Below are 41,823 nucleotides of genomic sequence, written 5' to 3' on the forward strand. Positions count from 1 at the left end.
TTAAGACACCGCCCTTTCACGGCGGTAACACGGGTTCGAATCCCGTAGGGGTCATAGAGTAGAGAAGGCAATCATTCATTTGATTGCCTTCTCTTTTTTTGTGAAATTATAAAGGTCTTATGGTTACTATAAAGGCTTTCAGTATATGTTTTTTAAAAAATTGGAGGCTGTAAGATTAAAGATACATTAATCTTACAGCCTCCAAAAGAAGTTGAACTGAGAATTTTTCAATTTTACCTATATAAGAGCTCCTCTAATATTAATAACCTTTTCCTAGTTGCGTTAAACGTTGTGCAAACTCTTCTGCATTCTTTTTAACGCCAGGGAAAACATCATTTAATTCGTACGCTTGTGATCCATGCTCTGTAAAATCTAGTCCTGTTATTTCTTCTTCTTTTGTAACGCGGAGAGGAGTAAATATTTTTACTATATATAAGAAACCGAATACTGTAGTAGAAGTCCAAATGATAACTGCTAGTATGCCAATCGCTTGGATTCCTAGTAAACCCATATCACCATTGATGAAAAGTCCATTTGACGTGTCAAACAAACCTACAGCTAATGTACCCCAAATACCCGTAATTCCATGGACAGCAATTGCTCCAACTGGATCATCCATTTTTAGTGTTACATCTAAGAAGCGAATTCCTTCTGTCATTAAAATACCTGCAATCAAACCGATAATAATTGCGCTAATTAATGATACATTTGCACAACCAGCTGTTATTCCTACCAAGCCACTTAATGCGCCGTTTAATGTAATAGAAGCGTCTAGTTTTTTATATTTAATTTTCGTGTATAGAGCTGTAGAAAGAACTGCTGAGGAGGCAGCAAATAATGTATTTGCGATAATAGGTGGAACGAGTGCAGGGTCAGCTGTTAATGTGCTTGCTCCATTAAATCCAAACCAGCCTACCCATAGTATGAACACACCCAATGCACCTAGAGGAATGCTATGGCCAGGTATAATATTTACAATGCCGTTGCTGTATTTACCGATTCTAGGACCAATCATTAGCACGGCAATAAAAGCACCGATTGCTCCAGTCATATGAACAACTGTAGATCCTGCAAAGTCGATGAATCCTAATTTAGAAAGCCAGCCTCCACCCCAAACCCAGTGTCCTACTACGGGATAAATGACACCTGCCATTACGATAACTAGTAGAAGGTAGGAGGATAATTTCATACGTTCGGCAACTGCACCAGAAATAATGGTGGCACATGTTGCTGCAAACACAGATTGAAATACGAAAAATGCAATATCTTCTCTACCGAAGAGTGCAAATCCATCTGTTCCAATTACACCAAAAGCAGATTCACCAAACATAAATCCAAATCCAACAAAGAAATATAAAATTGCACCGAGTGAAAGGGTCAATAGATTTTTCATTAAAATATTGAGTGTGTTTTTTGAGCGAGTAAATCCTGTTTCGACCATTGCGAACCCGGCATGCATAAAAAACACTAAAATTGCCCCAAGCATTACCCAAATCATATCAATAGAGCCTTGAACTGTTTCCACTGTCATTGTATTCTCCTCCTTAGTTTACGGCGATTGCCCCGCGTTCTTTGCTTCTAATGCGAATTGCTTCTTCAACAGGTAAAACAAATATTTTCCCATCTCCAACAGCATTAGTAGATGCATGAGTAAGAATTGCATTTACCGTATCATCGACTAAGCTGTCTTCGACAACCATTTCTAGTTTGAGCTTTGTATAGAACTCCATTTCAAACTCATTACCCCGAAATAATCCAGTACGTCCCTCCTGACGACCACAACCCGCAATTTCTGTCACACTTAACCCGTCAATCCCTTGTAGAGCCAATGCTTGTCGAACTTCTGAAAATACATCTGGGCGAATAATTGCTTCAATCTTTTTCATGTCCATCCTCCTAATGTAAGAATATCTAACATCATATAACATGTAAAACAGAATGTAAACAATTTTCTGAATAATTATGTTAGTTTTTCTGACATCAATAAAAACAGCTAGGAAGTAGAAATACTTCCTAGCTGTTTAACGTTTTATTTAAATGTAAAAGCCGATGAGTAAACCGATTCCAAGAAGGAAAACGAAAATTGTATTGGTTAGAGCTGTATCTTTCATCCCTGGTGCTACTTCGAGTGGATTATCTTTTTCTCTAAATAATTTAAGGGCATGCATAGGCTTTTTAATGCTTAATAGTACTAATAAAGTCCATGGCGTGATAATTTGCAAGATTACTAAAGCAATAATCCAAAGATAGGATATAACAAAATAGGAGGCTAAAATAGTAACTGCGTTTTTTCTACCTACTAAAATTGCCATTGTTTTTCTGCCGCCTTCTTCGTCTTCTACAAGATCACGTATATTATTTGATAGCATGATCGCAGCAACCAAAAGGGCACTTGGAACTGAAAGTAAAATGGCAAAGTTCGGTACAGTGCCAATTTGAATATAAACAGAAATTAAAACGATTAACATTCCCATAAATACGCCACTAAATAACTCACCGAATGGTGTGTAGGCAATTGGGTAAGGTCCACCAGTATATAAATAACCGATTAACATAGAAAGTGCACCAACTATTAGTAGCATCCATGATGATTCATAACATATATAAATACCAAGTAGTGCAGCAATTCCGTATAATAATAGTGCTAATTGTAGAACTGTTTTTGGTTTTACTCCATTACGAACAATTGCTCCGCCTATTCCAACAGATTTCTCACTATCTAGTCCTCTAGCGAAATCGTAGTATTCATTGAACATATTAGTAGCTGCCTGTATAAGAAGACAAGCAAATAACATAGCAAAAAATAATAGCCAGTTAATATTTGTGTAATAGAGTGCAATCATTGTCCCTAGAAATACTGGAGCAAATGAAGCGGTTAATGTATGTGGTCTTGTTAGTTTCCACCAAATCCGCCAGCCTTTATCTGTTTGAAGTTCATGTGACATATATTATTTCTCTCCTTTAAAAGAATCCAAATACAATTTTAGCATACATTCGCATCTAAATGTGTGCCGAAAAGCTTAGAAAGATGTATGATTAAGGGTAGATGTTTTCAATAGATAAATTAAATTGTAGGTATTATATACGGAGGTAATTTTTATGCCGAACACCACCGGTCAAAAGAGTGGAACATTAAGTTTTTATACGGAAACAATTGAGGTATCCAGATTGTCCGCACATGCTTTTTTTGAAGCGGGAGATGACAGTTTTAAAGGGAAGCGCTTTTTTTGGCAAAATAAAGAGAAGACGTTTACGCTTGTAGGATTAGGTCATGCTCATATCATTTCGAATAATTTAGAGTCAAACAGATACAAAGATATTGATGAAAAATGGAAGGCTCTTTGTCAGTCGTCATTAATGGAAAAGGTAGATGTTTCGCCGATTCTGTTTGGGGGCTTTGCTTTTGATCCAAGCAATATGATTTCATCGGAATGGGATACATTCCCGTCTGCATTTTTTGCAGTATCGACATTTCAATTAGTTATTCAAAATGAACAAGCATTTGTGAGTATTCATTATATAACAGATGAAAAAGATAGCTCAGAGACATTCGAGAGATTGCGCATTGAAAGAGATGCTCTTATTCATACTGCTCAAGTAAAGGAGCTAAATGTGCATGCAAGACCAAACTTAATAGCAAGAGAAGATCGTTTGAAAAAAGAATATTTGGACGCGGTCGAGGATGTAACGAATCGAATTCGCCAAGATGAAGTGAAAAAAGTAGTAATTGCTCGTTCACTTAAATTGAAGTTTGATCATTCATTTTCTCCTTCTACAGCGATTTATAATGCATCGATGGAACAGCCTGAAAGTTATTTATTTGGCTTAGAAAAAGAGGATAAAACCTTTTTTGGAGCAACCCCAGAGCGTTTGGTGAAAGTAGAAAATGGGAAAGCTCAATCTGCAGGGCTTGCAGGTTCTGTTAGACGTGGAGAAAATTCGGTAGAAGATAAAGAATTAGGGGATAGTTTATTGTCTGATTCGAAAAATCTAGGGGAGCATAAATACGTAGTGGACATGATTCATGAAGTATTTGCTCAATATTGTGAGGAAGTGAAAGTTCCCACACGCCCAAAGCTAATGAAAATCAGAGATATTCAGCACTTATTTACGCCGATAGAAGGTAGGCTTAAAACGGAAGCATCATTGTTTGAATTAGTAGAAGCGTTACATCCGACACCTGCTTTAGGTGGGGCGCCGAGAGAACAGGCTATTGAAATTATACGTGCGTCTGAGCAGATGAATCGCGGATATTATGCAGCTCCGATTGGTTGGATTAATGCAGAAGGAGACGGCGAGTTTGCTGTTGGTATTCGTTCAGCATTGCTTGAAAATGAACATGCTTATTTGTATGCTGGTGGAGGAATTGTCGCAGAATCTTCCTCATTAGATGAATTCGAAGAAACAAGAGTGAAGTTTAGACCAATGCTTCGAACGCTTGGAGGAAATATGAATGACTAACATCGAGTATTTAACTTCTTATGTAAATCGATTTGTTGAAACAGTGAAAATAGCAGGTGTGACAGACGTTGTTATTTGTCCAGGGTCTAGATCTACACCACTTGCTTATGCATTTGCTAAAAGTGAAGATTTTAAGTTGTATCGTCAAATTGATGAGCGTTCAGCAGCATTTTTTGCTTTAGGTATTGCGAAAGCAAAAAAAACACCCGTTGTGCTACTTTGTACTTCGGGAACTGCTGCGGCTAATTTTTTCCCGGCGATTGTAGAAGCGTTTTATGCTCGTGTGCCATTACTTGTTGTGACTGCTGATCGTCCACATGAATTACGGGAAGTAGGAGCACCACAAACGATTGACCAAGTGAATCTTTTTGGGAAGCATGTGAAATGGACGGTAGATTTTCCTATTCCAGAGGATAGTGAAGAAGGTTTAGCTTTTATCGAACGTCATATTCATCGTGCTATTTCTACGTCGAGAACATTGCCTATGGGACCAGTGCATATTAATGTGCCGTTTAGAGAGCCTTTACTTATTAATATGGAGAAGTCTTCATCAGCTACTCAAATGAGCTTGACTGAAATGGGGCAGTTAGTGCCAAGCGAAGAATTTCTAACATGGTATAAAAAATTACTTATGGCCGAAGAAAAAGGGCTTTTAATCGTGGGTGACTCGATTCATTCGACGGAAGGGTTTTGGGAATTTGCCAAAAGTCTACAATGGCCCGTGTTAGTAGATCCTTTGTCTAATTTAAGAGGATCGGTCCCTGAAGAATATATGCATTTATGCATTGATCAATACGATGCGATTCTTAAAAATGAAACATTTGGTAAGATTGCTGTTGCGGATGTAGTGATTCGATTCGGGGCACAGCCAGTTTCGAAGCCACTTACGCTATTTTTAAAGGCGAGTAAGCCAAAAGTGTATGTCGTTGTGGACGAAAGCTCTATTTTCCGTGATTCAATTCATTTAGTTACGCATCATGTGCAAGTAGGAGCGGCATCTTTATGGAGTCCACTCGAGCAGAAAAATTCTTCTACTTATTTAGAAGATTGGTCGAAGGCAAATGATATTGCAACAGCATGTATTCAAACATATATCAAAGAAGAGAACGATGAAGGTGCATTAGCTGGACTCTTTTTCGAATCACTTCTGGATGGTGTGGATCTTTTTGCAAGCAGTAGTATGCCAATCCGTGACGTAGATACGTTTTTCAATAAAACAACGAAAGACATACAAATCTATTGTAATCGTGGAACAAATGGTATTGATGGAGTCGTTTCTACTGCATTTGGAGTACACGCAGCAACATCTCGTCCTGGTTATTTACTCATTGGAGATTTAGCTTTTTTACATGATGTTAATGGGCTTATTATGAGTAGATTTCAAAAAAGTGATATGACCATTGTTGTGATGAACAATGATGGAGGAGGAATTTTCTCTTACTTACCTCAATCCGCGGAAACGAATTATTTTGAGCATTTATTTGGAACGCCAACTGGACTAGAGTTTTCTCATATTGCAGCAATGTATGATGCGCAATACGATGCAATTCACACTAAAAAAGAATTGCAAATTGCTCTAGAGCAGCCAAAGACAAAGGATGTACGAATTATAGAAGTGTTTACAAATCGCCAAGTGAATACCGAAACACATCGAAAACTATGGACTGCTATTTCAAAGGAGCTGGATGCTAGTTGGAAAGTTTACAAGTAAAAGTTCGTTCACTTACCATGCATTTAAAAAGATTTAATAGTGGTGCAGAAGAAAAGCTTGTATTGCTCCATGGATTTACCGGCAGCACGAGTACTTGGGATAATGTAATTAAATATCTTCCATCTACAATTGAAGTACTTACAATCGATTTAATCGGTCACGGGGAAACTTTTAGTCCAGATGATTTTGCGAGATATTATGTAGAAGAACAAATAGAAGATTTACATGAGCTATTTATCCAGCAGGATTGGACAGACTTTACACTTGCTGGCTATTCCATGGGGGGGCGACTTGCACTCGCTTATGCTGAAAAATATCCGGTGAAAAGGCTAATACTAGAAAGTAGCTCACCAGGTCTTGCAGAAGTAGAGGAAAGAGCAAAGCGTAAAATTGCAGATGAACTTCTTGCTAATAAAATAACGGAAGAAGGAATTGTTTCCTTCATCGATTATTGGGAAGAGATTCCTTTATTTGAGTCACAAAAAAGTCTTTCATTCGAAAAACGGGAAATGATTCGGGCGGAGCGATTAGCGCAGTCAGAAATTGGTTTAGCGAATAGTTTGAGAGGGTTTAGCACGGGTGTTCAGTTTTCTTACTGGGATAAGCTTGAGCAGATGAATAGCTCGAGTGTATTAATTGTAGGCGAGTTAGACGAAAAGTTTTGTAGAATTGCAGATTTAATGAAAAAACAGTTACCAAATGCACGATTGGTGAAAGTTAAAGGCGTTGGACATGCAATTCATGTGGAAAATCCAGAAATATTTGCTACAATAATAGAGGAAGCTATTTTAGAGGAGGATTATTAATGACACGTCAATGGGTAACAGAACGTACATATGAAGACATTAAGTATGAAACATATAACGGCATTGCTAAAATCACGATTAACCGTCCGGAAGTTCGCAATGCATTTCGTCCTAAAACAGTTAAAGAATTATTAGAAGCTTTTACGTTCGCGCGCGATGATAAAAACGTTGGAGTAATTATTTTAACAGGTGAAGGCGAGAAAGCATTCTGTTCAGGTGGAGATCAATCCGTTCGTGGACATGGTGGATATGTTGGAGAAGATGAAATCCCACGTTTAAACGTACTGGATTTACAACGTTTGATCCGAGTTATTCCGAAGCCAGTAGTGGCAATGGTAGCTGGTTTTGCAATTGGTGGCGGACATGTTTTACATGTTGTTTGTGACTTAACAATTGCTGCTGAAAATGCTGTTTTTGGACAAACGGGACCAAGAGTAGGATCATTTGATGCAGGATATGGTTCTGGTTATTTAGCACGTATTGTTGGACATAAAAAAGCACGTGAAATTTGGTACTTATGCCGTCAATATAACGCACAAGAAGCACTTGATATGGGATTAGTTAATACAGTTGTTCCTTATGAGCAGTTGGAAGACGAAACGGTACAATGGTGTGAAGAAATGTTAGAGATGAGCCCTACCGCTCTACGTTTCTTAAAAGCAGCAATGAATGCAGATACAGACGGTTTAGCTGGACTGCAACAAATGGCTGGAGATGCTACACTTCTTTACTATACAACTGATGAAGCAAAAGAAGGTCGCGATGCATTTAAAGAAAAACGTAAACCTGACTTCGGTCAATTCCCACGTTTCCCTTGATGTGAACACGCAATTAGCAAAGCTGTCCTAATATAGGGCAGCTTTTTCTAAAGGAGATGAAAGTATCCGATGTATCCGAATTTATTGGTAAAGCGTGCTAATTTAACTCCGAACCGTGTAGCGTTACGGTTTTTAGAGAAAGAGTGGACATTTGCGAAGGTGTTGGACGAGGCAAGTGAATTTGCTGAGAAATTACATACAAAAGGCATTACTCCAGGAAAAAGAATCGCCATACTCGCTTCTTCTAGTCCTGAATTAGTAATTGTTTTGCATGGCTGTATGCAATTAGGATGCGAGCTTGTCATGTTGAATGAACGACTAACCGAAGAGGAATTAGTTTATCAATTAAAAGACAGTGCCCCCGACTATTTAATTGTTGATCAGCATGAAAAAAGAGCGCTGCCATTTTCTAATAAGCTCTCGTTTGATGATATCTATGTAGAAGTACGAACTCCTTTTGTTGTAGAGTATGAATGGACGAAAGAACGCACGATAACGATTATGTATACGTCAGGTACAACAGGAAAGCCAAAGGGAGTGCGACAGTCACTTGAAAATCATGTGATGAATGCAACAGGATCTGCTTTCAATTTGGGTGTGCAGACAGATGATTGTTGGCTTTGTTCGATGCCGTTATTTCATATAAGTGGTTTTTCGATATTAATGCGGTCAGTTCTATATGGAATGGCAGTAAATTTACATACGAAGTTCGATGCTGAGAAATCAGTCACAGAAATTTTATCGGGATCTGTAACAAGAATGTCTGTTGTTGCGGTTACGTTGGAACGAATTATTACTGTATTAGAAGAGCAAAATCTTGTATTTCCAAATACATTTCACTCAATGCTAGTAGGTGGAGGTCCAGTGCCTTTGAATTATTTGGAAAGAGCAATTGAGAGAAATATTCCTGTATTGCAGACGTATGGAATGACGGAAACTGCATCTCAAACGACGACTTTGGCGAGCGAAGATGCTATTCGAAAGCTTGGTTCTGCTGGGAAGCCTTTATTTTTTGCAGATGTGCGCATAGATGGAAAAGAAAAGATTGGTGAGATTTGTATAAAAGGTCCGCATGTAACAACTGGTTATATTGGAGCTTCCGCAACGAGAAGTCCACTAATAGACGGATGGCTTCATACGGGAGATATGGGATATATAGATGAGGAAGGTTATTTATTTGTTGTCGATCGACGCTCTGATTTAATCATTTCCGGTGGAGAAAATATATATCCCGCAGAGATTGAGCAGGCGTTAGTAAAGCATCCAGCAGTGAAAGAAGCAGGTGTGGCAGGGAAAGAGGATGCTAATTGGGGACAAGTTCCTGTAGCTTTTGTAGTATTAAGAGAGGATGTTACAGAAGAAACTTTAAAAGCGTTTATGCAAACGCAATTAGCTTCTTACAAACAGCCTGTTAGTTATCATTTTGTTGAAGATTTGCCTCGTAACGCGTCCAATAAGCTTTTGAGAAGAGAGCTTTATAAGTGGATGTAATATAGTTGAAAAGCGTGTTGTAAGTGGTTAAAACCCTTACAACACGCTTGTTTTATTGTAATGCAGTTTTTAGAATGTCTAGATTTCGATTCATTAATGTGAAGTATGTTTCATGATTTTCAATATCATCTTTAGAAAGCACCCCAAGATTATGTAGTACTAGGCTTTCAGCGCCAACTTCTTTTTGGATGACTTCCGTAAGCTTGGAGGAAACATTTTGTTCAAATAAAATATAGTGAATATTTTTTTCTTTTGCTAAGTCAATCATTTCTGTTAATTTTTTTTGAGATGGCTCGTCTTGCGAATTAAGTCCTGCGATTGCAATTTGCTCTAAACCATAAGTGTTTGCAATATAGCCAAATGCAGCATGCGAAACGAAAAATGTTTTATTTGGAGCATTATGCGCCATTTCTTCAAAGCTAACGTCTAATTGTATTAGTTCTTCGACAAGTTGCTCATAGTTTTTTTCAAATGCTTCTTTTTTTGCTGGAGCAGCTTCTACTAAAGAATCTTTAATAGACAATGCAAGGCTTTGGCTTATTTTTGGAGACATCCATATATGTGGATCAATATCTCCATGATCGTGTCCTTCGTGATCATGTTCTTCGCCTTCTTCTTCTTCTTCTTCTTCTTCTTCTTCTTCTTCTTCTTCGTGTTCGGAAGAACCTAATTGTTCATCAGTTATTGCATCGACTGTTGCTACCATTTTCACATGTTCTTTAGCAAGCGTCTTTTTCGCATTTTCAACAAATCCTTCTAAACCTAAGCCTATGTAAAAAAATAAATCAGCATCCGCTAGTGCCATCATATCTTTTTGAGAAGGCTCAAAAGTGTGCTCGTTTGCACCAGCAGGATATATGGACTTTACTTCTACTGCATCTCCACCAATTCTTTCGGCAAAATATTGCAGTGGGTAAACCGTAGTATAAACGGTAATTGTACTGTCTTTTTGCGCAGTTTCTTCATTCGTATTTTTATCGCCACATGCAGCTGTCGATAAAATTAATATAAGTGCTAAAAATAAAAAGCTTACTTTCTTCAAAATATCCAACCCCTAAATAGTAATCATTACGTTTTGAGTTTTTGTAACTTTTTCATCTTACAAGACTACTTAAAAAAAAGCAAGAAAAAAACCTTTGAATTATTTTTTTTTCAAAGGCCATTCCTCTGGAACTGGATCAATGCCGCCTTCATGAAAAGGATGGCATTTAGATATTCTTCTAATTGTTAAGTATCCACCTTTTACAGCGCCATGTTTTTCTACAGCTTCAATGCCGTAATGCGAGCATGTCGGATAAAAACGACAGCTTGGTGGTGTTAGTGGAGAGATAAACTTTTGATATAAGCGAAATGTTCCAATGACTAGTTGCTTCATTGTCCATCAACGCTTTTAGGCTTTGGATCAACATCGGGAGACTTATCATTCATCGCAAATTTATATATAAATGCAAATCCAAAAATACTCAATAAAACTGCGCCACCTAAAATCCAAAAAACCATTATGATTCACTCCAATAAATTATTAGTTAAGTTTATTGTAAGTAATAAAGAGCCATATTAAAAGGAAAAGCAACTATTACTTAAAGGTGAGTGACAACTTTATGTCCACAATGCTGGATAGGGGATGATTTATAAATAAGTCAAAATACCAACATTGTCTTGAACTATTGGTCTTTTTGTGAGAAATATCACATCTGTTTTTTCGACTCCTTGATATTCTTAAAGTAAGAAAGGGGCGATAAGCATGAATAACGGAATAGGAATTGCAGCGGGCTTATTGTTTATTGGTACAATTATAGGATCGGTTTTATTGACAGAAAAAATGAATGTAGAAAAACCGGAACAGCAAGTCGCAGTGTCAAGTCAATCTAGTGGAACGCAAATTGCGTATAATCCACCAAGTTTAGATGACGTACCGGAAGGACCAATGGGAGAAGCAATTACATATGGTTATAATTTAGTGAACGAAACATATTCTGTAGCAGATCCATATGTAGGAAACAAGCTTTCATGTACTAGCTGTCATGCAGGAGCTGGGTTAGATGAAGATTCTTCTTCATTTGTTGGAGTAACTGCTGTGTATCCTCAATACATAGCGCGCTCAGGAAAAATAGTAACGATTGAAGATCGCATTAATGGTTGTATGGTACGAAGTATGAATGGGGAAAAACTCGAATTAGGTAGCGATGAAATGAAAGCAATGGTAGCTTATTTTACTTACATTTCGGAAGGTATTCCTGTAGGGGCAGATCTTCCATGGAGAATGAAAAATTCAATGGATGACGTACCGACTCCAAGTGTGGCAGATGGAGAAGAACTGTATAGCAAGTCTTGTATTGCATGTCACGCCGGAGATGGTTCTGGAACAGATCCGAATACTGGACCAGCATTATGGGGAGATAATTCTTTTAATGACGGTGCAGGGTTAGCTAGAGTGTCGAAAATGGCTGGTTATATTCAACAAAACATGCCAGCTGGAGCAGGTGGAACACTTAGTGATCAAGATGCGGCAGATTTAGCAGCATTTATCTTAATGCAAGACCGTCCAGAATGGAAAAATCATGACAAAGATTGGCCAAATGGTGGTAAACCAAACGATACGATGCATAAAGAGCGAAGAGAAGGTATAAAAAATGGAACGATTAATTGGGATGAAGTGCTATCTAGCAATTAATATTATCGTTATTTGACCGATAATATGTTTGTATAGAAGGAGGGATTACTATGGATATTAATTCCATCATGTCTTCACAGTTAGTGCAATTACAGCAAACTGTTCAGTTAAGCCTTTTACAAAATGCGATGAACATGGAAGCTGTATCTGCTGTAGCTTTGTTAGAAGATATGCCCCAGACTGCTGCACCACACCCATACAAAGGTTCAGTAGTAGATATTCAAGGTTAATAAAAAAAACATGTGCCACATTTGTGGTGCATGTTTTTTTGTTTTGTACACATACTTGATAAAAAGGATGTGTGAAAATGACGCTTTGTAAAGTATATGTTTCGTTAAACCATCGGCAAGTATATGCGTTTCCAGATGAATCGACTTGGGAGTTTGAAGTAACAGCAGAAAGAAGAATTATCCGTATACTTCATCAATTATTTGATCAATTGAAGCGAGTGGAAGGTGCACATTTTTTTAGTCCAGACATACAAAATAGCCCGTATGATCTTAGGTTAAAAAAGATATACGCTTTGATTCATGAGTTTTGCGACGAAGAATCAAAGAAATTTATTGAGCAATTACCATATTTTCAATTAAGAAAGGTGGAGCAAGCATGACAAAAAATATTAGCAGAAAAGGCAATGAAACAGCTACGAATTATCGCAATGTAAGTTCTCTTTTGCACCAATCTCCTCAGCAAAAGTCGAAAGAAAATATTGCCCAAAATAGAGAAGAAGGGAACGCTCATTATAAATTGAGTGGAGAAAAAGAATAATCAGATGGAGACTTAGCTTGGATGCTAAGTCTTTTTTTATATATATGGTAAAATAGGAAGAAATATGGGGAATGAAGTAGGTGGGAATATGATAAAGCAACTTATTTTATTGGTAGGGCCTACACTCATGATAATGGTGGGGTTGCCGATTTTGCAAAATGTTACGATTACTTTTTTTCTTTTTTATGGTTGGTTATTATTTGTCCCCCTTGTCTTTATTTTTTGGAATAAGAAAAGTACATATACACTAAAACTCCCTCTAACGAAAAAATCGTTGTTAGTAGGAGTTATAAGTGGAGTAATTTGTTTAGTGGCGATTTATAGCTTTGTCTTCTTTTTTCAGTCGTCTGTATTGAATATACCGGAATTGCAGCAGGTTTTAGTGGAGTGGGATTTTAACGGGGCGAAAGTTATTTTATTAATATTTGTATTAATTTTTATCAATCCAATTTTGGAGGAGTTGTATTGGAGAGAGTTTATGCATTCTCGACTTGTACATAAAATAGGGAGTGTGAAGACGATTTTCGTTACGTCTATTTTTTATAGTTTGTATCATTTGATCGTAGTTATTGAAATTTTTAGCTTCCCATTCAATGCACTTGCAGTTATTCCTGTCTTTTTGGCAGGAATTATGTGGGGGATTTTCCGTATTCAATTAAAATCAATCACGGCATCAATTGTAAGCCATAGCTTAGCGGATATAGGGATAATGCTTGTTTATTGGAATATTGTGATGTAGTTCAATATCATAATGTTCCCTGTGATAAACTTTAAGAATAAAGGAGGGAGCTAATTTTGATTACTTTCCAGGATCTAAACGATATTCAAGTACAATTATCATTTGATAAAGATGTATTTCCTATAAGAGCAATGCATGTTCTTGTTTTAGCGAAACATGAAAATAAATGGTTATTAACAAAGCATCCGAAACGAGGCATCGAGTTTCCAGGTGGAAAAGTGGAAGATGATGAAACATTGGTGGAAGCAGCTATTAGAGAAGCATTGGAAGAAACAAATGTGGAGATATTTAATTGCCAGTGGATTGCAGAATATATGGTGCATGAGGAAAAGCCATTTTGCAAAGTAGTATTTATAGCAAATGTTGGCCATATTAATATAGAACATACGAATTTTGAAACAGAAGGTGCCGTGTGGCTGACGTATGAAGAATTGGTAAGCTGTGACCATTTGAGTTTTCATATGAAAGACGCAGGAATGCAGGCCATTTTAGAAAAGGTGAGTGCGTATGAAGGCAAATGGAATAATTGAAAAAATGCGTGTTTATCCTTCTCCAAATCCACGTGTTAACTTAACGGAAATTACGTATTGGTCTTGTGGGCTAAGAGTGAAAGGGATGCTCGCTATGCCAAAAAAAGAAGGGCCCTACGAAGGAATTTTGTATTTACGGGGTGGCATGCAAGGAATTGGAATGGTAAGACCAGCTAGAATTGCGCAAATTGCTTCGGAAGGTTTTGTTTTATTTGCCCCTTATTATCGTGGAAATCGTGGTGGGGAAGGGAAAGATGAATTTGCGGGGGAAGATCGCTGGGATGCTGTGTATGGTGTGGATGTTTTAAAACAATTTTGTATGCCAGATCGAATGCATGTATTTGCTTTTTCCAGAGGGGGAATAATGGCCCTTTGGACGGCGATTTTAAGAAATGACATTCAGTCCGTTGTTACGTGGGCAGGCGTTTCTGATATTTATTTGACATATGAAGAACGTCAAGATATGAGAAGGATGATGAAGCGGGTTATTGGTGGTACTCCGACGAATAATGCGGAAGCTTATGAAGCTCGAAATCCTTTCGCTTTTATACAGGAAATTCATGCGTCGACACTCCTTATTCACGGATTATTAGATACGAATGTTTCTTTCGAGCATGCCAAAGTATTAGAACAATCCTTATTAGAAAATGAAAAAGTAGTAGAAACTTGGTATTATCCAGAGTTTACGCATTTTTTTCCGAGTGAAGTGAATCGGCAAGTTGTGAAGGATGCTTGTATATGGATGAAAAGACAGGGAGTGTGATCGTATGGGGCAAGTGGCGATACATTTACCGGCAATTAGTTCTGATAGTAAGACTGCATTTGCAGAGGATACTAGTTACTGGCTGAATATGTGGGAAGATTATATAAACGTATTTCAAAGTGTGGTCATTCACTGTTGGAATGAAGAAACAGAAGCAATTACAGAATTGGATTCGATAGCAGAGTTTACAATAAAAGAAGGTCTGATTACATTATTTACGATAAGTTTAACAGAAGGTAACCGTGCTTTTTTAAAAGAGCACTCCGTTGATCCAAGAGGCGGTTTAAAGTGGTTTACGTTATTTTTTCAAGTGAATGGAGAGGAACGGTTGGAAGTCGGGCATTATGGCTCTGAAATAGTAGTGTACAAAGTGGATGAAGAGCAGGCAGAGAAATTTATCGCATTATTTCCGGAGTCTTCAAGTTCTCACTATTATGAGGATTATATAGAATAAAAAAACTAGCATAAAATTTCATATGCTAGTTTTTTGAGATATTAAGAAATATATACTTTTCAACTAAGTCATTGTCTAGCTTCAGCGCCTAGCCCCTCGAGGTTAAATGCCAATTTCTTGCGGTGGCTGGAAAGCTACCTCCTCAGAAACCGTCATTTACTTTTCGGGGCTGAGCAAGGTGCTTCCGCATTTCTTACTTAAGCTAAAGGTCCACCTTTAAGAGAAATTGCTTCTGATACGGTACCGAATTTTGTGAAGTTTTTACGGAATGCTTGAGCAAGTTCCGTTGCTTTTTGATCATATGCAGCTTTATCAGCCCATGCATTACGAGGAACTAATACTTCTGTTGGAACGCCTTCAATTTGTTTTGGAATTTCTAAACCAAATACAGAATCTTTTTCTGTTTCTGCATTGTTTAATTTTCCTTCGATTGCAGCGCGAACCATTGTGCGTGTGTAAGAAAGTTTCATACGGCTACCAACTCCGTATTCTCCACCAGTCCAACCAGTGTTTACAAGGAATACTTGTGCGCCGTGCTCATCAATTTTCTTCCCTAGCATTTCTGCATATACAGTTGCATGTAATGGTAAGAATGGTGAACCAAAGCATGTTGAGAATACTGGTTGTGGAGATGTAATTCCACGTTCTGTACCTGCAAGTTTAGATGTAAATCCGCTTAAGAAATGGTACATTGCTTGTTCTTTCGTTAGTTTACTGATTGGAGGCAATACGCCAAATGCATCAGCAGTTAAGAAAATAATTGTATTTGGGTGACCAGCAACAGAAGGCTCTACAATATTTTCGATATATTGAATTGGATAAGCAGCACGAGTATTTTCTGTTAATGAATTATCAGCATAGTTAGCAACGCGTGTTTCGGCATCTACCACTACGTTTTCTAATACTGTTCCAAATGAAATAGCATCCCAAATTTGAGGTTCATTTTCACGAGTTAGGTCGATACATTTTGCATAACAACCACCCTCAATATTAAATACGCCATTATCAGACCAGCCGTGCTCGTCATCACCGATTAATTTACGGCCAGCATCTGCAGAAAGGGTAGTTTTACCTGTACCTGATAAACCAAAGAATAATGCAACGTCCCCGTCATCTCCAACATTTGCAGAGCAGTGCATTGGTAAAATGTCTTGTTCTGGAAGCAAATAGTTCATAATAGAGAATATTGATTTTTTCATCTCACCAGCATATTCAGTACCACCGATTAACACAGTGCGTTTTTCCATTGATACAATGATAAACGTTTCTGTACGGGTACCATCTACAGCAGGATCCGCTTTGAAATTAGGAGCAGAAAGAATAGTGAAGTCTGTTGTATGTGTAGCAAGATCTTCCTGTGTTGGACGGATAAATAACTGATGAGCGAAAAGATTATGCCAAGCGTATTCGTTAATTACTTGAATACCTAGACGTGATTCTTTATCTGCCCCTGCATATCCTTTAAACTCGAAGATTTCGTCTTGTTTGTTTAAGAAGTTAATCATTTTTTTATATAGAGCATCAAAAACGTCAGAAGAAATTGGTTGGTTTACTGAGCCCCAATCGATTTTGTCTTTTGAAATAGCTTCATCTACTATATACTTATCTTGTGGGGAGCGGCCAGTATATTTCCCTGTTTCGGCTTTTACTGCACCAGTAGAAGTTAAAACAGCTTCTCCTCTTGTTGTAGCTTTTTCCACAAGTTGTGGCACTGACAATTGGCTGCTAACGTTATTTCCTGCTAACAATTCTTTCAGTTCACTCACAGTATCGATTGAATTCATCTTGAATATACCATCCTTTTTTTATATTTCCTCTAAAAAAGAGGAAGTTTTTCTAGATATGTGAAATAGTATAACACATTAAAGTAATTAGTCTATACTAATGAAGTTAATATTTTTCTTTTGTGAATAAAATGCTAACAAAAAAATAGTTGACTTCTGTTACGTATTTACGTATGATGATGAATTGAACGGATACTCTTATCCCGAGCTGGTGGAGGGGTCAGGCCCTATGAAACCCGGCAACCTGTAATTAGTAAGTTTAATTGCAAAGGTGCCAAACCTGAGACAAGGTGAAATTCCTTGATTGATAAGAGTGAAAGGTGTTTATGATATTAATAACCTTTCCTCATGTATATATATGTGAGTGAAAGGTTTTTTTTTATAACATCGCCCTTTAATCCTTGTGTGCCAAGTCCAAAGCAGCTTGACATGGGAATGAGTACCGTATCAATTCTTGAGAGAAATCTCGCAGGATATAGGAGGAATTATGTATGACACAGCGCCGATTATTTACGTCGGAATCAGTAACAGAAGGGCATCCAGATAAAATTTGTGATCAAATTTCAGATGCAATTCTAGATGCAATTTTAGTAGAGGACCCAAATGCACGTGTCGCTTGTGAAACGACTGTGACAACTGGTCTTGTATTAGTTGCAGGAGAAATTACAACATCTACATATGTAGATATCCCAAAAGTAGTACGTTCTACTATTAGAGAAATTGGTTATACTCGTGCGAAATATGGTTTTGATTCTGAAACGTCTGCTGTATTAACTGCAATTGACGAACAGTCTCCAGATATAGCGCAAGGTGTTGATCAAGCACTCGAAGCAAGAGAAGGTTTAATGTCAGATTCAGACATTGAAGCAATTGGAGCAGGGGACCAAGGTCTTATGTTTGGTTATGCTTGTAATGAAACACCAGAACTTATGCCATTACCAATTAGTTTAGCGCATAAGTTAGCTCGCCGTTTAGCGGAAGTTCGTAAAGATGAAACGCTAGACTATCTTCGTCCAGATGGTAAAACGCAAGTAACAGTAGAATACGATAATGATAATAATCCAGTGCGTATTGATACGATTGTTATTTCTACACAACATAGTCCAGAAGTTACTTTAGAACAAATTCAAAAAGATTTAAAAGAACTCGTTATAAGTCCGATTGTTCCAGCGGAATTAATCGATGAAAATACAAAATACTTTATCAATCCTACAGGTCGATTTGTTATTGGTGGACCTCAAGGGGATGCAGGTTTAACAGGGCGTAAAATTATTGTTGATACTTACGGTGGTTATGCTCGTCATGGTGGTGGAGCATTCTCTGGTAAAGATCCAACAAAAGTAGACCGTTCTGCTGCTTATGCTGCACGTTATGTTGCTAAAAATATCGTAGCTGCTGGAATTGCAGATCGTTGTGAAGTGCAACTTGCTTATGCAATTGGTGTAGCTCAACCAGTATCGATTGCAATTGATACTTTTGGAACAGGTAAAGTAGATGAGGAGCAATTAGTATCACATATTCGTGAACTATTCGATCTTCGTCCAGCAGGTATTATTAAAATGCTTGATCTTCGCCGTCCAATTTACAAACAAACTGCTGCATATGGTCATTTCGGTCGTACAGATATCGATGTACCATGGGAAAAAATAGACAAAGCAGAGCTTTTAAAGCAAAAAGTAGGACTATAATAACAAAAGCTGCCGTGAAAACGGCAGCTTTTGTTATGATTATGTCTTTGTTATTTACCCTGTAACGACTTATAATACTGTCCTTTTTCGGCATACTCCCGAATAATGCGTTGGACGTCTTCTTTATCTGCATCCGTCAACTCACGCACAACTTTTGCTGGACTGCCCATTGCAAGCGAGTTCGGTGGAATTTTCTTTCCAGGAGGCACTAAGCTGCCTGCTCCAATAAAAGCACCTTCACCAATTTCTGCACCATCTAAAATAATCGAACCCATTCCGACTAGTGCACCTTTGCGGACAATACAGCTATGTAATGTTACTTGATGTCCAATTGTTACTTCATCTTCCAAAATAAGAGGCTTATTTGGACTTTGGTGTAAGCAGCATAAATCTTGAACGTTCACTTTTTGTCCAATAATTGTAGGAGCAACGTCCCCTCGAATTACTGTATTATACCAAATTGTAGACTCTTGTCCGATTGTCACATCTCCAGTAATTGTGACATAATCAGCGATGAATACCGTTTCGTCAATTTGTGGACTTTTGTCTTTATATGGATAAATCAATTAGTACACACTCCTTATCAAAGTAGAATATAATTAATCGTATCAAACAATTGTATGTAAGGGAATAATATCTAATAAAGAAGAGGTGATGTTCATGTGGAAGTGGGAAACAGAAGAAAAGCCAAAAGCAGTAGTTGTTATTGTTCATAGTGCATATGAACATCATAGAAGATATGCATGGCTCATTGAAAAACTTAGAAGTTCTAATTGTCATATTGTTATGGGAGATTTGCCAGGTCATGGTGAACAAAGAAAAGGCATTCATGATGAGGCTTTTGATGAATATAAAGAATATATAAAACAAGCATTAGAAGTTGCCGTTACTTATGGCTTACCTATCTTTATTCTAGGTCATGGGTTAGGTGCAACCATATTAATGAAAGTAATGAAAAAACTTCAAATTGAATACGCAGGCGTCATATTAACTTCACCTTGGTTGCAACTGAAAAAGTTGCCTTCTAAATGGGCGAATGCATTAGCTAAAATATCTGTTCCACAAAAGATCAATCATGGCATTCAGTTTAAAGATATTACGCGTAACTACGAAGTGTATCAACAATTTCAAGATGATATAGCCTTTCAAACAATCGTTACAAATACATGGTATAAAGAGTTGCAAATGCTGATGAAGAGCGTCACACAATCATCGGAATCGATTCCGAATGTGCCTGTTTTATTGATGACTGGTGAGCGAGATAAAATTACAGATATTAAAACAACTGCTTTGTGGATAAAAAAACAGGAGCTTTCCGAATATCAGTTTAAAGAATGGAAAAGTTGTTTACATGATTTATATCAAGAGCCAGAAAGAGAAGAAATTTTTGCTTACTCAGATGCTTTTATAAATAATGTTCTAAGATCTATCGGGTATATTGTTTGAAAACGAGGTTAGGTGTAAAATAAGAACAGAAATTTAGAAGGAGTTAAAAAAATGAATCTTACATATCAAGGGAAAACAAAAGACGTTTACAAATTGGATAATGGCGATGTTTTATTGAAATTTAAAGATGATGTAACTGGAGAGAATGGCGTATTTGATCCTGGTGCAAACACAGTTGGCTTAACGATTGATGGAGCTGGAAAAGCTGCTCTACGCATGACTACTTATTATTTCGAGCAGTTGTTCGAAAAAGGAATTCCTACTCATTTCATCGAATCGAATGTGGAAGAGTCAACAATGACTGTAAAAGAGGCAAAAGTGTTTGGTAAGGGATTAGAAGTAATTTGCCGTTTCAAAGCAGTAGGAAGTTTTTTACGCAGATATGGTGCATATTGTGAAGAAGGACAAGCGTTAGATGCATTTGTAGAAGTGACGATTAAAGATGATGATCGTCAAGATCCGCCAATTTCGAAGCAAGCTTTATCGATGCTATCTATTTTATCGGAAGAAGAATATGATATATTGCAAACACTAACGCAACAAATCTCGCTATTAGTGAAAGAAGATCTAGCTGCAAAAGGGTTAGATTTATATGATATTAAGCTAGAATTTGGACGAGATACTAAAACAAATGAAATTATTCTAATAGATGAAATTTCTGGCGGAAATATGCGTGTTTACAAGGACGGTCAATATATTGAGCCACTAGCACTTGTATCATTATTATTCAACTAATAATAAAAAAGCCTTTTTTCATTTATGAAAAAAGGCTTTTATGCTATGATTAAGAAATTATTAAAAGAAAGCTAAGGGGAATATACATGATTAACCAACATATTATTCGTAACATCATTATAGAAACACCTTCAAAACCAGGGAACTTTGCAAAAGTAGCTACAGCTATCGGTATTGCTGAAGGAGATATTGGTGATATTACAACACTGAAAAGTGGTGCATTAACGACTCTTCGGGATATTTCCGTTACATGTAAGTCGGAAGTACAACTACAACAAGTGATCAGTAATATTGAAGCAATTGGTGGCGGAGTGAAGATTCTTGCGGTAACAGACGATGTATTGAAAGCGCATGAAGGCGGAAAAATTGCCATGAAGAGAAGAGTGGACGTTCGTTCACTTGGAGATTTACAACGCATTTACACTCCTGGTGTTGCAAGCGTTTGTATGGAAATTTTTAATCACCCGGAGAAAGCAAATTATTTCACTTCTATCGGTACTAGTGTTGCGATTGTCACAGATGGAACAGCCATTTTAGGTTTAGGGAATATCGGTTCTGTCGCAGGTATGCCTGTAATGGAAGGGAAAGCAGTATTGCTAGATCAATTTGTTGGTTTAAGCGGTGTGCCGATTTTATTGAACACAAGTGATCCAGATGAAATTGTGGAAACTGTCAAACATATTCACCAAGGCTTTGGAGCGATTTTATTGGAAGACATCGGATCTCCTCATTGTTTTGAAATAGAAGAACGATTAAAAGCAGAACTTTCCATTCCAGTTATGCATGATGACCAGCATGGAACAGCAGTTGTTGCTTTAGCAGCAGTGATTTCTGCATGTAAGTCAACTGGAGTTGACCCGAAAAAAGCAGTAATTGGTCAAATTGGTCTTGGAGCAGCAGGACTTGCTATTTGCCGTATGTTAATGGCTTATGGTGTGGAGGAAGTATATGGAATTGATCGTCAAGAAGACGCGACTGATCGCCTGGTTAACTATGGTGGGAAAACAAAAGCTACTTTAGAGGAAATGATGGAGAGTTGTGACATTATCGTTGCTACTACTGGAGTATCGGGACTGATTAAGCCTGAAATGGTACGTAAAGGTCAAATTATTTTAGCGTTGTCTAACCCGAACCCAGAAATTCTTCCATCTGTAGCAATTGCGGCTGGAGCAGCATTTGCAGCAGATGGTCGTTCGGTCAATAATGTTATTGGTTTCCCAGGCATTTTCAAAGGTGCTTTAGATGCTGGAGCAAAAGAGATCACATATCCAACGCTTATTGCAGCTTCTCTTGCAATTGTAGACCACACAAAACAAGGCGAGCTTATACCAAACCCACTAGATCCAACACTTCATCATCATGTTGCACGTGCGGTTGAAGAAGCAGCAAATAGCGCAAAATAATAAAAAGAAGATTTCGGCTAAGAAGCTGAAATCTTCTTTTTAAATTGTTCATCATAATTAGTAGCGTGTATTAGTGCTTCTTCCTCAGCTGGTATTCGAACAGAAAGCATTGCAAGATTTAATAATGTAAAGACAAGTGCAGTAAAATATGCTTGGAACATAAGAGGCAACAGGGCAATTTCGATACAAACAACTACATAATTTGGATGACGAAAGAAAAGGTACGGTCCTTTTTTCACAACGTTAGCATTCGGTAATATAATAATTTTTGTATTCCAATAGGGCCCTAATGCCTGCAAACACCAAAATCGAATAATCTGTACGAATAAAAAAATGAGAAAAAACAAAGGAAATAATGGAGAAATGCTTTGCTGGAAAAAAATAACTTCAACTATTAGACTTATAAAAAAGCTAACATGGAGTGCAATCATATAAGAATAATGGGAAGCCCCAACTTCGTATGCCCCTTGAGCAAGCATCCATTTTTCATTGCGCTTGGCAATAAAAACCTCCAAAATTCTTTGCATTATTACCAGGGAAATAATAATTGAAAAAAGTATGTTAATCCCTCCATTCCAATAATAACGCTTCTCCGCAAAAGCCGGGACCTAGTGCTACTAGTAGTCCAAGATCATCTTTTTTGTTTTCTTGCAGTAAAAATTGTTCTAATACATAAAGGACAGTTGGAGATGACATATTCCCGTGATGTTTAAGTACATTTCTAGAAATATCTGTTTTGTCTGAAGTAAATTGTAATGTTTGTTCGTATGCTTCTAACACTTTTTTACCGCCAGGATGTGCGATGAAATGAGAAAGCTGTTGTTTTGTTACATGCTGTTCGGATAAAAACTGATCAATGAATGGTCCTAGCCAACTTGAAATAACATTTGGAATGCTTTTCGAAAAAACAACATGAAAGCCATCATTTTTTATATTCCAGCCCATAACATTTTCTGAATCTGGCATCCATTTAGAAGCAGTTTGAACAATGTAAGGGAGATTTTTTTTACTTGGTAACGTTACTTCATCTCCGCATACTAAAACAGCAGCAGCACCGTCAGCAAATAACGATGCACCGATTAAGTTACTTTTAGAGAAATCATTTGGTTGAAAGGTGAGACTGCAAAGCTCCACACAAACGACAAGCACTTTTGCGGTCGGGAATGCTTTACAGTAGTCAAACGCACGGCTAATTCCAGCAGCTCCTCCAGCGCAACCAAGCCCCCAAATAGGAATTCTTTTTAAGCGGTCGGAAAAAGGTAAATGGTTCATAACACGAGCATCGATACTCGGAGTAGAAATACCGGTGCTACTAATGAAAATAATGGCATCTATTTCATTTGGATGGACGGGATTTTCTAAAAAGATATCATTTTCAAGACAAGTACGGATCACTTCTACACTATATTTAGTCGCTAACTCGACGTAAATATCATTTCTTTCTTCTAAATTATGCGATTTTTGATGCCATTCTAAAGGGACACAAAAAAACCTTGTTTCAATATCGCCATTTTCAAAAACTTTTAATAATCGATCAAGCTGGTCAATTTTGTTTTGGAATAGCTCTTTTGTTAGTTGTTCAATATTCTTTTGGTCTAATGAGTAGGGAGGATTATATGTACTAATCGAAGCAATTTTAGGCATGGAGATTCTCCTTTTTTTACTAACTAAGAAAATATAAGCTTTCCTACTTAGTAGTTGTCTAGCTTCAGTGCCTAGCCCCTCGGGGTCAAATGTGAAAAAGCTGCGGTGGCTGGGGAACTGCCTCCTCGCTTCTCCCCATTTTGCTCCTGCGGTTACTCGTCGCAGAAAGAACTCTGCTCCTGCGGTTACTCGTCGCGGAAAGAATTTTGCTCCTGCGGTTACTGGTCGCAGAAGAATTTGTCTGTCGGGGCAGAAATAGGCACTAACGCATTTCTTCTTAGCTTCTCCATGCTTTTGAAATATATGCAAAAAAAGAAGACAAAAGTTATTTTGCCTTCATTTTTTCTAGTGCAATGATAAATGGTGGATTATTTTGTTGGTTTAAAAATTGGTAGGAAAGAACATGAACATATGATTGAGGAAGCTCCCTTACATAATCCATCAATGAATTTTTTTCATCTTCCCCACCTGGATGTCCGTGGTAAACTACAAGCACAATGATTCCCCCAATTTTCAGCTTATGTAAAATAGCTTCAATTGCTTGAATGGTGGAAGCTCCTTTCGTTACGATTTCTTGGTTGCTTCCGGGTAGATATCCTAAATTGAATATTGCTGCTGCTATTTCCGTTTCTACATAAGAAGCTACATTTTCATGACCATCTAAAATCAACGTTGCTCTAGTTTCTAAATTTGCTTGTTGAAGTTTTTCCGCCGTTGATTGAATTGCCTCTACTTGTACGTCAAACGCATAGACATGTCCTTTTTCGCCAACAAGCTCCGCAAGAAAAACAGTGTCATGCCCGTTTCCAGCAGTCGCATCGACAACCGAATTTCCAGGTTCAATAACTCTAGTTAGTAATTCTTGTGAAAAAGGTAACACTCTTTTTAAAATCATTTAATAACACCAATTTCTTGATAATATTTTCCTTGATAGCTTTCTCTTTTTGCGAGCTCTGCATCAATTCCGTTCAGCACATCCCATTTGTTCACACTCCACATTGGGCCAATCATTAAGTCAATTGGACCGTCGCCTGTAATGCGGTGAACGATCATTTCAGGAGGGAGCGCTTCTAATTGATCGGCAACAAGTTGAATATAGCTATCTCTTTCCATAAATTCGAGCATTCCTTTTTCATATTGCTTCACCATAGGAGTTCCTTTTAGTAGATGAAGCAAATGAATTTTAATACCTTGTACATCGAGCTTTGCTACTTCTCTAGCCGTTTCCATCATCATTTCACGGTTTTCAAGCGGTAGTCCATTAATAATATGTGTGCAAATGCGAATGCCATGCTTTCTTAATTTATCGACACCTTCTACATATGTAGGGAAGTCATGCGCACGATTGACGAGTTTAGCTGTTTTTTCATGAACAGTTTGCAAGCCGAGCTCTACCCATAAATAAGTTCGTTCATTTAACTCTGCTAAGTATTCGACAACATCGTCTGGTAAACAATCGGGACGAGTGGCAATCGAGATACCTACAACACCTTCTAGTGCTAATGCAGCTTCAAACTTTTCTTTTAATAAAGGAAGCGGCGCATGTGTATTTGTATACGCTTGAAAATAAGCGATATATTTTCCGGTTTTCCACTTTTCATGCATTTTGCCTTTTATTTTTTCAAATTGCATTGGAATTGGATCTACTTTATCACCAGCAAAGTCGCCACTGCCTGCAACGCTACAAAATGTACAGCCACCAAATGCGACAGTACCGTCTCTATTTGGGCAATCAAAGCCTGCATCAAGTGCAACTTTAAAGATTTTCATATCAAATATATTTCGTAAATATCGGTTCCATGTGTAATACCTTTTTCCATCAGACGGAAAAGGGAAATTATTTTCGTTCATTACTATTCACTCCTTAACAGGCTTATTTTATCACTTCTTCGTGAATTTTGCAGAATCATCTTGTCGTTATTTATGAAAAAGCATACAATGATTTAGCGTGCTTTTACTTCGCTTTACGAAAAGTTTGCAATTTTTTTGAGTCAATGGAGGTGTTAATTATGCCAAGAGCAGTGTGGCTGCTAATAATCGGAATGTTTATCAATGTGACGGGGAATTCCTTTTTATGGCCTTTACATACAATTTATATGCATGATTATCTTGGTCAGTCATTAACGATGGCTGGATTTGTTTTAATGATTAATGCCGGAACTGGTGTGGTCGGTAACTTGCTTGGTGGTTATTTATTTGACCGTATAGGCGGTTATAAGTCCATCATGTTTGGGACAATTCTTTCTGTTTTTGCTTTAATATTATTAACAATTTGGCATGATTGGCCAGAATATATTTGGATTGTTGCGATATTAGGTTTTAGTGGAGGAATTGTATTTCCGAGTATGTATGCGATGGTGGGAAGTGTATGGCCTGAAGGTGGAAGAAGAGCTTTTAATGCAATCTATTTAGCGCAAAATGTAGGAGTAGCAATAGGTCCAGCAATTGCTGGGTTAGTAGCAGCTCAAAATATTAATTATATATTTACTGCAAATTTAATTACGTATATTATCTTTTTTATTATTGCTGCTGTATTTTATAAAAATTTGGCAAAAACGCCAAATGTACATGCGAATGCCTCGAAAGAAAAGGATGTTAAAAATCAAAAAGCTCCTTTTTATGCAATGATGATTGTGACGTTTGGTTATTTATTAACTTGGATTGTTTATGTGCAGTGGACTACAACGATTTCGACTCATGTACTGGAATTAGGTATTACGTTGAAGCAGTACAGTTTGTTGTGGACGATTAATGGTCTTCTAATTGTATTAGCCCAGCCACTGATTAAGCCGATTATTACGCGATTAGAACATAAAATTAAAGCTCAACTTATTATTGGAATAGTTATTTTCATGGGTTCTTTTGTAGTAGTTGCTTTTGCAGAAAGTTATGCGATGTTTATTACATCGATGGTAATTTTGACCATTGGTGAGATGTTTGTATGGCCTGCTGTGCCAACACTTGCGGATCAATTGGCACCTAAGGGACGAGAAGGATTCTATCAAGGGATTGTTAATAGTATGGCTACAGTTGGTAGAATGATCGGGCCGTTAATTGGTGGAATGCTTGTTCAGTCATACGGGACACAAATGATGATTTTTATTTTGACAAGTTTAATGTTTTTTGCGATTGCTACAAGTTTGCTTTATGATATTCCATTGAAAAAAAGCCAAATGAATAATTCAAAATGAAGCATGAAAAGACCGTTAATTCGCATATGAATTAACGGTCTTTTAATTGTACTAATAATTAGTATGCAGTCCAACCAGCATCTGCAGCAATAACTTGGCCGTTGACGAAGCTTGACTCATCGGAACCTAAGAATACAGCAAGGTTTGCAATTTCTTCAGGTTGACCAACGCGTGGCATTGTCCCGCTACCGGTTTGCTGACGACCCATACCGAATTCAGACAGGCTAGTCATAGAAGATGAGATATTAGTCATAACTCCGCCTGGAGCGATACCGTTACAACGAATACCAGCGTTTGCATACATGTAAGCAGTATTTTTAGTTAAGCCTGTCACAGCGTGTTTAGATGCAGTGTACGCTGCACCAGCGCGAGCACCACGTAATCCTCCCGCAGAGATATTGTTAACGAAAACTCCGTGCCCTTGTTCTAAGAAAATGTTCGTTGCGATACGCATTGCACGCATAACACCAGTAGTATTTACTGCGAATAAGCGATCCCATTTTTCATCTGAAATTTCACCAACAGGCTCCATTCCATCCATAATACCTGCATTGTTTACTAAAATATCTAATTTACCGAATGCTAATTTTGTTTCAGCAAATAAGTTTTCTAAGTCAGCAAGTTCTGCTACGTTTGTGCGGTTCGCAATTGCTTCCCCGCCAGCTGCTTTTATAGCTGCTGCGACAGTTTCTGCACCTTCTAAATTGTAATCGGAAACAACGACCTTTGCACCTTGTTTTGCATAAGCTTCAGCAATAGCTTTACCCATACCCGAAGCTGCACCTGTAATAATAGCTACTTTGTCTTGTAATCTCATAATCATTTCCTCCTTGAATTTTATTGAACAGTTGTACAATAAAATTATAAAATAAAATGAAAGCGTATTCAACCAACAGTTTTCTTGGTTACTGTATAATAATAAACATATTTATGAATTTCTGTTCGGTAAAGGAGAGATATTTTTGAAAGCAAAAGATTTAAGAGTCGTAAAGACAAAGAAAGCTATCTATCAAGCATTAACTCATTTATTGAAAGATAAGCTTTTACCAAACATTAGAGTATCTGAGCTATGCCGGGAAGCAAATATAAATAGAGGAACCTTTTACTTTCACTATGAAGAAGTTGGGGATGTTTTTAAGGAATTTTTTGAAGAAGTAATTTTAGACTTAGAAGAATCCTACAAGGAACCATATAAATATATTTCTGCACAACAAATAAAAAGTTCAGCTTTTAAAGAGTTAGATCCAAAAACGGTTAGAATTTTTCATCATGTCAAAAAGTATGAAGATTTTTATCGAATTATTTTATCAGATAATGTACCGACAACTTATTATTATATGTTTTTTGATGCAATTCGATCGAATTTTATAGAAGATAGTAAAATTGGAAAATACAATGAATCTAAAAAGTATTTATATTCTTTTTTGACGAATGCTATTATTGGTTTAATAATTGAATGGCATCGAAGTAATTTTGAAGAGTCTGTTGATGATATGAACATTCATTTAGTGGAAACATTGAATATGATAGGGAAAATTTAAAGAACTCCATATCAACCATATAACTATTATTAAGCATTTTCTATTATAAAATGAAAAGCAATTGCTTAATGGAGCAATATTTGAGAGTATGAGAGGGAAGCATTTTTACATAAGGAAGGGGAATGAAATCATGAAACCAATTTATAATTCAGCAGCTGAAGCTGTTGCAGGTATTCAAGATGGTATGACGCTAATGGTTGGCGGCTTTGGATTAGTAGGTATTCCAGAACAGCTGATTTTAGCTTTAGTAGAAAAAGGGGTAAAAGATTTGACCGTTATCTCTAATAACTGCGGAGTCGATGATTGGGGACTTGGGCTACTTCTTCATAATAAACAAATTAAAAAAATGATAGGCTCATATGTTGGGGAAAACAAAGAATTTGAAAGACAAGTTCTTTCTGGCGAAATCGAAGTAGAATTGACACCACAAGGAACACTAGCTGAAAAAATTCGCGCAGGCGGAGCTGGAATACCAGCATTCTTTACTCCAGCTGGTGTTGGAACAGTTGTTGCAGAAGGTAAAGAAACTCGTGTTTTTGACGGTAAAGAATATGTATTAGAACAATCACTACGTGCGGATTATGCATTGATTCGTGCTGCGAAAGCCGATAAATTCGGAAATCTTATTTACAATAAAACAGCGCAAAACTTTAATCCGATGATGGCTGCAGCTGGGAAATTTACGATTGCAGAAGTAGAGGGTATCGTGGAAACAGGAGATTTAGATCCAGCTCAAGTTCACACGCCAAGTATTTATGTACAAGGACTTTTCCAAGCGGCACAAGAAAAAAGAATAGAGCGTTTAACGACACGTTCATAAGGGGGAGATTCGATTGAATACACGCGAGAAAATTGCAAGAAGAGCAGCACAAGAAATCGAGCATGGAAACTACGTTAATCTAGGGATTGGGATTCCGACATTAGTAGCGAATTTCATATCTCCAGATAAAACGGTCGTTTTACAGTCTGAAAATGGACTGCTTGGCATTGGGCCATATCCTACAGAGCAAGATGTAGATCCTGACCTTATTAATGCAGGGAAAGAAACCGTAACGACAATACCGGGTTCTTCTTTCTTTACAAGCGCAGAATCTTTCGCGATGATTCGTGGAGGGCATGTAGATGTTGCTATTTTAGGGGCGATGGAAGTATCGGAAAAAGGCGACCTTGCTAACTGGATGATTCCAGGGAAAATGATTAAAGGCATGGGCGGCGCAATGGATTTAGTACATGGTGCTAAAAAAATTATCGTCATTATGGATCATTGTGCAAAAGATGGTTCTGCGAAAATCAAAAAACAATGTGAACTGCCTTTAACAGGTAAAGGCGTTGTGAATAAAATAATTACAGAACGTGCAATGATTGAAATAACAGATGCTGGCCTTGAATTAAAAGAAGTATTTGAGGGGTATACTATTCAAGATATCATTGATGCAACAGAAGCGACGTTAATCGTTAAAGATGTAAAAGAGAATGTAGCAATCTAATTGGATTCGTAGTAAAGTCTTTCTTGTATTTTATTCCGAAATCCATTAGAATGTATTCAAATAGCAGTGACTGTGACAAGGATTAGTAAATAATGGACGTTTCCAAAGAGAGCTAACGGTTGGTGGAAGTTAGCGTAACGAATTATTGAACTCGCCTTAGAGTCTGTATAAGTGAACGATTAGTAGCTTATACCGTTTTCCGCGTTAAGGAATCAAGTTGAGTGGAAGTTTCCACTAATTTGGGTGGTACCGCGTGAGTATATACTCTCGTCCCTTAGTTTTTTAAGGGACGAGTTTTTTTATTTTTGAGGAGGAATTATAATGAGCTTTAATCATGTAGCAATCGAAAAAAAATGGCAAAAGTATTGGGATGACAATAAAACATATAAAATGATCGATGATCCATCGAAACCGAAGTTTTATGCTTTAGATATGTTCCCATATCCATCAGGAGTTGGCTTACACGTAGGTCATCCACTTGGATATATTGCGACGGATATTTTAAGTGCGTTTAAGCGTAAACAAGGGTATAACGTTCTTCATCCAATGGGTTGGGATGCTTTTGGTCTTCCAGCAGAGCAATATGCTATTGACACGGGAAATGATCCAGCAGAATTTACGGCGAAAAATATTGCGACATTTAAACGTCAAATGATGGATCTTGGTTTTTCATTTGATTGGGACCGAGAAGTAAATACAACGGATCCTTCGTATTATAAATGGACGCAATGGATTTTCATCCAGCTGTACAACAAAGGTTTGGCTTATGTAGATGAAGTGCCTGTAAACTGGTGCCCAGCATTAGGAACAGTTCTTGCAAATGAAGAAGTAATAGATGGATTATCTGAACGTGGAGGGCATCCAGTAGAACGCCGTCCGATGCGTCAGTGGGTTTTACGTATTACTGCTTATGCAGATAGACTATTGGAAGACTTAGATGATCTTGATTGGCCAGAGAGCTTAAAAGATATGCAACGCAACTGGATTGGTCGTTCGGAAGGTGCGGAGCTGACGTTTGCAATTGATGGAACGGAAGAGTCATTCCGTGCATTTACAACTCGCCCGGATACCATTTTTGGTGCAACGTATGCAGTATTAGCGCCAGAGCATAAGCTTGTCGATAAAATTACGACTGCGGAACAAGCAGATGCAGTGCAAGCTTATAAAGATCAAGTAATGCTAAAAAGTGATCTAGAGCGTACAGACCTTGCGAAACATAAAACTGGTGTATTTACAGGCGCATATGCGATAAATCCTGTAAGTGGTAAAAAAATGCCAATATGGATTGCTGATTATGTATTAGCTTCATATGGAACAGGTGCCATTATGGCAGTTCCAGCACACGATGTTCGTGACTATGAATTTGCGAAACAATTTGATTTACCGATTGTAGAAGTCGTTGCTGGTGGAAATATTGAGGAAGAAGCGTATACAGCGGATGGTACACTTGTTAACTCTGATTTCTTAAATGGTTTGAACAAAGAACAAGCGATTGCGAAAGCGATTGAATGGTTTGAAGCAAAAGGTACAGGTGAAAAGAAAATTACGTATCGTTTACGTGATTGGTTGTTTAGCCGCCAACGTTATTGGGGAGAGCCAATTCCAATTATTCATTGGGAGGATGGTACTTCAACAGCTGTAGAGGAGTCAGAGCTTCCACTTATGTTGCCAGTAACAAAGGATATTAAGCCAAGTGGAACTGGTGAATCACCTTTAGCTAATATTACAGAATGGATAAATGTTGTGGACCCAGTAACAGGTAAAAAAGGACGTCGTGAAACAAATACGATGCCACAATGGGCTGGTAGCTGTTGGTATTATATTCGTTATATCGATCCAAATAATGACGAAGCAATTATCGATCCAGAATTGGTAAAACGCTGGCTTCCAGTTGATATTTACGTTGGTGGAGCAGAGCATGCTGTATTACATTTATTGTACGCGCGTTTCTGGCATAAATTCCTTTACGACATTGGCGTTGTTGCAACGAAAGAGCCATTCCAAAAATTATTTAACCAAGGAATGATTCTTGGTGAAAATAACGAGAAAATGTCTAAGTCAAAAGGAAACACTGTAAATCCTGATGATATTGTACAAAGTCATGGTGCCGATTCGCTTCGTTTATACGAAATGTTCATGGGCCCACTTGATTCATCTAAACCATGGTCAACAAACGGGCTAGATGGTTCACGTCGATTCCTAGATCGTATTTGGCGTTTGTTCGTAGATGAGAATGGAAGCTTGAGTGCTAAAGTAGCGGACGCATCTTCTGCAAACCTAGACAAGGCGTATCATCAAACAGTTAAGAAAGTAACCGAAGATTATGAGGCAATGCATTATAATACGGCTATTTCTCAAATGATGGTATTTATCAATGAAGGATATAAAGCAGAAACGATTTCGAAAGAGTATGTAGAAGGATTTGTTAAACTAATTTCTCCAATCGTTCCGCATATTGCTGAAGAGCTATGGAGCATTTTAGGGCATACAGATACAATTACGTATGAAGCGTGGCCAACATTTGATGCGTCGAAATTAGTAGACGACGAAGTGGAAATTCCTGTTCAAATTAAAGGAAAAGTACGCGCGAAGCTAGTTGTTTCAAAAGATGCTTCAAAAGAAGAGCTAGAAGCTTTAGCTCTTGCTTCTGATCAAGTGCAACAATGGTTGGAAGGGCAAGAAGTGAAGAAAATCATTGCGGTTCCAGGTAAAATGGTGAATATCGTAATCTAATATCAAATGAAAAGCTGCTTCGACTCTCTAAATTGAGAGTCGGAGCAGCTTTTTTGATTGAAAATGAGGAATTGGACAATCATTCGGCTTAACTGGACAATCGCGAATAATAATTGGACAATCTATACTCAATGAATCAAAATGTAGAAGTGTCACTTTCTAAAATAAGGAAAAGAGCCTCCAAAAATGAATTTTTGGCAGCCTTCAGATTCTATTTATTAGCTTTTCTAAGCCGGGATGCACCATAAATGATGGCAAAAAGGACGAAGCCTATTAATATGATGTAATTCGTCAGTGGATCTCTAATTCGTGGTATTGAATCCTGAAACACTTTTAAAAGAACTAATAGTCCTATGCCGATAATAACTCCTACAACTGTTGCTTTTTTCATTATTTCATCCCCCTTAAAATACTTTTCTCTCATAAATCCGAATTGACAGAAGCCATGAACATGCATATAAAGAAATAACAAAAAATGCGATTATCAAATAGAACTGTGCATTTTGTAAAGCTAATAACATTCCTACAAGTTCGCTCATTTTTTCATTCAAATTTTGGAAGACAAAATTATTAATTACCATATAAAGTGCAAATGAAACGAGAGAAGCGATTAGCAAATATTGGCTCTTAAATTTATAAGAAAACGGCAAAAACAATGAGGTAGATACCATAACAAGACTAATAATAAATAATAAGTCTTTCCATACTGTTATTTCTCTATGAATAATTAAATTTCCAATAAAAATCATAAAAACAACTAGAAAAGTAAAAATAAAAGCGCCAATATATTTTGAACTTACAATTTCTTTTCGTGTATAAGGTAGAGAATTTAATAGAGTATTACTCGAAGACTTTTCATCATTTGCAAAAGCTCCCATTATTATTGCGATGCTAAAAATAATACCTACCCAAATGGATGAAGAACCTACAGTTAAATAAACAAATAAAACCGGCAACAAAATCATGAACGTTTTTTTGAGTAAGATGATATCTTTACGTATTAAATTAAACATACTGCTCAGCCCCTTTCTTTGTATAGAACATAATATCTTCCAAAGTTGGTCTCTCAATCAAAACCATTTCTCCAAAAATATTTTCTATACGTGCTTTATTAGCTGTTAGTGCCTCAAAACCATGATTAGATTTACGCATTGCGATAAATTCCTTTTCTGTATCCCGGTCTAATAATTCAATTCCACCTTTTACAATCGCATACTCTTCTTCAATTTTATAAAATTCCTTTGTAAACATATGCTCACCTTGATGAATAAACGTAATATAATCTGCAATACGGTCTAAATCAGTTGTAATATGAGTTGAAAAGAAGATCGTTTTCTCCCCATCTTGCATGAGATTATGGAGTATATCTAACAACTCCCTACGAAAAATCGGATCTAATCCGGAAGTAGGTTCATCCATAATAATTAGTTCCGCGTGATGGGATAAAGCTATTGTTAACGAAGCTTTCATCATCATTCCTTTAGAAAATGACTTAATCTTTTTAGTTAGCGGCAGTTCAAATGATTTAACATAATGATCGAAAAGATTGTCATCCCAATTTTTATAGGATGGTTTAATAATTTTTTTCATTTCTGCTAATGTTAGATTTTCATAAAAGATGTTTTCGTCGAATACAAAACCAATTCGCTGTTTTATTTCTTTTTCATGCTCCTTATAATTCAAACCGAATATCGATATCGTTCCACTATCAGGCTGCAATAAATTCATAATCAGTTTAATCGTTGTCGATTTCCCTACACCATTACCTCCGATAAACCCAGTTACAAATCCTTTTTTTATAGTCAGTGAAAGGTCTTTTAGTTGAAAACCTTCAAATGATTTCTGAACATGTTGTAATTCAATTACGTTTTCCATCAATCTTCCTCCTTATATAACATGGTAAGCAATTCCTTTAATTCTGTAAGGTCGATGCCAATTTCTTTACTATTTTGAATGGCAGTCAACAATTGTTCTTCAATTACTTTCATTTTTCTTTCTTTAATCATTTCATTGTTTTGTTCTGATACAAAAGAGCCTTTTCCAACAATCGAATAAATGAATCCGTTTTTCTCAAGTTCTTCGTATGCACGCTTTGTTGTAATTACACTTATGTCCAAGTCCTTTGCTAGTTGACGCATGGAAGGGAGGGAGTGTCCTGCTTGAATTTCATTGGTCAAAATATGTTTCTTAATTTGAATATAAATTTGTTCATAGATAGGGTCTTTCGAATTATTCGAAATTATTATTTGCATGCAAAAACCTCTCTTGTCATTAGTGTATATATACTTTATGTACAATATACACAAATTGAAAATGTTTGGCAATGATTTTTTTAAAAGGCTCTGTTAAAGTAAGTATAAGATTGCGAATTGTAACATTTAAACTAATATGGCAGGTCAGTATGAAAAAGAATTCTATTAAATTTGAATGGTGGTTTGTACAAATGACTATATTTATTGAAAAATTACATATTACAGACGCAGAAGATTTGTTTAATTTTGAACTTGAAAACAGAACTTTTTTCGAGGAAATGGTTCCGACGCGTGGAGATGAATACTATAACCCTGAAACGTTTAAAAAAAGACATGAAACTTTACTTGAAGAACAAGTTAAAGGGGGTTCATATTTTTATTTAATTAAAGATAAAGATAGCTCAATTCTAGGAAGAATAAATTTAGTGGATATTGATGAGTCTGATAAAATCGGTTATCTCGGTTATAGGGTGGGGCAAGTACATACTGGTAAAGGAATAGCTAATAAAGCATTAAAAATATTAGTAGAAACAGTAGCTAAGGAAGATGTAAAGCAGATCAAAGCCAAAACAACAACTAATAATATAGCATCCCAAAGGATTTTGGAAAAAAATGGATTTGAGAGAATAAATACTAGTAGTGAAGAATTCGAAATGAATGGTCAGAGGTTAAGTTTCGTTTATTATGCTTTAAATATTTCGTCTTATTGAACCGCCATGAAAATTAGTTTCTTCGAGCAAAGAAGAATGACAACACTAACGAAGACCTTGCTTAATCGGTAAAAAAAGAAGAAATCGTAAATAAGTCTATGGATTACTGTGTACTTTAGTGAAAAAATGAATTGTAAAACACATGAGCTTGGAGGTACATTTCCTAGCTCATTTTTTATGTGCATTTTTAATTCTCTATGAAATAACATCAATAATTTTGGCACTTACAAAAGTGGATGGTTTATTAAAAATCAACAAAAAAATTTAACATAGCCCTAAAAAATAAGCTGACAAGGATTTTTTCAAATTCCTTGTCAGCTTAACTTTTTCTTTATTAGTTAGATAAAGCAGCACTCATGCCAGCTATTTTCCCTGTAACGAGCGCAGATGTGATGTTATATCCACCAGTGTATCCGTGAATATCTAAAATTTCTCCACAGAAATACAAACCTGCTTTTTTCTTCGATGCCATTGTTTTAGGCTCGATTTCTTTGATGGACACACCGCCGCCTGTTACAAATGCTTTGTCGAGTGGCTGTGTACCATACACATTTACGTTAAATTGTTTAAACAAATGTGCCAATGTGCGGATTTTTTCGTGCGAAAGGTTTTGTCCATCTTCACTTTCTTGGATGTTCGCTTGTTGCAATAAAAACAACAGCCATCTCTCTGGAACAAGTCCTTTCCACACATTTTTTACTGCCTTTTTAGGCTCTTCTTTTATGGAAGATAGAAGAGTTTGAAATGTTTGCTCTTCGTTTAGATCTGGAAAACAATCGATGCGAACTTGTACAAGCTGGCCGACATTTTTTTTAAGTTCTTTTACAACGAATTGACTACAGCGTAAAATTGCAGGGCCACTTAAGCCGAAATGCGTAAATAACATGTCCATTTGATGAGTAATGATAGCTTTTCCTTTTTTATTTAAAACAGAAACAGCAACATCGCGTAGTGCAAGACCTTGCAGTTCTTTCGATTTGATGAAAGATTCGTTTGATAATAAAGGAACTTCCGTTGGATAAAGATCGGTAACAGTGTGACCTGCTTTTTCAGCCCAAGGATAGCCGTCTCCTGTAGAACCAGTTTGCGGTACTGCTTTACCTCCAACTGCAACTACGACAGCGCCAGCTACTATTTCTTCGCCAGTAGCAAGGCGAACACCAATTATTTTTTCATCGTTCATTAATAATTTAGCTACTGGAGAGTTTAATTTTATTTCTACATGAAGTCTTTTTAACTCGTCGAGGAGAGCATTTACGACATCCATTGCCTTATTCGAAACAGGGAACATTCTCCCGTGATCTTCTTCTTTTAAGGCTACTCCAAGATTTTCAAAAAACTCAATAATGTCTTCATTATTAAAAATGGAAAATGGACTAAACAAAAAGCGTCCGTTTCCAGGAATGTTTTTAACGATTTCTTCTTGAGGGAGTCTATTTGTTACGTTACAACGTCCTCCACCAGATATAGCAAGCTTTTTCCCAAGCTTCGATCCTTTTTCAATAAGTAATACTTTTTTATTTTCTGCTCCTGCAGCTGCAGCGGCCATTAGTCCAGAGGGACCCCCGCCTATTACGATAACGTCATACATAGTAGATTCACACTTTCACTTTTTTCTTTATTATACATGATTGTGGTTTTGTTACGACAGATGTAAACTGTAAGATAGACATTTTAACTTCATTCAGCAGAAATCTTCTACTTTTATAAGTGGTGAGATGAATGCAAAAAATGTATTCAGTTAAATGGGATCCACAAATCCCTGTTGAATAAAGTTAAAGCCTCTGGCGGCTGCAACAGATTTTTTAGAGGAATTTCTCGAGCAAGCTAGAGAAAAATCTGTGCACAAATACGCCAAGGCGAATTTGATATATGATTGGGCGGGTTTTATGGCATCGAATTTATTAAAAGGGACAATGATTTTAACGGTTGGTCTCTTATTATCTAGAATTTTAGGAGTGCTGTATGTCATTCCTTTTTATCAATTAATTGGGGAAGAGTATATAGCTCTTTATCAGTATGCATATGTACCATATTCTATAATGCTTGCAATTGCTGTGTCAGGAGTTCCGATTGCAGTTTCTAAGTTTGTTGCAAAATACAATACACTTGGAGATTATGCAACGGGTAGAAAATTAGTCAAATCAAGCATGTTACTTATGAGTTTGACGGGTGTACTAGGATTTATCGTGTTATATGCTTTGGCTGAACCAATTGCTCATCTAATTATTAAAGATGAGAAAGCTGTTTTTACTGTTCAAGATGTAGCAACAGTTATAAAATATGTAAGTTTTGCAGTAATGGTTGTACCTGTCATGAGTTTAATTCGTGGATTTTTCCAAGGATATCAACATATGACTCCGACTGCAGTTTCTCAATTATTTGAGCAAATTGTTCGTATTTTATTTGTATTAGCAGGAGCATTTTTCGTTCTAAATGTTTTTAAAGGATCTGAAAAGACAGCCGTTTCATTTGCGGTGTTTGCTGCCTTTTTAGGAGCAATCGCAAGCTTAGTCGTTTTATATTGGTATTGGAATAAGTTAAAGCCTGAGTTTGATGGACTACTACATGGCACTGGAAAAACAACTTCGGATGTTTCTTTAACGAATATTTACAAAGAAATGTTAGTATATACGGTACCTTTTGCTTTAGTAGGAGTGATTAATCCACTATTCCAATTCATTGATATGATTACATTTAACCGGGCAATGTTAATGAATGGTGTAGATGGAGAAGCTTCTAATACATTATTAGGAATGTTAAACTTTTCTACGCATAAGCTCGTCATGATTCCTGTTATGCTAGCAACTGGTTTTTCGATGACGTTAATTCCGTTAATTACGAGTTATTACGCAAAACAAGATTTTGCTCAAGTGAGAAAATCATTAGATCAATCATTTCAAATTTTATTGTTTTTAACTTTACCTGCAGCTTTGGGAATTTCGGTGTTGGCAAATGAGTTTTACTTTGTGTTTTACGAGCAAAGTGACACAGGTGCTACGGTGCTAGCTCATTATGCTCCAGTCGCAATATTGTTTGCGTTATATCCTGTGACGACTTCTATTTTGCAAGGGATTGATCGTCAGAAGCTTATTATTTTGAATTTATTAGTAGGTATTTTAACGAAGTTAGTGTTAAATACGCCGTTCATTAAAGCGTTTGAAACTGATGGAGCTATTTTAGCGACTGCTTGTGGTTATATAGTAGCTATTGGGTTGAATATGATTGCAATTCGAAAAACTTTGCAGTACAAGTCTACGATGGTATTTAGACGTATTCTTCTTATCATCGTTGTAAATGCGCTTATGTTGAGTTTAGTTTTTGTTTCTAAATGGGGAATTGAAAAGGTATTTACTGCTGATGGAAAGTTTGGAGCTTTGCTTGTTATTATTGTGTGTGCATCTATAGGCGCAGCTTTTTATGGTTATGTAACGTTAAGACTTGGACTTGCACAAAAGTTATTTGGGGAACGACTTACACGTTTTACGAAAAAATTTGGTTTTTAGGAGTACAAAATGCGATTAGATAAATTTCTTGCTCATATGGGCTTTGGTACAAGAAGAGAAGTAAAAGAGTTGATCAAGTCAAAAGCAATTCAAGTAAATGATGTTGTTGTGAAAGATAGTTCACTGCATGTGAAAGAAACAGAAGATGTTGTGACTGTTTACGGGGATATTGTGCATTATAAAGAGTTTATTTACTTAATGATGAATAAACCCCCGGGCGTAGTTTCGGCAACGGAAGATTCGAGAGATCAAACAGTCATCGATCTATTAGATGATGATGTACGTCATTTTGATGTGTATCCAATTGGACGATTGGATAAAGATACTGTTGGGTTACTGTTGTTAACAAATGATGGTGCTTTAACGCATCGTCTACTTTCTCCAAATAAAGATGTACCGAAAGTTTATTTTGCGAAAATAGACGGAGTAGTGGTTGATTCAGATATCGAGGCTTTTTCGAATGGTGTAATTTTAGATGATGGTTATCATACGAAACCAGGAATATTAACTATTTTAAGTAGTGGCCCGGTTTCTGAAATTGAATTGTCTATTACAGAAGGTAAGTTTCATCAAGTAAAAAGAATGTTCGAGTCTGTTGGCAAAACAGTTGTTTATTTGAAGAGATTATCTATGGGGGCTTTGAAGTTAGATGAGTCTCTAGCGGAAGGGTCTTATAGAGAGTTAACAGAAGAAGAGTGGGACAAAATTCAAATGAAAAAATGAGGGCAGGAAGAGGATTATTATTCTCTTCCTGTTTTATTTATTTTAACTATGCATGCTTAGTAAGTGATGAGTATCACGGCGTAGGAAACGACATTGAATTACTATTGTGATGTAAAGATGTCCAAATCCGAAAGGTCGATGGAAAATGGAGAGTTCTGTAAAAAGAATTGTTATTATTGGTGGCGGGATAACGGGACTGAGTGCAGCTTATTATACAAGTAAATGGTTTGAAGAACGTAATATTCCGGTGGCACTCACGCTAATTGAAAAAGGCGAAAAACTTGGCGGGAAAATACGTACATTACATCGAAATGATTTTATTATTGAAAAAGGTCCAGAATCGTTTTTAGCTCGGAAAGCACCCATTATTTCATTAATAAAAGACCTTGGCTTGGAAGATGAATTAACTTCAACTAACCCACAAGCCAAAAAAAGTTTTATCTTACACAAAAATAAATTACATGCAATGCCACCTGGTCTTGTGCTTGGCATCCCGACGGAAATTACGCCGTTTATGAAAACTGGACTTGTTTCTCCTTTAGGAAAAGTTCGCGCAGCTATGGATTTATGCTTACCGAAAAAGAAAGGGACAGCAGATGAGTCTCTTGGGAGTTTTATCGAAAGACGTTTAGGAAAAGAAGTGCTAGAGCATATTACGGAACCGTTATTAGGTGGTATATATGCAGGGGATACATATAGTTTGAGCTTACAGGCAACATTTCCCCATTTTTATGAGATGGAAAAAAAGCATCGGAGTTTAATACTTGGGATGCTTGCGAATAAATCTAAACAAGCTCCGAGTGAAAATGTCCCGAAAATCGCTAAACAAAATATGTTTTTAACGTTTAAAAATGGTATGAGCACCTTAGTTGATCGACTGGAGGAAGCTTTGCAGTCGATTACGATTCAGACGGGTCATGGAGTAGAGGAGATTACGCAAAATGGACGTTGCTATGAAGTTTGTGTAACAGATGGAGAAAAACTGTTAACCGACGGGCTTATTCTAGCATTGCCCACCTTTGAGGCAGCTAAATTAGTAGAAAATATCGTTTCTTTAAATTGGCTGAATGAAATTAACTATGTATCTGTTGCCAATATTGCGCTTGCTTTCGAGAAAAAGGATATTTTATTTCCGCTAAATGGATCTGGATTTGTTATTCCACGAAAAGAAGGAAGAAACTTAACCGCTTGTACATGGAGTTCCTCGAAATGGCTTCATGCAGCACCGAGTGATAAAGTATTGTTGCGTTGTTATGTGGGGCGTGGAGGTGCGGAGCAGTGGGTGCACTTAACAGAACAGGAATTGCTAGCGAAAGTATTAAGTGATCTAGATGAAATAATGGGTATTAAGGCAACGCCATTATTTCATGAAATAACTCGCCTTTGTCAGTCGATGCCACAATATCCAGTAGAACATGCGGAAAAGCTTAAAGAAGTAAGGGAAACGCTTCAAACGAAAGCACCTGGCATTTATGTATGTGGAGCAGGTTATGAAGGGGTTGGAGTTCCCGATTGTATTGACCAAGGCAAACGAGCAGCGGAGCAAGTAGTTAATTACTTTAACACGCCTGTTGATTAACCATTTTATTCAATTTTATATTTCCGTTCGTTTTCTAAGTAAAATGCGTCTTAGTGAGTTTCAGCAAAGATTTACGCTACAGAGGCGGACGCTTACCGCGGGCACGGCTTCAGCCGCTTCCTTCACTTCGTTCAGTCCAGGGTCTTCGACTAACGCTTTTCCCGCCGGAGTCGCCACCCCTTTCGC

44 protein-coding genes, 1 riboswitch and 1 other annotated feature are annotated in these 41,823 nt (G+C 37.0%); of the genes, 26 read left to right on the plus strand and 18 right to left on the minus strand.

Going from position 1 to position 41,823, the window contains the following annotated elements; all coding sequences use genetic code 11:
• Positions 1–259 precede the first annotated feature (259 nt).
• The 3 genes from RUH95_RS18945 to RUH95_RS18955 form a co-directional block, all read right to left on the minus strand.
• A complete protein-coding gene (locus RUH95_RS18945) occupies positions 260–1,525 on the minus strand; it encodes an ammonium transporter (protein ID WP_313894509.1) in 1,266 nt (421 codons plus the stop codon).
• A gap of 19 nt (positions 1,526–1,544) precedes the next feature.
• Positions 1,545–1,886 (minus strand): P-II family nitrogen regulator, encoded by a 342-nt coding sequence (locus RUH95_RS18950; RefSeq protein ID WP_313894467.1) that lies wholly within the window; start codon positions 1,884–1,886, stop codon positions 1,545–1,547.
• A gap of 147 nt (positions 1,887–2,033) precedes the next feature.
• The gene (locus RUH95_RS18955; RefSeq protein WP_313894468.1) at positions 2,034–2,945 is read right to left on the minus strand and encodes a 1,4-dihydroxy-2-naphthoate polyprenyltransferase; all 912 of its coding nucleotides are present in this window, start codon (positions 2,943–2,945) and stop codon (positions 2,034–2,036) included.
• A 154-nt stretch (positions 2,946–3,099) separates the two neighbouring features.
• On the opposite strand from RUH95_RS18955, the gene RUH95_RS18960 reads away from it, so the two are divergent.
• The 5 genes from RUH95_RS18960 to RUH95_RS18980 all read left to right on the plus strand — a co-directional run bounded on the left by RUH95_RS18960 (position 3,100) and on the right by RUH95_RS18980 (position 9,287).
• Entirely contained in the window at positions 3,100–4,461 is a 1,362-nt protein-coding gene (locus tag RUH95_RS18960) for an isochorismate synthase (protein ID WP_313894469.1), read from the plus strand.
• The gene (gene menD / locus RUH95_RS18965) at positions 4,454–6,172 is read left to right on the plus strand and encodes a 2-succinyl-5-enolpyruvyl-6-hydroxy-3-cyclohexene-1-carboxylic-acid synthase (RefSeq protein WP_313894470.1); all 1,719 of its coding nucleotides are present in this window, start codon (positions 4,454–4,456) and stop codon (positions 6,170–6,172) included. The genes RUH95_RS18960 and menD overlap by 8 nt, the downstream gene beginning before the upstream one ends.
• Positions 6,154–6,978 (plus strand): 2-succinyl-6-hydroxy-2,4-cyclohexadiene-1-carboxylate synthase, encoded by an 825-nt coding sequence (gene menH / locus RUH95_RS18970; RefSeq protein WP_313894471.1) that lies wholly within the window; start codon positions 6,154–6,156, stop codon positions 6,976–6,978. Before menD ends, menH begins: the two co-directional genes overlap by 19 nt.
• Positions 6,978–7,796, plus strand: a complete 819-nt coding sequence (gene menB / locus RUH95_RS18975; RefSeq protein WP_313894472.1) for a 1,4-dihydroxy-2-naphthoyl-CoA synthase — start codon at positions 6,978–6,980, stop codon at positions 7,794–7,796. Before menH ends, menB begins: the two co-directional genes overlap by 1 nt.
• Before the next feature lie 69 nt (positions 7,797–7,865).
• Positions 7,866–9,287 carry an o-succinylbenzoate--CoA ligase gene (locus tag RUH95_RS18980; protein ID WP_313894473.1) on the plus strand — a complete coding sequence of 474 codons (1,422 nt, stop codon included), beginning with the start codon at positions 7,866–7,868 and terminating at the stop codon, positions 9,285–9,287.
• 52 nt (positions 9,288–9,339) lie between these two features.
• Here RUH95_RS18980 and RUH95_RS18985 read toward each other — a convergent pair whose 3' ends face one another.
• The 3 genes from RUH95_RS18985 to RUH95_RS18995 form a co-directional block, all read right to left on the minus strand.
• Positions 9,340–10,329: a metal ABC transporter solute-binding protein, Zn/Mn family gene (locus RUH95_RS18985; protein WP_313894474.1), complete on the minus strand. Its 990-nt coding sequence runs from the start codon at positions 10,327–10,329 to the stop codon at positions 9,340–9,342.
• A 99-nt stretch (positions 10,330–10,428) separates the two neighbouring features.
• Complete coding sequence (gene yidD / locus RUH95_RS18990) at positions 10,429–10,662, minus strand: membrane protein insertion efficiency factor YidD (RefSeq protein ID WP_313894475.1); 234 nt, start codon at positions 10,660–10,662, stop codon at positions 10,429–10,431.
• Positions 10,659–10,787, minus strand: coding sequence for a hypothetical protein (locus RUH95_RS18995; RefSeq protein ID WP_313894476.1), 129 nt, complete (start codon positions 10,785–10,787; stop codon positions 10,659–10,661). The genes yidD and RUH95_RS18995 overlap by 4 nt, the downstream gene beginning before the upstream one ends.
• 244 nt (positions 10,788–11,031) lie before the next feature.
• Between RUH95_RS18995 and RUH95_RS19000 the strand changes: the two genes are divergently transcribed.
• From RUH95_RS19000 to RUH95_RS19035, 8 genes are all read left to right on the plus strand, one after another.
• Positions 11,032–11,961: a c-type cytochrome gene (locus RUH95_RS19000; protein ID WP_313894477.1), complete on the plus strand. Its 930-nt coding sequence runs from the start codon at positions 11,032–11,034 to the stop codon at positions 11,959–11,961.
• Positions 11,962–12,011: 50 nt separating this feature from the next.
• Positions 12,012–12,191 (plus strand): putative motility protein, encoded by a 180-nt coding sequence (locus tag RUH95_RS19005; RefSeq protein ID WP_313894478.1) that lies wholly within the window; start codon positions 12,012–12,014, stop codon positions 12,189–12,191.
• Between the two features lie 77 nt (positions 12,192–12,268).
• Positions 12,269–12,571 carry a transposase gene (locus RUH95_RS19010; protein WP_313894479.1) on the plus strand — a complete coding sequence of 101 codons (303 nt, stop codon included), beginning with the start codon at positions 12,269–12,271 and terminating at the stop codon, positions 12,569–12,571.
• Positions 12,568–12,729, plus strand: coding sequence for a hypothetical protein (locus RUH95_RS19015; RefSeq protein WP_313894480.1), 162 nt, complete (start codon positions 12,568–12,570; stop codon positions 12,727–12,729). Before RUH95_RS19010 ends, RUH95_RS19015 begins: the two co-directional genes overlap by 4 nt.
• A gap of 64 nt (positions 12,730–12,793) precedes the next feature.
• Entirely contained in the window at positions 12,794–13,468 is a 675-nt protein-coding gene (locus tag RUH95_RS19020; RefSeq protein ID WP_313894481.1) for a CPBP family intramembrane glutamic endopeptidase, read from the plus strand.
• Between the two features lie 56 nt (positions 13,469–13,524).
• Positions 13,525–13,998, plus strand: coding sequence for an NUDIX hydrolase (locus RUH95_RS19025; protein ID WP_313894482.1), 474 nt, complete (start codon positions 13,525–13,527; stop codon positions 13,996–13,998).
• Positions 13,976–14,761 (plus strand): alpha/beta hydrolase family protein, encoded by a 786-nt coding sequence (locus tag RUH95_RS19030; RefSeq protein ID WP_313894483.1) that lies wholly within the window; start codon positions 13,976–13,978, stop codon positions 14,759–14,761. The genes RUH95_RS19025 and RUH95_RS19030 overlap by 23 nt, the downstream gene beginning before the upstream one ends.
• A 4-nt stretch (positions 14,762–14,765) precedes the next feature.
• Positions 14,766–15,215, plus strand: coding sequence for a hypothetical protein (locus RUH95_RS19035; protein WP_313894484.1), 450 nt, complete (start codon positions 14,766–14,768; stop codon positions 15,213–15,215).
• Positions 15,216–15,412: 197 nt separating this feature from the next.
• Here the strand turns inward: RUH95_RS19035 and pckA are convergent, their stop codons facing one another.
• On the minus strand, positions 15,413–16,999 hold the full coding sequence (pckA, locus tag RUH95_RS19040) for a phosphoenolpyruvate carboxykinase (ATP) (RefSeq protein WP_313894485.1): 1,587 nt from the start codon (positions 16,997–16,999) through the stop codon (positions 15,413–15,415).
• A 195-nt stretch (positions 17,000–17,194) separates the two neighbouring features.
• Positions 17,195–17,313: riboswitch (SAM riboswitch) on the plus strand.
• 177 nt (positions 17,314–17,490) lie between these two features.
• Here pckA and metK point away from each other — a divergent pair.
• Positions 17,491–18,687 (plus strand): methionine adenosyltransferase, encoded by a 1,197-nt coding sequence (gene metK, locus RUH95_RS19045; RefSeq protein ID WP_313894486.1) that lies wholly within the window; start codon positions 17,491–17,493, stop codon positions 18,685–18,687.
• 50 nt (positions 18,688–18,737) lie between these two features.
• Here metK and RUH95_RS19050 read toward each other — a convergent pair whose 3' ends face one another.
• A complete protein-coding gene (locus tag RUH95_RS19050; RefSeq protein ID WP_313894487.1) occupies positions 18,738–19,253 on the minus strand; it encodes a gamma carbonic anhydrase in 516 nt (171 codons plus the stop codon).
• Between the two features lie 94 nt (positions 19,254–19,347).
• On the opposite strand from RUH95_RS19050, the gene RUH95_RS19055 reads away from it, so the two are divergent.
• From RUH95_RS19055 to RUH95_RS19065, 3 genes are all read left to right on the plus strand, one after another.
• A complete protein-coding gene (locus RUH95_RS19055) occupies positions 19,348–20,133 on the plus strand; it encodes an alpha/beta hydrolase (protein WP_313894488.1) in 786 nt (261 codons plus the stop codon).
• 51 nt (positions 20,134–20,184) lie between these two features.
• Complete coding sequence (locus RUH95_RS19060; protein ID WP_313894489.1) at positions 20,185–20,868, plus strand: phosphoribosylaminoimidazolesuccinocarboxamide synthase; 684 nt, start codon at positions 20,185–20,187, stop codon at positions 20,866–20,868.
• An 86-nt stretch (positions 20,869–20,954) separates the two neighbouring features.
• Positions 20,955–22,271: an NAD-dependent malic enzyme gene (locus tag RUH95_RS19065; RefSeq protein WP_313894490.1), complete on the plus strand. Its 1,317-nt coding sequence runs from the start codon at positions 20,955–20,957 to the stop codon at positions 22,269–22,271.
• Positions 22,272–22,288: 17 nt separating this feature from the next.
• Here RUH95_RS19065 and RUH95_RS19070 read toward each other — a convergent pair whose 3' ends face one another.
• The 4 genes from RUH95_RS19070 to mnmL all read right to left on the minus strand — a co-directional run bounded on the left by RUH95_RS19070 (position 22,289) and on the right by mnmL (position 25,766).
• Positions 22,289–22,798 (minus strand): isoprenylcysteine carboxyl methyltransferase family protein, encoded by a 510-nt coding sequence (locus tag RUH95_RS19070; protein ID WP_313894491.1) that lies wholly within the window; start codon positions 22,796–22,798, stop codon positions 22,289–22,291.
• Between the two features lie 34 nt (positions 22,799–22,832).
• Positions 22,833–23,915, minus strand: a complete 1,083-nt coding sequence (locus RUH95_RS19075) for a type III polyketide synthase (RefSeq protein WP_313894492.1) — start codon at positions 23,913–23,915, stop codon at positions 22,833–22,835.
• Between the two features lie 325 nt (positions 23,916–24,240).
• Positions 24,241–24,810 carry a tRNA 5-(aminomethyl)-2-thiouridylate-methyltransferase MnmM gene (gene mnmM, locus RUH95_RS19080; protein WP_313894493.1) on the minus strand — a complete coding sequence of 190 codons (570 nt, stop codon included), beginning with the start codon at positions 24,808–24,810 and terminating at the stop codon, positions 24,241–24,243.
• Positions 24,807–25,766: a tRNA modification radical SAM protein MnmL/YtqA gene (gene mnmL / locus RUH95_RS19085; RefSeq protein ID WP_313894494.1), complete on the minus strand. Its 960-nt coding sequence runs from the start codon at positions 25,764–25,766 to the stop codon at positions 24,807–24,809. Before mnmL ends, mnmM begins: the two co-directional genes overlap by 4 nt.
• A 158-nt stretch (positions 25,767–25,924) precedes the next feature.
• Between mnmL and RUH95_RS19090 the strand changes: the two genes are divergently transcribed.
• Positions 25,925–27,106 (plus strand): MDR family MFS transporter, encoded by a 1,182-nt coding sequence (locus RUH95_RS19090; RefSeq protein WP_313894495.1) that lies wholly within the window; start codon positions 25,925–25,927, stop codon positions 27,104–27,106.
• A 58-nt stretch (positions 27,107–27,164) separates the two neighbouring features.
• On the opposite strand, the gene RUH95_RS19095 is transcribed toward RUH95_RS19090, so the two are convergent.
• Positions 27,165–27,923 (minus strand): SDR family oxidoreductase, encoded by a 759-nt coding sequence (locus RUH95_RS19095; RefSeq protein WP_313894496.1) that lies wholly within the window; start codon positions 27,921–27,923, stop codon positions 27,165–27,167.
• 145 nt (positions 27,924–28,068) lie between these two features.
• On the opposite strand from RUH95_RS19095, the gene RUH95_RS19100 reads away from it, so the two are divergent.
• The 4 genes from RUH95_RS19100 to leuS all read left to right on the plus strand — a co-directional run bounded on the left by RUH95_RS19100 (position 28,069) and on the right by leuS (position 32,867).
• Complete coding sequence (locus tag RUH95_RS19100) at positions 28,069–28,647, plus strand: TetR/AcrR family transcriptional regulator (RefSeq protein WP_313894497.1); 579 nt, start codon at positions 28,069–28,071, stop codon at positions 28,645–28,647.
• Between the two features lie 130 nt (positions 28,648–28,777).
• A complete protein-coding gene (locus tag RUH95_RS19105; RefSeq protein ID WP_313894498.1) occupies positions 28,778–29,467 on the plus strand; it encodes a CoA transferase subunit A in 690 nt (229 codons plus the stop codon).
• A gap of 7 nt (positions 29,468–29,474) precedes the next feature.
• Positions 29,475–30,134, plus strand: coding sequence for a 3-oxoacid CoA-transferase subunit B (locus tag RUH95_RS19110; protein WP_313894510.1), 660 nt, complete (start codon positions 29,475–29,477; stop codon positions 30,132–30,134).
• 63 nt (positions 30,135–30,197) lie between these two features.
• Positions 30,198–30,412: a binding site (T-box leader), on the plus strand.
• 43 nt (positions 30,413–30,455) lie between these two features.
• The gene (gene leuS, locus RUH95_RS19115) at positions 30,456–32,867 is read left to right on the plus strand and encodes a leucine--tRNA ligase (RefSeq protein WP_313894499.1); all 2,412 of its coding nucleotides are present in this window, start codon (positions 30,456–30,458) and stop codon (positions 32,865–32,867) included.
• A gap of 211 nt (positions 32,868–33,078) precedes the next feature.
• On the opposite strand, the gene RUH95_RS19120 is transcribed toward leuS, so the two are convergent.
• Genes RUH95_RS19120 through RUH95_RS19135 form a run of 4 tightly spaced genes read right to left on the minus strand, consistent with a single transcriptional unit; the run spans position 33,079 to position 35,119 of the window.
• The gene (locus RUH95_RS19120; protein ID WP_313894500.1) at positions 33,079–33,258 is read right to left on the minus strand and encodes a hypothetical protein; all 180 of its coding nucleotides are present in this window, start codon (positions 33,256–33,258) and stop codon (positions 33,079–33,081) included.
• Between the two features lie 13 nt (positions 33,259–33,271).
• Positions 33,272–33,880: an ABC-2 transporter permease gene (locus tag RUH95_RS19125; RefSeq protein ID WP_313894501.1), complete on the minus strand. Its 609-nt coding sequence runs from the start codon at positions 33,878–33,880 to the stop codon at positions 33,272–33,274.
• Positions 33,873–34,742 (minus strand): ABC transporter ATP-binding protein, encoded by an 870-nt coding sequence (locus RUH95_RS19130; protein ID WP_313894502.1) that lies wholly within the window; start codon positions 34,740–34,742, stop codon positions 33,873–33,875. The genes RUH95_RS19125 and RUH95_RS19130 overlap by 8 nt, the downstream gene beginning before the upstream one ends.
• Positions 34,742–35,119 (minus strand): GntR family transcriptional regulator, encoded by a 378-nt coding sequence (locus tag RUH95_RS19135; RefSeq protein WP_313894503.1) that lies wholly within the window; start codon positions 35,117–35,119, stop codon positions 34,742–34,744. Before RUH95_RS19135 ends, RUH95_RS19130 begins: the two co-directional genes overlap by 1 nt.
• A gap of 191 nt (positions 35,120–35,310) precedes the next feature.
• Here RUH95_RS19135 and RUH95_RS19140 point away from each other — a divergent pair, with 191 nt between their 5' ends.
• Entirely contained in the window at positions 35,311–35,829 is a 519-nt protein-coding gene (locus RUH95_RS19140; RefSeq protein ID WP_313894504.1) for a GNAT family N-acetyltransferase, read from the plus strand.
• Positions 35,830–36,163: 334 nt separating this feature from the next.
• On the opposite strand, the gene RUH95_RS19145 is transcribed toward RUH95_RS19140, so the two are convergent.
• Positions 36,164–37,420 carry a BaiN/RdsA family NAD(P)/FAD-dependent oxidoreductase gene (locus RUH95_RS19145; protein WP_313894505.1) on the minus strand — a complete coding sequence of 419 codons (1,257 nt, stop codon included), beginning with the start codon at positions 37,418–37,420 and terminating at the stop codon, positions 36,164–36,166.
• 298 nt (positions 37,421–37,718) lie between these two features.
• Between RUH95_RS19145 and RUH95_RS19150 the strand changes: the two genes are divergently transcribed.
• The 3 genes from RUH95_RS19150 to hemY all read left to right on the plus strand — a co-directional run bounded on the left by RUH95_RS19150 (position 37,719) and on the right by hemY (position 41,637).
• Complete coding sequence (locus RUH95_RS19150; RefSeq protein ID WP_313894506.1) at positions 37,719–39,335, plus strand: putative polysaccharide biosynthesis protein; 1,617 nt, start codon at positions 37,719–37,721, stop codon at positions 39,333–39,335.
• Positions 39,336–39,344: 9 nt separating this feature from the next.
• Positions 39,345–40,058 (plus strand): pseudouridine synthase, encoded by a 714-nt coding sequence (locus RUH95_RS19155; RefSeq protein ID WP_313894507.1) that lies wholly within the window; start codon positions 39,345–39,347, stop codon positions 40,056–40,058.
• A gap of 145 nt (positions 40,059–40,203) precedes the next feature.
• Positions 40,204–41,637 carry a protoporphyrinogen oxidase gene (gene hemY, locus RUH95_RS19160; protein ID WP_313894508.1) on the plus strand — a complete coding sequence of 478 codons (1,434 nt, stop codon included), beginning with the start codon at positions 40,204–40,206 and terminating at the stop codon, positions 41,635–41,637.
• Positions 41,638–41,823: the final 186 nt, after the last annotated feature.

Origin of the sequence: Psychrobacillus sp., assembly GCF_032154225.1 — a bacterium.
GTDB lineage: Bacteria > Bacillota > Bacilli > Bacillales_A > Planococcaceae > Psychrobacillus.

What these genes read in the sequence shown, in the direction of transcription:
- RUH95_RS19000 (WP_313894477.1), top strand. Translation starts at nt 11,032, where the DNA reads ATGAATAACGGAATAGGAATTGCAGCGGGCTTATTGTTTATTGGTACA.
- RUH95_RS19125 (WP_313894501.1), bottom strand. Translation starts at nt 33,880, where the DNA reads ATGTTTAATTTAATACGTAAAGATATCATCTTACTCAAAAAAACGTTC.
- pckA (WP_313894485.1), bottom strand. Translation starts at nt 16,999, where the DNA reads ATGAATTCAATCGATACTGTGAGTGAACTGAAAGAATTGTTAGCAGGA.
- RUH95_RS19090 (WP_313894495.1), top strand. Translation starts at nt 25,925, where the DNA reads ATGCCAAGAGCAGTGTGGCTGCTAATAATCGGAATGTTTATCAATGTG.
- hemY (WP_313894508.1), top strand. Translation starts at nt 40,204, where the DNA reads ATGGAGAGTTCTGTAAAAAGAATTGTTATTATTGGTGGCGGGATAACG.
- menD (WP_313894470.1), top strand. Translation starts at nt 4,454, where the DNA reads ATGACTAACATCGAGTATTTAACTTCTTATGTAAATCGATTTGTTGAA.
- RUH95_RS18980 (WP_313894473.1), top strand. Translation starts at nt 7,866, where the DNA reads ATGTATCCGAATTTATTGGTAAAGCGTGCTAATTTAACTCCGAACCGT.
- metK (WP_313894486.1), top strand. Translation starts at nt 17,491, where the DNA reads ATGACACAGCGCCGATTATTTACGTCGGAATCAGTAACAGAAGGGCAT.
- RUH95_RS19070 (WP_313894491.1), bottom strand. Translation starts at nt 22,798, where the DNA reads ATGCAAAGAATTTTGGAGGTTTTTATTGCCAAGCGCAATGAAAAATGG.
- RUH95_RS19135 (WP_313894503.1), bottom strand. Translation starts at nt 35,119, where the DNA reads ATGCAAATAATAATTTCGAATAATTCGAAAGACCCTATCTATGAACAA.
- RUH95_RS19065 (WP_313894490.1), top strand. Translation starts at nt 20,955, where the DNA reads ATGATTAACCAACATATTATTCGTAACATCATTATAGAAACACCTTCA.
- RUH95_RS18995 (WP_313894476.1), bottom strand. Translation starts at nt 10,787, where the DNA reads ATGGTTTTTTGGATTTTAGGTGGCGCAGTTTTATTGAGTATTTTTGGA.
- RUH95_RS19020 (WP_313894481.1), top strand. Translation starts at nt 12,794, where the DNA reads ATGGGGAATGAAGTAGGTGGGAATATGATAAAGCAACTTATTTTATTG.
- RUH95_RS19060 (WP_313894489.1), top strand. Translation starts at nt 20,185, where the DNA reads ATGAATCTTACATATCAAGGGAAAACAAAAGACGTTTACAAATTGGAT.
- RUH95_RS19030 (WP_313894483.1), top strand. Translation starts at nt 13,976, where the DNA reads ATGAAGGCAAATGGAATAATTGAAAAAATGCGTGTTTATCCTTCTCCA.
- leuS (WP_313894499.1), top strand. Translation starts at nt 30,456, where the DNA reads ATGAGCTTTAATCATGTAGCAATCGAAAAAAAATGGCAAAAGTATTGG.
- RUH95_RS18955 (WP_313894468.1), bottom strand. Translation starts at nt 2,945, where the DNA reads ATGTCACATGAACTTCAAACAGATAAAGGCTGGCGGATTTGGTGGAAA.
- RUH95_RS19120 (WP_313894500.1), bottom strand. Translation starts at nt 33,258, where the DNA reads ATGAAAAAAGCAACAGTTGTAGGAGTTATTATCGGCATAGGACTATTA.
- RUH95_RS19015 (WP_313894480.1), top strand. Translation starts at nt 12,568, where the DNA reads ATGACAAAAAATATTAGCAGAAAAGGCAATGAAACAGCTACGAATTAT.
- RUH95_RS19140 (WP_313894504.1), top strand. Translation starts at nt 35,311, where the DNA reads ATGACTATATTTATTGAAAAATTACATATTACAGACGCAGAAGATTTG.
- RUH95_RS19005 (WP_313894478.1), top strand. Translation starts at nt 12,012, where the DNA reads ATGGATATTAATTCCATCATGTCTTCACAGTTAGTGCAATTACAGCAA.
- RUH95_RS18950 (WP_313894467.1), bottom strand. Translation starts at nt 1,886, where the DNA reads ATGAAAAAGATTGAAGCAATTATTCGCCCAGATGTATTTTCAGAAGTT.
- RUH95_RS19075 (WP_313894492.1), bottom strand. Translation starts at nt 23,915, where the DNA reads ATGCCTAAAATTGCTTCGATTAGTACATATAATCCTCCCTACTCATTA.
- mnmL (WP_313894494.1), bottom strand. Translation starts at nt 25,766, where the DNA reads ATGAACGAAAATAATTTCCCTTTTCCGTCTGATGGAAAAAGGTATTAC.
- RUH95_RS19035 (WP_313894484.1), top strand. Translation starts at nt 14,766, where the DNA reads ATGGGGCAAGTGGCGATACATTTACCGGCAATTAGTTCTGATAGTAAG.
- RUH95_RS19150 (WP_313894506.1), top strand. Translation starts at nt 37,719, where the DNA reads ATGGCATCGAATTTATTAAAAGGGACAATGATTTTAACGGTTGGTCTC.
- RUH95_RS19095 (WP_313894496.1), bottom strand. Translation starts at nt 27,923, where the DNA reads ATGAGATTACAAGACAAAGTAGCTATTATTACAGGTGCAGCTTCGGGT.
- yidD (WP_313894475.1), bottom strand. Translation starts at nt 10,662, where the DNA reads ATGAAGCAACTAGTCATTGGAACATTTCGCTTATATCAAAAGTTTATC.
- RUH95_RS19145 (WP_313894505.1), bottom strand. Translation starts at nt 37,420, where the DNA reads ATGTATGACGTTATCGTAATAGGCGGGGGTCCCTCTGGACTAATGGCC.
- mnmM (WP_313894493.1), bottom strand. Translation starts at nt 24,810, where the DNA reads ATGATTTTAAAAAGAGTGTTACCTTTTTCACAAGAATTACTAACTAGA.
- RUH95_RS19130 (WP_313894502.1), bottom strand. Translation starts at nt 34,742, where the DNA reads ATGGAAAACGTAATTGAATTACAACATGTTCAGAAATCATTTGAAGGT.
- RUH95_RS19105 (WP_313894498.1), top strand. Translation starts at nt 28,778, where the DNA reads ATGAAACCAATTTATAATTCAGCAGCTGAAGCTGTTGCAGGTATTCAA.
- RUH95_RS18960 (WP_313894469.1), top strand. Translation starts at nt 3,100, where the DNA reads ATGCCGAACACCACCGGTCAAAAGAGTGGAACATTAAGTTTTTATACG.
- RUH95_RS19155 (WP_313894507.1), top strand. Translation starts at nt 39,345, where the DNA reads ATGCGATTAGATAAATTTCTTGCTCATATGGGCTTTGGTACAAGAAGA.
- menB (WP_313894472.1), top strand. Translation starts at nt 6,978, where the DNA reads ATGACACGTCAATGGGTAACAGAACGTACATATGAAGACATTAAGTAT.
- RUH95_RS19010 (WP_313894479.1), top strand. Translation starts at nt 12,269, where the DNA reads ATGACGCTTTGTAAAGTATATGTTTCGTTAAACCATCGGCAAGTATAT.
- RUH95_RS19055 (WP_313894488.1), top strand. Translation starts at nt 19,348, where the DNA reads ATGTGGAAGTGGGAAACAGAAGAAAAGCCAAAAGCAGTAGTTGTTATT.